Origin of the sequence: Lachnoclostridium sp. An118 (assembly GCF_002160985.1) — a bacterium.
Lineage (GTDB): Bacteria > Bacillota > Clostridia > Lachnospirales > Lachnospiraceae > Claveliimonas > Claveliimonas stercoravium.
On sequence record NZ_NFLQ01000017.1, the window covers coordinates 1 to 56,760 of the forward strand.

General features: G+C 54.3%; 54 protein-coding genes and 2 pseudogenes (1 of these 56 only partly in view). 11 read left to right on the top strand and 45 right to left on the bottom strand.

What is annotated here, in order from left to right; translation table 11 throughout:
• Positions 1-204: 204 nt before the first annotated feature.
• The 10 genes from B5E62_RS13010 to B5E62_RS13050 form a co-directional block, all read right to left on the bottom strand.
• Complete coding sequence (locus B5E62_RS13010; protein ID WP_087174978.1) at positions 205-1,155, bottom strand: D-alanyl-D-alanine carboxypeptidase family protein; 951 nt, start codon at positions 1,153-1,155, stop codon at positions 205-207.
• 132 nt (positions 1,156-1,287) lie between these two features.
• The gene (locus tag B5E62_RS13015) at positions 1,288-2,343 is read right to left on the bottom strand and encodes a sensor histidine kinase (protein WP_242957924.1); all 1,056 of its coding nucleotides are present in this window, start codon (positions 2,341-2,343) and stop codon (positions 1,288-1,290) included.
• Positions 2,330-3,025, bottom strand: a complete 696-nt coding sequence (locus B5E62_RS13020) for a response regulator transcription factor (protein ID WP_087174979.1) — start codon at positions 3,023-3,025, stop codon at positions 2,330-2,332. The genes B5E62_RS13015 and B5E62_RS13020 overlap by 14 nt, the downstream gene beginning before the upstream one ends.
• Positions 3,026-3,149: 124 nt before the next feature.
• The gene (locus B5E62_RS13025) at positions 3,150-3,341 is read right to left on the bottom strand and encodes a hypothetical protein (protein ID WP_076779246.1); all 192 of its coding nucleotides are present in this window, start codon (positions 3,339-3,341) and stop codon (positions 3,150-3,152) included.
• A 28-nt stretch (positions 3,342-3,369) separates the two neighbouring features.
• Entirely contained in the window at positions 3,370-4,362 is a 993-nt protein-coding gene (locus tag B5E62_RS13030) for an SPFH domain-containing protein (protein WP_087174980.1), read from the bottom strand.
• A 222-nt stretch (positions 4,363-4,584) separates the two neighbouring features.
• Positions 4,585-4,848 (bottom strand): DapH/DapD/GlmU-related protein, encoded by a 264-nt coding sequence (locus tag B5E62_RS13035; RefSeq protein WP_330398132.1) that lies wholly within the window; start codon positions 4,846-4,848, stop codon positions 4,585-4,587.
• A 116-nt stretch (positions 4,849-4,964) separates the two neighbouring features.
• Positions 4,965-5,138, bottom strand: coding sequence for a hypothetical protein (locus B5E62_RS16950; RefSeq protein WP_162610309.1), 174 nt, complete (start codon positions 5,136-5,138; stop codon positions 4,965-4,967).
• An 84-nt stretch (positions 5,139-5,222) separates the two neighbouring features.
• A complete protein-coding gene (locus B5E62_RS13040) occupies positions 5,223-5,762 on the bottom strand; it encodes a prolyl-tRNA synthetase associated domain-containing protein (RefSeq protein ID WP_087174981.1) in 540 nt (179 codons plus the stop codon).
• Positions 5,749-5,988 (bottom strand): hypothetical protein, encoded by a 240-nt coding sequence (locus B5E62_RS13045; protein WP_087174982.1) that lies wholly within the window; start codon positions 5,986-5,988, stop codon positions 5,749-5,751. Before B5E62_RS13045 ends, B5E62_RS13040 begins: the two co-directional genes overlap by 14 nt.
• A gap of 4 nt (positions 5,989-5,992) precedes the next feature.
• Positions 5,993-9,061 carry a SpaA isopeptide-forming pilin-related protein gene (locus B5E62_RS13050; protein WP_143468870.1) on the bottom strand — a complete coding sequence of 1,023 codons (3,069 nt, stop codon included), beginning with the start codon at positions 9,059-9,061 and terminating at the stop codon, positions 5,993-5,995.
• Between the two features lie 499 nt (positions 9,062-9,560).
• Between B5E62_RS13050 and B5E62_RS13055 the strand changes: the two genes are divergently transcribed.
• Positions 9,561-10,463 carry a DegV family protein gene (locus tag B5E62_RS13055; protein WP_087174984.1) on the top strand — a complete coding sequence of 301 codons (903 nt, stop codon included), beginning with the start codon at positions 9,561-9,563 and terminating at the stop codon, positions 10,461-10,463.
• Here B5E62_RS13055 and B5E62_RS13060 read toward each other — a convergent pair.
• From B5E62_RS13060 to B5E62_RS13140, 18 genes are all read right to left on the bottom strand, one after another.
• Positions 10,460-10,825, bottom strand: coding sequence for an MGMT family protein (locus B5E62_RS13060; protein ID WP_087174985.1), 366 nt, complete (start codon positions 10,823-10,825; stop codon positions 10,460-10,462). The two genes, B5E62_RS13055 and B5E62_RS13060, sit on opposite strands and share 4 nt — an antisense overlap.
• A gap of 5 nt (positions 10,826-10,830) precedes the next feature.
• On the bottom strand, positions 10,831-11,574 hold the full coding sequence (gene yaaA / locus B5E62_RS13065) for a peroxide stress protein YaaA (protein WP_087174986.1): 744 nt from the start codon (positions 11,572-11,574) through the stop codon (positions 10,831-10,833).
• A complete protein-coding gene (locus B5E62_RS13070) occupies positions 11,571-12,422 on the bottom strand; it encodes a Cof-type HAD-IIB family hydrolase (RefSeq protein ID WP_087174987.1) in 852 nt (283 codons plus the stop codon). Before B5E62_RS13070 ends, yaaA begins: the two co-directional genes overlap by 4 nt.
• A complete protein-coding gene (locus tag B5E62_RS16955; RefSeq protein WP_162610310.1) occupies positions 12,419-12,577 on the bottom strand; it encodes a hypothetical protein in 159 nt (52 codons plus the stop codon). The genes B5E62_RS13070 and B5E62_RS16955 overlap by 4 nt, the downstream gene beginning before the upstream one ends.
• A 55-nt stretch (positions 12,578-12,632) precedes the next feature.
• Positions 12,633-14,786, bottom strand: coding sequence for an ATP-dependent helicase (locus B5E62_RS13075; RefSeq protein WP_087174988.1), 2,154 nt, complete (start codon positions 14,784-14,786; stop codon positions 12,633-12,635).
• Complete coding sequence (locus B5E62_RS13080; protein WP_242957926.1) at positions 14,770-17,454, bottom strand: DEAD/DEAH box helicase; 2,685 nt, start codon at positions 17,452-17,454, stop codon at positions 14,770-14,772. The genes B5E62_RS13075 and B5E62_RS13080 overlap by 17 nt, the downstream gene beginning before the upstream one ends.
• Positions 17,455-17,536: 82 nt before the next feature.
• The gene (locus B5E62_RS13085) at positions 17,537-17,752 is read right to left on the bottom strand and encodes an aspartate dehydrogenase (protein WP_087174990.1); all 216 of its coding nucleotides are present in this window, start codon (positions 17,750-17,752) and stop codon (positions 17,537-17,539) included.
• A 9-nt stretch (positions 17,753-17,761) separates the two neighbouring features.
• On the bottom strand, positions 17,762-19,462 hold the full coding sequence (locus B5E62_RS13090) for an SWIM zinc finger family protein (protein WP_087174991.1): 1,701 nt from the start codon (positions 19,460-19,462) through the stop codon (positions 17,762-17,764).
• Positions 19,459-19,785 carry a hypothetical protein gene (locus tag B5E62_RS13095; protein ID WP_033126656.1) on the bottom strand — a complete coding sequence of 109 codons (327 nt, stop codon included), beginning with the start codon at positions 19,783-19,785 and terminating at the stop codon, positions 19,459-19,461. Before B5E62_RS13095 ends, B5E62_RS13090 begins: the two co-directional genes overlap by 4 nt.
• A 224-nt stretch (positions 19,786-20,009) precedes the next feature.
• Positions 20,010-20,813 carry a MerR family transcriptional regulator gene (locus tag B5E62_RS13100; RefSeq protein ID WP_087175040.1) on the bottom strand — a complete coding sequence of 268 codons (804 nt, stop codon included), beginning with the start codon at positions 20,811-20,813 and terminating at the stop codon, positions 20,010-20,012.
• A 110-nt stretch (positions 20,814-20,923) separates the two neighbouring features.
• The gene (locus tag B5E62_RS13105; protein WP_143468871.1) at positions 20,924-21,526 is read right to left on the bottom strand and encodes a hypothetical protein; all 603 of its coding nucleotides are present in this window, start codon (positions 21,524-21,526) and stop codon (positions 20,924-20,926) included.
• A gap of 84 nt (positions 21,527-21,610) precedes the next feature.
• Positions 21,611-24,166, bottom strand: a complete 2,556-nt coding sequence (locus tag B5E62_RS13110; protein ID WP_087174993.1) for an ABC transporter permease — start codon at positions 24,164-24,166, stop codon at positions 21,611-21,613.
• Positions 24,156-24,848, bottom strand: coding sequence for an ABC transporter ATP-binding protein (locus B5E62_RS13115; protein ID WP_033126659.1), 693 nt, complete (start codon positions 24,846-24,848; stop codon positions 24,156-24,158). Before B5E62_RS13115 ends, B5E62_RS13110 begins: the two co-directional genes overlap by 11 nt.
• 114 nt (positions 24,849-24,962) lie before the next feature.
• Entirely contained in the window at positions 24,963-25,883 is a 921-nt protein-coding gene (locus B5E62_RS13120; protein WP_087174994.1) for a sensor histidine kinase, read from the bottom strand.
• Entirely contained in the window at positions 25,880-26,578 is a 699-nt protein-coding gene (locus B5E62_RS13125) for a response regulator transcription factor (RefSeq protein WP_087174995.1), read from the bottom strand. The genes B5E62_RS13120 and B5E62_RS13125 overlap by 4 nt, the downstream gene beginning before the upstream one ends.
• Positions 26,568-26,864 (bottom strand): hypothetical protein, encoded by a 297-nt coding sequence (locus tag B5E62_RS13130; protein WP_087174996.1) that lies wholly within the window; start codon positions 26,862-26,864, stop codon positions 26,568-26,570. Before B5E62_RS13130 ends, B5E62_RS13125 begins: the two co-directional genes overlap by 11 nt.
• A 29-nt stretch (positions 26,865-26,893) precedes the next feature.
• Complete coding sequence (locus tag B5E62_RS13135; protein ID WP_087174997.1) at positions 26,894-28,012, bottom strand: 4-hydroxybutyrate dehydrogenase; 1,119 nt, start codon at positions 28,010-28,012, stop codon at positions 26,894-26,896.
• Positions 28,013-28,091: 79 nt separating this feature from the next.
• The gene (locus B5E62_RS13140) at positions 28,092-29,126 is read right to left on the bottom strand and encodes a threonine aldolase family protein (RefSeq protein ID WP_087174998.1); all 1,035 of its coding nucleotides are present in this window, start codon (positions 29,124-29,126) and stop codon (positions 28,092-28,094) included.
• 212 nt (positions 29,127-29,338) lie between these two features.
• On the opposite strand from B5E62_RS13140, the gene B5E62_RS13145 reads away from it, so the two are divergent.
• Positions 29,339-31,636: a glycoside hydrolase family 3 C-terminal domain-containing protein gene (locus B5E62_RS13145; protein ID WP_087174999.1), complete on the top strand. Its 2,298-nt coding sequence runs from the start codon at positions 29,339-29,341 to the stop codon at positions 31,634-31,636.
• A 470-nt stretch (positions 31,637-32,106) separates the two neighbouring features.
• Here the strand turns inward: B5E62_RS13145 and B5E62_RS13150 are convergent, their stop codons facing one another.
• The 3 genes from B5E62_RS13150 to B5E62_RS13160 form a co-directional block, all read right to left on the bottom strand.
• Positions 32,107-33,399 carry a glycoside hydrolase family 3 N-terminal domain-containing protein gene (locus B5E62_RS13150; protein WP_087175000.1) on the bottom strand — a complete coding sequence of 431 codons (1,293 nt, stop codon included), beginning with the start codon at positions 33,397-33,399 and terminating at the stop codon, positions 32,107-32,109.
• 14 nt (positions 33,400-33,413) lie between these two features.
• Entirely contained in the window at positions 33,414-33,608 is a 195-nt protein-coding gene (locus tag B5E62_RS13155) for a DUF6472 family protein (RefSeq protein WP_033126677.1), read from the bottom strand.
• An 86-nt stretch (positions 33,609-33,694) separates the two neighbouring features.
• Positions 33,695-34,051 carry a molecular chaperone Hsp90 gene (locus tag B5E62_RS13160; RefSeq protein WP_087175001.1) on the bottom strand — a complete coding sequence of 119 codons (357 nt, stop codon included), beginning with the start codon at positions 34,049-34,051 and terminating at the stop codon, positions 33,695-33,697.
• 217 nt (positions 34,052-34,268) lie between these two features.
• Between B5E62_RS13160 and B5E62_RS13165 the strand changes: the two genes are divergently transcribed.
• Entirely contained in the window at positions 34,269-35,135 is an 867-nt protein-coding gene (locus B5E62_RS13165) for a phosphoribosylaminoimidazolesuccinocarboxamide synthase (RefSeq protein WP_275532591.1), read from the top strand.
• Between the two features lie 110 nt (positions 35,136-35,245).
• On the opposite strand, the gene B5E62_RS13170 is transcribed toward B5E62_RS13165, so the two are convergent.
• Complete coding sequence (locus B5E62_RS13170) at positions 35,246-35,818, bottom strand: TetR family transcriptional regulator (RefSeq protein ID WP_087175003.1); 573 nt, start codon at positions 35,816-35,818, stop codon at positions 35,246-35,248.
• Between the two features lie 266 nt (positions 35,819-36,084).
• Here B5E62_RS13170 and B5E62_RS13175 point away from each other — a divergent pair, with 266 nt between their 5' ends.
• The 4 genes from B5E62_RS13175 (at position 36,085) to B5E62_RS13190 (ending at position 40,896) form a co-directional block, all read left to right on the top strand.
• Positions 36,085-38,025, top strand: a complete 1,941-nt coding sequence (locus B5E62_RS13175; protein ID WP_087175004.1) for an oxidoreductase — start codon at positions 36,085-36,087, stop codon at positions 38,023-38,025.
• A 40-nt stretch (positions 38,026-38,065) separates the two neighbouring features.
• On the top strand, positions 38,066-39,286 hold the full coding sequence (locus B5E62_RS13180) for an MFS transporter (protein WP_162610312.1): 1,221 nt from the start codon (positions 38,066-38,068) through the stop codon (positions 39,284-39,286).
• Between the two features lie 21 nt (positions 39,287-39,307).
• Positions 39,308-40,489, top strand: coding sequence for an iron-containing alcohol dehydrogenase (locus B5E62_RS13185; RefSeq protein ID WP_087175006.1), 1,182 nt, complete (start codon positions 39,308-39,310; stop codon positions 40,487-40,489).
• 212 nt (positions 40,490-40,701) lie between these two features.
• Complete coding sequence (locus tag B5E62_RS13190) at positions 40,702-40,896, top strand: hypothetical protein (protein ID WP_087175007.1); 195 nt, start codon at positions 40,702-40,704, stop codon at positions 40,894-40,896.
• A 74-nt stretch (positions 40,897-40,970) separates the two neighbouring features.
• On the opposite strand, the gene B5E62_RS13195 is transcribed toward B5E62_RS13190, so the two are convergent.
• From B5E62_RS13195 to B5E62_RS16960, 4 genes are all read right to left on the bottom strand, one after another.
• The gene (locus tag B5E62_RS13195) at positions 40,971-42,593 is read right to left on the bottom strand and encodes a phosphotransferase (RefSeq protein ID WP_087175008.1); all 1,623 of its coding nucleotides are present in this window, start codon (positions 42,591-42,593) and stop codon (positions 40,971-40,973) included.
• Positions 42,594-42,659: 66 nt separating this feature from the next.
• Positions 42,660-43,721: a helix-turn-helix domain-containing protein gene (locus B5E62_RS13200; RefSeq protein ID WP_087175009.1), complete on the bottom strand. Its 1,062-nt coding sequence runs from the start codon at positions 43,719-43,721 to the stop codon at positions 42,660-42,662.
• A gap of 129 nt (positions 43,722-43,850) precedes the next feature.
• Entirely contained in the window at positions 43,851-44,387 is a 537-nt protein-coding gene (locus tag B5E62_RS13205) for a GNAT family N-acetyltransferase (protein WP_087175041.1), read from the bottom strand.
• A gap of 504 nt (positions 44,388-44,891) precedes the next feature.
• Complete coding sequence (locus tag B5E62_RS16960) at positions 44,892-45,047, bottom strand: hypothetical protein (protein ID WP_162610313.1); 156 nt, start codon at positions 45,045-45,047, stop codon at positions 44,892-44,894.
• On the opposite strand from B5E62_RS16960, the gene B5E62_RS16965 reads away from it, so the two are divergent.
• Positions 45,046-45,804: a GGDEF domain-containing protein gene (locus B5E62_RS16965; RefSeq protein WP_162610314.1), complete on the top strand. Its 759-nt coding sequence runs from the start codon at positions 45,046-45,048 to the stop codon at positions 45,802-45,804. The genes B5E62_RS16960 and B5E62_RS16965 overlap by 2 nt on opposite strands.
• On the opposite strand, the gene bsh is transcribed toward B5E62_RS16965, so the two are convergent.
• From bsh to B5E62_RS13225, 3 genes are all read right to left on the bottom strand, one after another.
• Positions 45,765-46,736: a choloylglycine hydrolase gene (gene bsh, locus B5E62_RS13215; RefSeq protein WP_087175011.1), complete on the bottom strand. Its 972-nt coding sequence runs from the start codon at positions 46,734-46,736 to the stop codon at positions 45,765-45,767. The genes B5E62_RS16965 and bsh overlap by 40 nt on opposite strands.
• Positions 46,737-46,839: 103 nt before the next feature.
• The gene (locus B5E62_RS13220; RefSeq protein WP_162610315.1) at positions 46,840-50,064 is read right to left on the bottom strand and encodes a YhgE/Pip domain-containing protein; all 3,225 of its coding nucleotides are present in this window, start codon (positions 50,062-50,064) and stop codon (positions 46,840-46,842) included.
• A 150-nt stretch (positions 50,065-50,214) separates the two neighbouring features.
• Positions 50,215-50,772, bottom strand: coding sequence for a TetR/AcrR family transcriptional regulator (locus tag B5E62_RS13225; RefSeq protein ID WP_162610316.1), 558 nt, complete (start codon positions 50,770-50,772; stop codon positions 50,215-50,217).
• Positions 50,773-51,054: 282 nt separating this feature from the next.
• Here B5E62_RS13225 and B5E62_RS13230 point away from each other — a divergent pair, with 282 nt between their 5' ends.
• On the top strand, positions 51,055-51,498 hold the full coding sequence (locus B5E62_RS13230) for a zinc ribbon domain-containing protein (protein WP_087175014.1): 444 nt from the start codon (positions 51,055-51,057) through the stop codon (positions 51,496-51,498).
• A 201-nt stretch (positions 51,499-51,699) separates the two neighbouring features.
• Here B5E62_RS13230 and B5E62_RS13235 read toward each other — a convergent pair whose 3' ends face one another.
• The 3 genes and pseudogenes from B5E62_RS13235 to B5E62_RS13245 all read right to left on the bottom strand — a co-directional run.
• A complete protein-coding gene (locus B5E62_RS13235) occupies positions 51,700-51,999 on the bottom strand; it encodes a type II toxin-antitoxin system RelE/ParE family toxin (RefSeq protein WP_087175015.1) in 300 nt (99 codons plus the stop codon).
• A 1-nt stretch (position 52,000) separates the two neighbouring features.
• Complete coding sequence (locus B5E62_RS13240; protein ID WP_087175016.1) at positions 52,001-52,249, bottom strand: type II toxin-antitoxin system prevent-host-death family antitoxin; 249 nt, start codon at positions 52,247-52,249, stop codon at positions 52,001-52,003.
• Between the two features lie 327 nt (positions 52,250-52,576).
• Positions 52,577-52,717: pseudogene (locus tag B5E62_RS13245) on the bottom strand (toxin-antitoxin system HicB family antitoxin); the annotation flags it as partial.
• Between the two features lie 231 nt (positions 52,718-52,948).
• Here B5E62_RS13245 and B5E62_RS13250 point away from each other — a divergent pair.
• Positions 52,949-54,523, top strand: a complete 1,575-nt coding sequence (locus B5E62_RS13250; RefSeq protein WP_087175017.1) for a Mu transposase domain-containing protein — start codon at positions 52,949-52,951, stop codon at positions 54,521-54,523.
• On the top strand, positions 54,520-55,323 hold the full coding sequence (istB, locus tag B5E62_RS13255) for an IS21-like element helper ATPase IstB (RefSeq protein ID WP_206414321.1): 804 nt from the start codon (positions 54,520-54,522) through the stop codon (positions 55,321-55,323). Before B5E62_RS13250 ends, istB begins: the two co-directional genes overlap by 4 nt.
• A gap of 141 nt (positions 55,324-55,464) precedes the next feature.
• On the opposite strand, the pseudogene B5E62_RS13260 reads toward istB, so the two are convergent.
• The 3 genes and pseudogenes from B5E62_RS13260 to B5E62_RS13270 all read right to left on the bottom strand — a co-directional run.
• Positions 55,465-55,692 (bottom strand): annotated as a pseudogene (locus B5E62_RS13260) (type II toxin-antitoxin system HicB family antitoxin); the annotation flags it as partial.
• Positions 55,693-55,717: 25 nt separating this feature from the next.
• On the bottom strand, positions 55,718-55,933 hold the full coding sequence (locus B5E62_RS17695; protein ID WP_087175018.1) for a type II toxin-antitoxin system HicA family toxin: 216 nt from the start codon (positions 55,931-55,933) through the stop codon (positions 55,718-55,720).
• 374 nt (positions 55,934-56,307) lie between these two features.
• Positions 56,308-56,760 carry the 3' portion of a TIR domain-containing protein gene (locus B5E62_RS13270; protein ID WP_087175019.1) on the bottom strand. The gene runs 159 nt beyond the window's last position, so only the last 453 of its 612 coding nucleotides appear in the window; the start codon falls outside the window, past its right edge — the gene reads right to left on this strand; its stop codon occupies positions 56,308-56,310.

A 56,760-nucleotide genomic window follows, 5' to 3' on the forward strand; every position in this document is an offset into this window, starting at 1 on the left:
TGTTCAGTTGTGCAATGGTCGGGTCATGCCTGGAAATCAGGCTCCGAATAGAAAGATGCGCCGCATCCGCTGTGCGGTACACTTGATATATGCCAGGCGGCAGGAGCGCCGCCTTGACACATTCAGAATAACATAATCCACTTTGGACTGCAATAGAAAATTGAAATTTAAATCTGGTTGCTACCCCTGGTAGAAGTCTGGTCTTTACTCCGCGTTTTCTCCGATCCGCCCGTACACCTTCACCGCATCCTGCACGTGATAGGGCTCGCTCTGGTGGTCCCCCGGAGCCCCGGCCGTCACAAGGACATACTCTTTCCCGTTCACCACTGCCAGACTTGCCAGACAAAGGCCCGCCTCCTCCGTGTAGCCGGTCTTTCCTCCCAGGATCTCACCTCCCGGGACAGACGGGTCTGAAAGGCTGGCAAAGAGCGTACTTGTCACGGTAAATCCTCCAGGGTGAAAGGCAGTGGACGCCATGGTGTAGGACCTGCTGGTAAAGGCCTGCCGGAAGACATCATTTTGCAGGGCATACACCACAAGCCGGGCCATGTCCTCCGCCGTAGAGTAGTGCCGTCTGTCGTGGAGCCCGGTACAGTTGGTAAAATGAGTGCCCCGCATCCCCAGCTCCTGTGCCTTTTCATTCATCATCTCCGCAAAGGCGCTCTCGCCGCCTGCAATCTTCTCCGCAAAGGCCATGCAGCACTCCGCTCCGGAGGGAAGGAGCGCACCGTAGAGGAGCTCCCGGCAGGATACCTCCTCTCCCGGCTCAAACCCGGCCATGGACGCGTTCTCCTCATAGAGCTGTCCGTAGAAATCTCCCGGCATGGTGATGGTCTCATCCAGGCCGGAGATATGCTCCAGCGCCACCACGGCAGTCATGATCTTTGTCATGGAGGCCGGATAGATACGCCTGCTCCCGCCGGATGCCCCCAGCTTCTCCCCGGTCCCGGCATCCACCAGAGCCGCCGATGTACTGTGCAGGTCCTCCAGGCAGGCGGACAGCCGTCCTCCGTCCCCGGAGCCAGGAAATCCCAGCCCCTCCATATTCATATAATTTCTCGCTCCAAGCCATATGAAGATCAGCATCAGAGCCAGCAGGATAAAGGCGAGCCGGTTTCTCCCGCGTCCCCGCAGCTTTTTCTTTCTTCTGTCCATAGCATTCTCTCCCTTCTTCTGGATCCTAATCTACCAGAGAAGGGAGAGCGGAACTTTAATATGGAATTGTTTGATCACTAAGAAAAGATTAAGACTTTGTGAGCATCTGAAAGGATTTTTCCGCAGCCGCGCCTAACACCAGGCGGGCAGACGCACCTCAAACCTGGTGGTCCTCTCCTGGCTATGGGCGGCGATGCTGCCGCCGTGCTGGCTGACGATCTCCTTTGCAATGGCAAGCCCCAGCCCGGACCCACCCGACTCTCCTCCGCGGGCCTCGTCCAGACGGAAGAATTTATCAAAGATCATCTCCAGCTTTTCCCCGGGTATGGTGACCCCCGTATTTTCAAAAATAATGGCAATCTCCTCCCCTTTTCTCCGGGTCCATATCTTAATGGGGGTATCCCGGTCGCTGTAGGCCGCCCCATTCTTCAGCAGATTGTTAAAGACCCGGGCCATCTTCTCCGGGTCGGCGTAAATGTACTCCTCCTCATCCACCTCATTTTCCACTCTGTTTCCATGCTTTTCAAGTATGGGATAGAGCTCCTCCGTCACCTGCACAAGGAGGCTGCACAGGTTGACCCGCCGCTTCTCCAGGGGCATTTTCTGGAGGTTATACCGGGTGATGTCAAAAAATTCGTTGATCAGCCCCTCCAGCCTCTCCGCCTTGGAGAGGGCCGTGTGCAGGTATTTTCCCCGCTGCTCTCCCGGCATATCCGGCGCCTCATCAAGGAGACTCAGGTATCCGATGACCGAGGTGAGAGGCGTCTTCAGGTCGTGGGCAAGATAGGCGATCAGGTCATCCTTCCTCCTCATCTCGTCCTCAATGACCTGGGCCTGCCTCTTCTGCTCTTCCTTCATGCTGTCCATGCTCTCCTGGGCCTCCCGCCGGATCTTCACTGTATTTCTCTCTGTAAAAACAAAGACAAGGATAATGACGGCCGCAGCCACCACGGCCATACCCCAGAAGATGAAATTTTTCAGGGAAGGCCAGAAGATCTCCTCCCGCATGACTGTCGTCCCTGTCTGGGGATCATACCAGGACGGCACAGAGGTGACAAAATTTCTTGTAAACCACTCCACAAACACGCCATTGCAGACATAGTCCACAAAATCAAACAGAAAATAGAGCACAAGCAGGGACACAAGAACCCCTGCCGCCGCTTTCCAGTACTTTTTACTGCTCTTCAATTTTATAACCGCACCCCCAGACTGTCTTGATATACCTTGGATGGTCAATAGAGTCCCCCATCTTCTCCCGCAGATGCCGGATGTGTACAGTGATGGTATTGTTCTTCCTGCTGTAATACTCGTCCTTCCAGATGGCGTGGAACAGCTCCTCAGAGCTGACCACGCTGCCCTTCTTCCGGCACAGGATCTCCAGCACGGAGAATTCAGTTGGCGTCAGCTTCAGGTCCTTTCCGCCAAGGGTACACTGGTGGGTCCGCACATTCAGGGTGAGGCCTCCCCGGACCAGCAGGTCCTCCTCCTGCCCGGTACAATTGTACTTCTTACTGCGGCGCAGCTGGGCCTTTACCCGGGCCACCATCTCCAGGGGCCGGAAGGGCTTTGTGATGTAGTCGTCCGCCCCCAGTGCCAGGCCATTGATCTTGTCGATCTCCTCCCCCTTTGCGGTGAGGAAAATAACCGGGTACGTATCTTTTTTCCGTATCTCCCGGCAGACAGTGAGCCCGCTCACTCCCGGCATCATGATGTCCAGAATGGCAAGGTCCGGCTTTTCCCGGCGGACCTCCTCCAGCGCCTCCTGCCCGGAATAGCACACTCTTGTCTCATAGTTCTCATTCTGCAGATAAAGGCAGACGAGATCCGCGATTTCCGGTTCATCGTCTGCCACTAAGATCCTCTCATTCATAAGACTTCTCTCCTTCCTGCTCTCCCATAAATAAAACAATAGGAAAGGTACCACCTCCTGTGGGAAATGGTACCTTCATGATAGCAGGAAGACTTTAATCTTTTCCTTGCAAAATCTTAAGATTTTATAAATCCTTCTTCCCCTTCCTGTGCTTCACGCACTCTGTCAGGAGATACTCGATCTGCCCGTTCATGGAGCGGAAGTCGTCCTCCGCCCACTGGGCGATCTCATCGTACAGCTTTTTTGACAGCCGGAGGGGCACCTGCTTTTTTACCTTGGACTTATCAGCTGCTTTATTTTCTTTTTCCAAAAGCATCCCCCTCCTTTCTTACCGTTCTGTCATTTTAATACAGGCTTCCGCTGTTCACAATGGGCTGCGCGTCCTTGTTTCCGCACAGGACTACAAGGAGATTGCTCACCATGGCTGCCTTTCTCTCCTCGTCCAGCTCCACGATGTCCTTCTCATTCAGCCTGGAGAGGGCCATCTCCACCATGCCTACTGCTCCCTCCACGATCTTCTGCCTGGCATCGATGATGGCCGCCGCCTGCTGTCTCTGGAGCATAGCTGACGCGATCTCCGGCGCATAGGCAAGGTGGGTGATACGCACATCCAGTATCTTGATGCCTGCATCCTCCGTCCTCTCCTGCAGCTCTCTGCTCATGATGTCCGCAATCTCCTGGCTGCTGCCACGCAGGGACTTCTCATCTGCCCCCTCACTCATATCATAGGGGTACTGCCTGGCTGTGTTCCGGATGATGGAGTCGCACTGGATGGACAGATAATTTTTGTAGTTCTCCACATTGATGACTGCCTTTGTGGGATTGACCACCTTCCAGATGACTACCGCTCCGATCTCCACGGGATTTCCAAGCAGGTCATTGACTTTCTGCTTTTTATTATCCAGCGTCATTGTCCGCATGGAAACTTTCTTTTCCTTGTCTCCCACAGACACGGAGACGGACCGCCCATTGCCTGACGCCGCCACGACAGGGGCCGACTTTACTGTCGGATTGATGGCGGAGCAGAAGGGATTGACCCAGTAGAACCCTTCTTTTTTCAGCGTCCCATAGTAATTGCCGAACACAGTGAACACATAGGCCTCGTTTGGATTGAGGACCTTCAGCCCGCACAGTAAGATGATAGCCGCAACGAGGATGAGGAGTCCCAGTATCACACCTCCAACGGCAAGCGCGCCGTTCCCGCTCCTGCTGCCGGCCATAAATCCGATGACCATGACGGCAATGCCCGCGACCATTCCCAGGATTCCAACAAGCAGCATCAGATACCCGCTGACCGGGTTCAGTATTCTCTCCTGCCTGATCTTCTCTTTGCTCATACTCTTTTCCCCCTTCTTTGATGAAAGCGTTTTGTTATGATATCATTTTGATATCATCATAGTATCACCCATCACAGAAGCTGTCAATAGATTGCCTTCACTGTCCTTATCCTGTATCCGGGAAACTGCATCATCCGGGGAACTGCATCCTGAAAAGCAGAAACGGGCAGGAGATTGCATGTCTCCCACCCGCGGCCATAGGCCTTCTATCCGCCTTTTTGTCTACACTCCCCTGTCATAGGGAAGCTTCTTAAAATAGTACTTTTTGTCCTCCTCCGTGATTCGGCGGATCACCTTTGCCGGATTTCCTCCCACGATCACGCCGTCCGGCACATCCTTTGTGACCACGCTGCCAGACGCGATGACACAGTCATTCCCAATAGTCACTCCGGGATTGATCACACTCCTGCCGCCGATCCATACCCGGTCCCCAATCTTCACCTCCATGGCGTACTCCCACTCTGTGCACCGGGTCTCGGGATGCACCGGATGCCCGGCAGCATCCTCTCTCTCTGTGTCATTTGCTCCGCCATTGTAAGCCTCCTCCTTATCTTCTCTGTATATCAGTCACAGCATTACACTCTCCACGGATAAAAGGCCATCTAATCGTGATACAGCTCGTAAAAGCACCTGGCGCAGAGCTGTCCCGCCCCTTCCACATAATACCTTCTGCCTGTAATATGACTGTCCCTGCGCACCGGAACTGTGCGCCCGCACAGCACACATTTTTCCAGCAGCACTTCATCCTTTGCGGCCTGGCGGTATGTCTCCTCCATCCTGCACATCCCCTTTCCGGCAAGTCCTGTTTTTTACAGTCTATACCGGAATAGGGCGGTGTATACCTGCTGTCCCTGATAAACCTATCTGCTCAGCTTTACCGTTATGTAGTCGTGGTGCACTGCCTCCAGAAATTTCCCCAGCACATCCCCTGTCTTCAGACGGATACTGGACGTGTTGACGCAGGGATGGCAGGCGAAATACTCCTCCCCCAGCACATCCTCGTCTATCAGGAGCTGGACCCTGTTTTCCGGGTCAAAGATCAGTCCCATGATGGTGGCAGACCCGGGCGTCACGTTCAGGTATTTCTCCATATCCTCCCCGGACGCAAAGGACAGCCTGGATGAGGGAATCTGAGGCGAGAGCTCCTTTGTCTGCAGATTTTTCCCGCCCGGCATGACGAGAAGATAGTAGTTCGTCTTCTGACGGTTGCACAGGAACAGGTTCTTGCATATCTCTATCTGCAGCGCCTCATCCACCTCCCTGCAGGCCTCGATAGTCATCACAGCCTCGTGGTCGGCCCGGACATAGGAAATCCCCAGTCCATCCAGAAGCTCGTAGACCCTCAGTTCTTTTTCCTGTCTGCCCGCCGTCCGGGCCGGGCGTCCCTCATATATCTGCATTGCTCTCACTCCTTCGTCCTGTATCCTGGTATGGCTCCTTTTGATGGCTCCGGAACGGGACTTTTCCATCCGCATTCCTTTTCTTATTATATCCACTTTTTTCTTCCATGACAACGCCTGTCTCGCTCTCAGTGCCCATCGAAGTGCCCAGTACAGCATGCCTGCAGTTCACGCACACATGGGTCCCCTCCGGGACGATCCTTCCGCAGATCACACAGTAATCCATCCTGTCACTTCCTTTTCCTTCTACGCAGCGCCCACAGCATCATGGCAAGGGAGCCGGCCAGCGCCGTTCCAAGCCACGGAATATAAGAGATATCTCCTGTCCTTGGCGCCTTCACCAGCGGCTGATCCACCATCTCCACCCTCTGCTCTTCTCCCGTCTCCTGTAGAGAGAAGCTCACAGGCTCCGCCTTCTCATAGCCCTCCGGCGCCTTTTCTTCTGTCAGCACGTACTCTCCCGGCTGCAGTCTGTCAAATTTCTTTTCCTCTTCACCGGAAATCCAGCTCTCCACCATCTCCTTTTCTCCGCTCTCCAGAATTCTCTCCAGCTTCAACTCTGCCCCGGGCAGACACTGGCGGTTTCCCCCGTCCAGCTTGGAGATGCGCAGCTTCGTGTAATCGTTTTCCAATTTCATCACGCAGACGGCCTCGCCTTCTATCCGTCCATTGGCATCCACATAGACCTCACGGACTGTCCCGTCGGGAATGTAGCCAGACAGGGCTTCCACCTCCTGTATACAGTAGGTGCTGTCCGGCAGAAGATAAGGGATCTCGACCCTTCCCTCTTCATCTGTCACATAAATCTCCTCCTGCGTGTATCCGGGGTCTACAAGCCCCTCTTCCACAGCCTCGTCCTGTTTCAGCCACACCTTAAACCTGACGCCTGCCAGGGCTGTCTTCTCCTCCGCCCCCTTTTCATATTTCAGGAGCACAAGGGAAGTCGGCTCGTTATAGACAGTGAGCTGCTCCTCCACCACGGGAGTCGTCTGGTCCTTATACGCCAGCTCCACCTGGAAGGTCTCCTCCGGGAGGGCAAATCCAGGAACCTGCTTTGTCTCCCGGACCGTATATTTCCCGAGGAACAGCTCATCAGACAGTACCCTCTCACTTCCTGTGGTCAGAGTCCCTGCCAGCTCCCCCTTCTTCAGGCGGACGGTCCCGTCAGGCGTCACGATATCCTCCGCCGCCCGTATCTCAAACTCTGCGCCTGCCAGAGATTCCTCTTTTCCCTTCTCAAGCTTGTCAATGCTGATCCTGCCCATAGCGTTCTCATCGGCAAACCGCACAGTCAGGGGAGCTTCCCAGTCCTTGTCCTCCTCCACGGCAAAGGACAGCTCCTCCCCGTTCAGGAGGTAGCCCTCCGGCGCCTTCACTTCCCGCAGATAGTAGGTCCCGTACTTCAGCTTTTCCGGGAATGTAAAACGCCCCTCCCCGTCTGTGACAAAGGTCTCATACACCTGGTATTCCGGGTAGCGGGCTGTCATGGTCACCACATTCCTGTCCGCATCCAGCAGCTGAAACTCTGTCCCTGCGGCAGGGATCACCTTTCCTGTGGAGGCGTCCACCTTCAGCACCTGGATGGGGCTGGTGATGAGCGTGTCCTGCCGGTATATGCCGCTGACTGTCACGTTCTCTTCCGAGATCTCCACCTCAAAGGGTTCTATGGGATTGTACCCTTCCGGCGTTTTCGTCTCCGTCACAACGTAGGTGTCGTACACCAGCCTTCCCCTTGGATAGTCCCCGCTCCTGGTGGTGGCCTTCCCCTCACGGTCTGTCACGATCCTCAGGATTTCCTGCCCTGTCGTCCTGGAGGTAATGGCAAACTCCACTCCCTCGATGCCCGCCAGCACATCCTCCTTCTCCTCCTCATTCTGGTATACCTTGATGAGCTCCAGGTCTCCCCGTATCACAGCCTCCTCAAAGGACGGGATCTGGTATGTCTGTATCTGCTCACCCGTCCCCTCCGGCGTGATGCGCACCAGCCGCGTCTCACTGTTCAGATTGTAACCCCGGGGCGCCTTTGTCTCCTGGATCGTCACTGTGCCGAGAGGAAGGAAAAATGTACTGTTTCCATCCCGCCACACCGGGTCACCCTCCACAAAATGCTCCTCCCTCGTGGACACAAATCCCCTGTCATCGCTTCGGAACACCCAGGTCCTTGCGGGGCTCACTCCCTCCAGCTTCTCCAGGCTGTCATAGTCTCCCGGGTAAAACCGGAAGGTAAATTCCGCTCCCGCCAGGGAGGCCGCCCCCTGAGGCGTATTCCCCTCCTCCTGGAAATCCAGCTCCCCGTCATATTTTTTCAGCAGCACCTCCACCGGATTTTTCTGGGGAATGTCGCTTACGCTCACCTGGGCTGTCTGCCCTGCCTGGACATCCACCCTGTACACGGTCCCGTCCAGGGCATATCCTCTGGGAGATGTCTTTTCTTTTACATAGTAAGTCCCCGCATTGACGGACAACATCCCGCTCTTCCCGGATACATCTGTCACCAGCTCCCCTGCCTGAGCCGTGCATCCAGCGTCTGTGTACACGCCGTACACAGCCCCCTCCAGGCTGTAGCAGGAGTTTCCCTCCGTTATGTCGGTCTGTGCGGACACCTTCTGCAGCTGCACATCTCCCTTTGGCTGCTCCTCCAGCCAGACAATATCCTGCTGGTCATTGTAGGCAATGTACACCTGATACCGGTCCAGATTTTCGTGGACCTCCGGGGCCCAGGAGCCCTGCACGGCGGCAGTGGCATAGTGGACCATATTTTTCACGCCGGCCTGCATGCTGGCGCTCAGGCCGGTGAGGCTTCCTTCATAGGCATAGCTGAGGGCCGCATGGGCGTAGGCGTAGGCATTGTTGTCCCCCGCAAACAGGATAATGCCGTAGGGGTCATAATAGGCATACCCCGGCGCCATCATCAGGAGGGCCTTGACCACGTCGTTGTCCAGCCTGGACACCTGATAGGTTCCCGACGGGGCCGGGCTCATGGGCTGCACACAGTATCCCGTGTAATTTCCTGTCTCAGCTTCCACATAGAACTCCCTTGTGAACCAGCTCCCGTAGCTGTGACTGGCACCGTGAGAGATGGTGCACAGAGAACCCACAGCGGACCGGGGCATAACGCCTCCCTCTGCCACTCCATACCGGTCTGTCTCCTTCCTTTCACTGTCACGCCCCAGCATCCAGCTGATCTGGCCGCCTTCTTCCGGTCCTCCATCGGGACTGTCCTCCTCTGCCCGGGACTGGAATGCGGCACTGCACAAAAGGGCTGCAAACAAAAACAAAACACAACACGTAACACTCAAAACCCTCTTCAATTATGTTTACCTCCGTTTTTCTATAAAATACCTGTTGTCAGAAAAAAATGTTTATTGCAGACCACCTCCCATCACAGCTGGATCTGTAAATTTACTGGTAATCGTCCGGCGAAACGCCTGATCAAGTAGATAGAATAAATAAATGATAAATAAGAACTGCAGAACTGCTTTCCTATACGTACAAAGTTAACATAGCCTTCTCGAAAATGCAAGAGAAAAACAGATTTATAAATATTTTTTATATCCTGAATAGAAGTCCTCTTCACAGCGGAAAGCTAAGAGCGTCAGACATTCCCCGCAAATATAAATACATAAAAGCGGAAAGGAGACTGAATAAATGAAAGCAGAAAAAAGAAAAGTTGTCATTGTGGGCGCCGGCATGGCCGCCATCATCGTCCGGACAGGCATCCAGGGAGTCCTCTGACATTTTCCCGAATTTATGCTATGATAAGGGCAGCATGACCGATAACAGTAAAGGGGGATTTCCATGGATACAAAATTTGCGATCGTCAGCGACGGTTCCTGCGACCTGCCCGCGGAGGAGGCCGCAAGAAAACATATTCACATTGTCCATTTTCTGGTCTCCTTCGATGGGCAGACCTATCAAAAAGAGGGCGTGGAGATCGGACTGGAAGACTTCTATCAGAAAATGGTGGACGAGCCCGGGCATTTCCCCAGGACTGCCGCCCCCTCTCCCGAAGACTTTTATCAGGCCTTCGCGTCCTGCGCCAGGGAGGGGAAGCCTATCCTGTGCATCTGCATTTCCACAAAGCTGAGCTCCTCCATGCAGTCTGCCCAGATTGCAAAGAGGATGCTGGAAAACGAGTACCCGAACATCCCGGTCATCGTTCAAGACTCTCTTTGCGCCACCCTGATGCAGAGCGCCTACGTGCTGGAGGCCTGCCATCTGCGGGACGCAGGGTACACACTGGAAAAGGCAGCCTCCGTCCTGTCGGAGCTGCGCAGCACCGCCCGCATCCTCTTCACTGTAGGCAGCCTGGACTACATACAGCACGGCGGACGCATCGGCAAAATGACAGGCATAGCGGGGACTCTTCTCCAGATCAAGCCGCTCATCACGCTGCAGGACGGGGAAATCCACTCCTCCGGCATCCGCCGGGGCAGACGCAGGTCCATAGAGGGCGTGGTGGACCTCCTCGTCTCCTACCTGAGAGATAACGACCTGACTCCATCAGACTGCCACATCCTGGCAGGCTACGGCTATGACCGGGAGGAGGCGGAGCGCTTCCGGTCTCTGACAAAATCCCGGCTCCTTTCGGAATTTGACCAGGCCCCCGACCTTCCCCTCTTTCAAATCGGCGCCACCATCGGTGTCCACGCAGGCCCCTACTCCATTGGCTTCGGCGTGATCCAAAAGAGCCGGCTCTAAATACCCATCTCACGGAAAAGGGTGCGGAATCCTTCCGCATCCTCCAGGGTATGTCTCCACCCGAACCGCTTCATGTCCACCTGCCAGCCGTCCCTGGTCCGGAAAACCTCCACCCCTTCTCCCTCCAGAAGATTTTTCTGCATGTCAAATGTATCAAAGGACGCCGCTCCGGTGAGCCGGCCCCTTCCATTGACCACCCTGTGAGCTGGCACATCCTCTCCCAGCTTCCCTCTGTTCAGCGCATACCCTACCTGCCGGGCGTTTTTCGGCTTTCCGCACAGAAGAGCTATCTGTCCGTAGGAGGCCACTTTTCCCCTGGGAATGCTTCTGCACACAATGCCGGCCCTCTGATAAAAATCCACTTTTCCTACTCCTTTATGAATACATATTCCGCCGGTCCGGAAAGGTCTGCCCTGAACCGGTATCCCAGATGGTCAAATCCCCGGGCGTCCTCAGGCTCCCTGGCTCCTGTCTGCGCCAGATACCGCACCATCTCACCCCGGGCCATCTTGGCCAGGGTTCCCTTCTGGCGTACCTTCCCGTCACTGAGTTCACCGAACACGCAGGTCACAAACCGGTCCTCCGGCCTCAGATACTTTTCTACACATTTCGAATACTCTTTGGAGGCCAGGTTGAGGACAGTCCCCTCCCCTGCCGTCACCGCCCGGCAGATTGCATCTCCCCAGAACTCATAGAGATCCCTTGTGCCGGCAACTGCTGCCTTTGCCTGCATTTCCAGCCGGTAGGGCGTGACCCCGTCCAGAGGCCGCAGAGCGCCGTAAAATCCCGAGAGTATACACAGGTGCTCCTGGATATAGGCAATCTCCTTCCCTTCAAATACAGACGGAGCCATATACTGGTACTGGATCCCCTCGTAGGAGAGGATAGCCGGCGTCAGGTTCTTCTCCAGCTCCATACTCTGAAAGCGCTGATAATTTTCCCGGGCAATAGCGTCATTGCATTTCCACAGCTCCTTCGCCTCCTGGAAGGTCAGCTTTTTCATCCACTTTGCCAGCTCACGGGTCTTGTCTAAAAAGACCGGCAGCCCGCTGCAGGGGTACAGGTCCGGCTCGCTTTTCATCTTCTTTGCTGGTGAGATAATGATCTTCATGGCTGTTCCTCCTTCTGCATGGCCAGGAGCCACTCAATCCCCTCCGCCACGCCGTCCTCATCGTTGGAGCCGGCGATGTGGTCCGCCGCCTGCAGGCAGCCCTGTGACCCGTTGGCGACCGCAATGCCGATCCCCGCAAATGCCAGCATCCCCCTGTCGTTGTCCCCGTCTCCGAAAGCCGCCGACTCCGCCTGCTCCAGCCCCAGATACTGCAGCAGGAACCTGAGCGCCGACTCCTTGCCTGCATCTCTGTAGGAAATCTCCAGAAGCTGGGGCACAGAGGAGGTCACATAGATATCCGGCACATCCCGCTCCAGGAGACGCCACAGGCTGTGCTTCTTCTCCTCCCCTTTTACCACCACATCCAGGCAGTCCAGCTTCCCGGCTCTCCCATGTGCCCGGATAAATGCCTCCATATCCTCCACCGGTTCCCGGGTCCTCTGGATATAGCCGATGGCTGCCGGCATGGCTCCGAACCGCACCGGGTCTTCCACATATTCCTTCTGGGCATAGGGCTTTCCGTCTATAAAGGCCTCAAAGGCCACATCCCTGCCGCTCATGAGGTCCAGGATCTTCTCCGCTGACTCCTCTGTCAGCGAAAATTTCCGCAGGTACCCTCCCGTGCGCACATCCACCACAGCAGTCCCGTTGGATGTGATGGCATAGCGTATCCCGGGGATATGCAGGATTTCCTCGGGCAGGGAGTCAAAGGAGCGTCCGCTGGCCGGGATGACGCAGATGTCTCTCCCCAGCGCCTTCTCGATAGCCTGCCTCGTTCTTTCGCTCAGAACGCCCCGGCTGTTCAGCGTGGTCCCGTCCAGGTCCAGGGCAATGCTTGTGATCTTCATAGTCTGCTCTCCTTTGTTCTGTCTGTATTCCTCTCCCCAAAGAGGTCCATGATCTTCTTGCTCCGGTATCCGGCCTTCTTGTTGAAGAATTTTCCGTATGCCACCTTCCCGCTCCGGGCTGTCCCAGTCTGCACCGTGGGGGACCCACTCTCCATTTTCAACTGCCATGGTCATCATCTCCTCTATCTATAAACTGCACCAAGCGTCTTTTTATCCTGCCTCTTCCACTTCCCCCAGGGCCTTCAGGAACTGCTTTCTCCCGTAGTTCTCAAACTCCACCTCGACCATCATCTCGTCCTCCCCCACAATGATCCCTTCTCCATACTTCCGGTGGCGGGCTCTCCGGACTTTTTCCTCCGCCGGATGCGGCTCCTCCACACAGGGCTCCGCCGGGCCGGAGCCAGGGTCAAGGTCTGGCTTCCGCTCCACTGGCTTTTGCTCCACACGGTTTTTCCGCATCTGCGCCGCCACCTCTCTCCGGAGCTCCTGCAGATCGGCCCGTCTTTCCTTCTGGCCCTGAAGCTCTCCCCAGTCCAGGAGATGCTCCGGGATCATCCGCAGATAGGAGCTGTATCCCTCCAGCACGCCCGGCTCTCCGGGATTGGTGTAATAGGACAGCTCCAGATGGTTCCTGGCTCTTGTAATGCCCACAAAGAAGAGCCGCCTCTCCTCTTCCTCCTGTTCATAGCTCTGGCACCGCAGGGGGATCAGCCCCGGGTTCACACCAATCAGAAACACTGTGTCAAACTCCAGTCCCTTGGAGGCGTGAATCGTCATCAGCCGGACGCCGTCTTTCTCCTGCTCGCTCTCCTTCAGGAATTCCAGTCCATAGAGCATGGAGCTGTCCAGAAAACGGCGCAGGTTTTCCAGGAAGGAGCCGTCTTTCTCCCGGCAGGACCGGCACAGATGCTCCAGCAGCTTCCCCGCTTCCCTGGCATCCTTCTCATAGTCAGCTGAGGTAGGGTGCAGCTGGGTATGAAGGTCAAAGTAATCGAACAGCCACCGGGCTGAAATCTCTTCCTTTCCCTTATCTTTTTCCACTTCCATCATCGCCTCCCGAAACCCGGTCATCCTGTCAAGGAGAGGCAGGACGCCTCCTTCCCCCTTTTCCAGGATGGAAGCCGCTCTCTTCGGAGTGACCTTCTCTCCATATTTCCGGTCCGTCAGCACCTGCAGTCCCGTCTGGCGGTCAGCGGGGTTGACGGAGAATTTAAGGACCTTCACCAGGTAGTCCAGCACCGGCACATCTCCCAGCGTCTTTTTCAGTGACAGGCTGCAGGGGATACCCGCCCTCTGAAAGACCTTCTCCAGAACCTCCGACTGCCGCTGCAGGCGGTAAAAGACCGCTATCTCCCTGTAGGCCAGCCCGCCCCTGTGAAGGCTCTCTATCCGCCCGGCCAGATACTCCGCCTCCTGGAATGGGTCGTAGTGGTTACGGACCGTAATTTTTTCGCCGCCCTCCCGGCTCCCCTCGATCTTCCCTCCGAACTGGAGAAATCGGTTCGCCGCCTCCAGGATTGAGGCGTTGGACCGGTAATTCACAGGGAGGGAGAGCTCCTTGGCCTGGAACCTGTGCTTGAGGAGGAAAAACATATTTTCCGTCGTTCCCCGCCAGCTGTAGATCACCTGATCAGGGTCTCCCACGGCAAAGAGCCGGGACCGGCGCTGCCCGGCGCTGTCTGTCCCCAGCGCCTCCAGAAAATCCAGTTGGAGGGCATCGCTGTCCTGCACCTCGTCCACAATGATCCACTCCGGACACCTGTCTTCGTTATTCAGAAGGGCTGTGCTCACCCGGAGCAGGTCGGAAAAGGTCATCTTGTTCTGTCTTTTCTTTTCCTCCTCCAGCAGAGGGAACAGCAGAAAAAGCTCGTCCTTATATCTGGAGGTTTTCCCCTTCAGCCAGGAAGTGTACTCCTGCTCCATACGCTTTTTCAATCTGTTCTTGTACTTGATCTTCAAATCCCGCTCCGCCGCGATGGCCAGGGCAAGCTCCGCCTCCTCATCCGGGTCCATCACCGAGAACTCCCTGGTCCACCCCGCCTCCTCTGTGGGGAGGCAGTTTTTCAGCAGATAAAGCGCCACGCTGTGAAATGTCCCAAAGCAGGCCGTCTCATCTTCTTTGACAGAGGGCTTCCTCCGGGCAAGCCGCTGCAGGATCTCATCCGCGGCCTTGTTGGTAAAGGTCAGCACCACCATGTCCCTCAGGGACACCTGTCTTTCAAAGTGCAGGTGCAGGATCTTCTCAATGAGCACTGTAGTCTTGCCGCTCCCCACATTGGCATTGACCACACAGGCGGGGCTCTCATCCAGCACCGCCTCCATCTGATATGTGTTCAGTCGATATGGGTTATGAAAGTCTGTCATCGTATCTGCGCCTCAGCTTTCCCTTTGTCTTTTCCACCCGCTCCGCGTCCTCCTCCACACGGAACCGCACCTGCATATCTGCCGGGCAGACTGCATAGTAGCGCAGGGTATTTTCCAGACCCCGCCGGTTGTCCGGCTCCTCCAGCCAGGCCTCATAAAAGCGGCTTCCAAGAGTCAGAGTCAGGCAGTGTCCCTCTACCTCCACTTTCCGTATCACTCCCAGAAAGGCGCCTCCGCTCTCCCCGCTTCTCACTACCCGGTCGCAGAAGGCAGGCCACTGATCCGCCAGCTTAAAAAAGGAAAATTCCTTCTCTATAACGGGCACCTCCGCCTCCAGCCGCTTGCCGTGAAAGGCCGGAGGAGCCGTCTGTTCTCTCAGATTTTCCAGCCCCCACAGGACCATCCTTTTGTCCAGGCTGTAATCCCCCACGCAGGCAGGGCAGCCGTCCTCGCAGGCACATCCTCCCACCATCCGGATAGCCGCGTCCACGATCTGGGGTATCAGGTCATAGATCTTCTCGGAGTAGCCCAGCCCTCCCTCGTATTTGTCGTAAATAAATAGAGAGACCTCCTCTTCCCTGCTGCCGTTTGGGATCAGAGCATTGTTTGAGACAATAACGTCTATGTCGTCCCGCTCTGTCATGGTCACCATCATAGCCGCATTCTTAATGGCATAAGCCATGCCCTCAAAGTGGTTGTTCAGCGCCAGCTCTCCCGTCCTGGTGGGCGCCAGGAGTCCCCGGTAGGTCTGCACTACATTTTCCGGGATCCTGATCCAGGTACTCTCTGTGTCATAGTCCTCCTGCAGGGGAACTGTCAGGGACACATAGCCCAGATTCTGATGGTTGTGGAACTGAAGCTTTTTGTACATAGAGATCACTTCGTTCACATTAATGTCCCCGAAGCTGATATGGCTCCGCTCAAAATCCTCCTGCTGGAACACCTGAAGGATCCTGGTCTCCTGGTTTCCCGCGGGCACAGTGTAGTAGTTGCCGTCAAAGGGCACCGCCTCCGCCGTCCGGCTTACAAGGTCCAGCTTCAGCACCTCGTAGAGCTCCCCGTCATGCATGTAGACCGCCCCCGGATGGAGCTCGTGGTAGGCCTGGGACTCATCCATCTCCGTGATCTCCCGCATGTCTCCATCTCCCCCTGACCGGAGGAGCAGCTTGTATCTTGTCTTGTCCATGTTCCTCAGGCTGTAATCGCCCGCCGGAAAGGCAGGGCCTGCCCAGGCAAATCGCCCCGCCAGCGTCTTCACTTCCTCTGCCCGAAGGAGCACCGGGATCACCTCCCCCAGGTCCGGGAAAAGAGCCGCGTCGTCCAGCGACAGGGGGAGCTCCGCCGCTGCCGCCCGTATGTGGGAGAGCTGGATCAGCAGGTTGTCCGGGTCCACAATGGCGTTTTCGCTGCCGCCGGCAAAGAGCCAGTCCGGGGCAATGGCAATGTACTGGTCAAAAGGCTGATTTTCCAGTATCAGATAGTTGACGCACTTCTCCCCGCTTCTCCCGGCCCGCCCGGTCTGCTGCCAGAAGGAGGCTCTCGTCCCCGGGTAGCCCACGATCACTGTAGAGTCCAGCTTCCCGATGTCGATCCCCAGCTCCAGGGCGTTGGTGGACACCAGGCCCAGCAGCTCGCCCGTGGCCATCTTCCCCTCGATCTGCCGTCTCTCCTCCGGGGTGTAGCCCCCTCTGTACCCGGCGATCCGGGAGCCGTCCGCCCCGGACAGAAATCCGGCTCCGTCCAGCCTGTCCCTGGCCTCCTTTAAAATAACCTCCACATTTCTCCGGCTCTTCCCAAAGGCGATAAAATGGTGCTCCTCCTTGGCAAGCCGCGGGATCAGCTCCGCCGCCACGGAAGAGGCAGAGCGCCTGCCGTACACCTTGTCATTGCTGCCCTTGATCCGGGGCGGCTGCAAGATCCGGTACTCCTTCTCCGGAGCCGGAGAACCGTCCCTGTCAATCAGCGCAAAGGGCACTCCGCATATCTTTTCCGCCAGCTCCACCGGATTGGCGATCGTGGCCGAGCTGCAGAGAAACTGAGGCCCGGACCGGTAATACCCGCAGACTCTCTTCATCCTCCGGAAAATATTGGCAAGGTGGGCCCCAAAGGCGCCCCGGTAGCTGTGGAGCTCGTCGATCACCACGTATTTCAGATTGGCAAAGATAAAGTCAAATCCATATTTACTGTGATTGGGAAGAAAGGCCGCGTTCAGCATCTCCGGGTTTGTAAGGATAATGTTGGCATTCTTCCGGATCCTGCTCCTCTCAGCGGGCAGAGTATCCCCATCGTACACCCCCGCCGAGATACGGCCCTCCCCGAAATATTCCAACACCGGCTGCAGCGCCCGGTACTGGTCGCTGGCCAGGGCCTTTGTGGGGTAGACAAAAACAGCTCTCGTCAGAGGGTCTGTAAGGGCAGCCTGCAGCACAGGCAGCAGAAAGCTCAGCGTCTTGCCGCTGGCCGTGGATGTGGTGATGACCACGTTTTTCCCTGCGGCTGCCTTCTCGAACATCTCCGCCTGGTGGGTGTAGAGCCTGGAAATCCCCTGCCCTTCCAGATAGGCCCTTATTTCCGGCAGGAGAGCGCTGGGAAAGTCCGCATACTCTCCTGTCCGCGCCGGAACGGTCTTTGTGTAGATTGTCAGGTCTTCGCTCGTCTGCTCTCGCACTGCAGCCACTTCCTTTTTTCGAACATGTGTTTGTCTATGTATCATAACATATTGTGGTGCCGGATACAATCCTCAATATGTCTTAATATATCTTTTTTATCTCGCCGCTGATCCCGTACTGTTCCCGAAACTCCTTCAGATCCGCTTCATTCCGTATGAGACAGATATCTGTGAATTTTCCGGTGGCAGTTTCCTGAAAGCCGGCTACCTGCTCCCCGGTACAGATACTGCACCGTATGACCGGAATGTGGGTAGCCGGGTCGTAAGCTGACGTACTTTTCTTTTTTCTGTGAAACATATTTTCCTCCTAAAACCCAGCCCGTCCAAGCTCATCCATCATGGCGGATCTTCGCCGGTACTTTTGTTTCCATTCGTCTGCAATCTTCCGGGCCATCTTTTCTCCGTCAGGATATCTCTTTATCTTCTTTAAATATACCACAAGCTCCTTATACATTTTCCTGTAGGATGTCCTTTCCGCCTGACTCTGCACATAGCGGATATACATATCCCTTACTCGCTCCGGGAAATGCTCCTTCAGCACTTTTTCATACTGGTCAAGCCGGCTGATCCATCCTTCCCTCTCTATTTCCGCCAGAAGCCGCCCGTACAATTTCTCATGCTCCAGCAGCATAAACTTCACAGGCTCTCTTCCCGACTGCTCCAGATATTTCTCCCGGTATCCGTTCCACTCCTGCTCTGTACATACACTTTTTAATTTCAGAAGGCACTCCAGACCGCTCTGTCCGCAGTGAAACACATTCCAGAGAAGTTCCTTCCTGTAAGAAACCTGATCTCCCGTCCTTTCATAAATGTCGATCAGCTTCTGACTGTAATCCGACACCAGGCCGCACTTGTCCTTATCCAGCTCTTTGCTCTCTCTCAGCACCTCCGCAGCCTTATCATAGTCTCTATCCTGCTGGTACTCTCTGACTTCCTGCATGCGTATCCCGGAGAATTGTCGGTACTGGTCTCTGTACGTCCGTATGTCCTGCCTGGAATATCCCAGACGCTCCATAATGCTGATCCGGCGCAGGACTGCCTCCTCACACTGATATCCGGCATACCAGTCCTTGTCCATGCTCTGCTCCAGCTCCCTGATCTGTCCATCCAGATCCCACAGCTGTTCGTGGAGCAGCTCCTCATTGCCAAACTCACTTATCATGAACTCTTCCATGACATCCTGCAGATAGTCCAAGACATACCATTTCCGATGCTCCTGAAACCACCGGATCATTTCTTCCTCTTCCCTCTCATCTGACGCATCCAGTATCCGGCGCCACATCTCATAGCACGCGCCTGCCACCTCCATCGTCCCACCATCAGAATCGTCCATATCCCTGGTCCCAATTTCGTGGAAGACATGGTTGGTCAGTTCAAATGCCTCCTTCAGGCAATTTCTCCCGATCAGCTCAGGCACGTGCTCGTATAGGACATCCTGTAATTCACATGCATAATCATAGGCTTCCTCATAGTCCACAAAGCCGCTCTGGTCAGAGTGTCGCCATCCGATCTCATCCACCTCTTTTTCCAGACGCACAAGCATCATCGGATCCCTGGGTCCGTATTTTGTCAGGAGAGTATTACAAAAAGATGCATCCTGACGCGCCAGGGACATGATAATGCCCCGCAGCTCCTCCTCAGGAATAGACGCTACGATCTCCTGTATCTGATCCTCTTTTTTATTTTTGCTTTTCTTTGCTTTATCAGCCTGGGCACTCTTGCCGCAGTTTCCAGAGGCGAAGACTTCTACATCTTCCTCCTCCACCGCGTAGAGCACTGCCGCCATATGCTTGCAGTAATTGCCGTCGTCCGCATAGGGGCAGTCACAGTACATTTCTGCAATCTCATCCCCATTCAGCTCAATCTCCACCTCATAGTCCTCTGTTCCCGACACAGTGGCCCTATAGCCTGTAGGCGTTGTGGTGAGAGACTGTACAGCACCGTCCTTATAATAGTTCCAGCCCCGCTCCAGGATACGGGGAAGAAAATATTCCTGCCAGTTTTTCATTGGTGTTCTCCATTTAATATTTGCCCTTCATCTTTAACATATATATCAACTTTTTTTAGCGCTGTTGCCAGTACTGTCAGTAAATTCTCTATAGCTTCATAATAGAATTCCAAATCCGAAATTTTCATATCATACAAATGGCCTTCCCCATTTTCATTCCCCCATATCACATCTCTACTTTTCAGATAATCGATTTGTACACTCTTATCCGATGCAAATTCCAAAAAATTTTTAAATTGATAAAATCCGAAAAATTGTGTTGACCACAAATTTGTAAAATCATATGTTACCTTGCTTTTTTCATTTTGTGCCTTTTCAAACATTTACTCTCCTTATCTCTTTATCCAGAATATAGTGCTTAATCACTGTTAAACACGCAAACAAAATTAGTATGATCATTGTACCATTATTAAATTTAATTAACAAGAAACTCACTTCCTGTTATCCACCCATATCATAACAGAAAGTGAGTCCCATAAACCGGACTTAATTGTCCCTCCAGCCTTCTTTGATTGTAAGTCTTAACGCTATGATTATTTCTCTCCCTTTATTTCCTCCTCACCGGAAAATACACCTCCGTCTCCCAGTCCTCCGGGGAAAGGGTGTCAAACTGGGTCCTGAGATAGAGCTCAAAGGGCTCCCCCGCCATCTCATAGCTGTTATCCAGGATCCAGGAGACCACCGCCCCGTAGGCCTCCGAGAGGGTGGAGTAGCTACCCCTGTGGAGCGTCATGGCGCACAGGCGGGGCTCCATCACCTCATCCGCCTTGTCCTTCTCTTTTATTCCGATAAAGAGCTCAATATCCGAGGACTCCCGGTCAAACTCCTTGTCGTAGTACCTGGACCCGTTTATTCCGGTGGGGGTCACCCGCTCCTTTGGCACCCGCTCAAAGAGGGGGCTGTAGTACTTCCCGAATTCATCCACGCTCATCATGGCCCGGTTTGTCAGCACGTTCATGGCCGGCGAGTCTTTCACTTCAATCCTGTAGCCTTTCTGGTATGTCATCATGTCACCTGTCCTTTCAAATACAGAAATATGTGTCTGGAGCTCGTTCAGGATGAGGGCCCTCTCCTGCTGCTCCCACTTGATCTTTTCTTTCTGCTGCCGCAGCATGGTCAAAATCTCTCTGTCCTCTGAAAGGGTGAGCAGCTTCTGTATCTCCTCCAGCGAAAATCCGTAGCGCTTCAGGCGCTGGATGTAATTCATGACGTCGATCTGCTCCGGCTCGTAGTAGCGGTACCCTGTCAGGACGTCCACCTTTGCCGGCGCCAGGAGCCCGATCCTGTCATAGTGGTGCAGCGTCTTTACGCTCACCTGGCATATTCTTGAAAATTCACCAATCTGAAGCATGTTCCTCTTCCCCTTTCTGCAGTCTGTGATCCGGATCTGATAACAGTGTAGGCCCTGCCCCAGGAGGAGGGTCAACCCCTTTTTGGGAATTTTCTTTTATTTTTAACAGATCACATCACGGCTCCCCGAAGCCGCCTCTCAAAGGCAGCCACCAGCTCCCCCTCGTTCTCGTATCCGCTCACCAGCAGGTAGCTCCTCTTCCCCTGCTTTTTATTGGGGTATTCCACCAGGCATCTCACACGCAGGCCGTCTTCCGCAGGCCGCATCCTCTCCACAGATAAGATCTGGGTCTCCACGCCTGTAAGGCTGGGTCTCTGGCGCAGATACCGCTCCAGGATGTGATCTTTCTTCATCTTGGTCTTTGCCTTCTGCATCTGAAAGAGCATCTGGATAAACCCGGGCAGGCCTCTCTGATATCCCACAAATTTCCGGATATCCACCGCAAAGAGCCTTCCCTCATCGTCCTGGCAGAAGACCGTGCAGTACTGATGGACCTTCCTCCCGATCTGCCTTGCGAAAAACAGCGCCAGCGCCACTCCGATCAGGCAGGCTGCCATTGACACCTCCGCCACCGGCCAGTCCAATATCAGGGCCAGTACGACAATCCCGCAGGGCAGGGCGATGACGGCAGCCACCAGCCCCGCAAAAGCCAGCGTGATCTTTGCCGCAAAATGGTCCCTCTCCCCCGCCTGTTCTTCCATCCAAATCCTCATATTCCGTACTCCTTTCTCTCCTGCCCGGCCTTCTCTCCACGCCCCGGCCCGAGGCCCACAGCCTGCTCGACTCCACGCCCCTATTTACTCCACAGCCCGGATCCGCTCCACGATGCTTCCGCCCCGCATCAGGGCCCGGCCGCAGGCCAGGGGCACCAGCACACAGATAAAGACCGCAAAGACGGCCATGCCGGCCACGGGCCAGAGGGGCACATAGAATTCTGCTCCCATATAATTCATGGACTGATAGATCACGTAGGTGACTCCAAGCCCCAGGGTTCCCACGAGAAGGAGGGAGCCTGCCGCCACCAGAAGCCCTTCCATGACCAGCATCCGCCTCATCTGCCGGTCCGTCATGCCGATGCTTTCCAGGGCCGCCAGCTCTCTCTTCCGGCTCTGGATATTGCCGATCACCGTGTTGATATAGTTGAGGATGCCTATAAAGGCCAGGACGGCCGCCACGCCGATGCCCACCTCCATCATGTTCCCCTGGGCGCTCTTGACGGTTTCCGCCTCGCGGATCCTGGACGTATAGGAAAAGTCCTTTGCGTCCGGGCTCGCATCCATAAGGGAGAGGACCGCGCTCTCCGTCTCTTCGTCGTAGCTCTCTTTGTACTGCACCGCCGCCTTGGACACGTAGTACCTGTCTGTAAACTCCCGCACCGCCTGCTCGCTCACAATGACCACGGGCGGGCAGCCCAGCATGGGGCCGGTAAAATAGCTCTCATCCGTCAGGCCTGCGATCTCAAAGCTGCAGGTGTTTCCAAGGGCCTCCTCGTTCAGGACAGCGTCCGCCTCCCCGGCAAGGCCCTCCACCGGGTATTCCCCGCATGTCACCGTCTTTCCCATCACGTCCGCATCGGTGAGTTCCAGGCTGTTCCGGTACAGGACGCAGGTCTTGCCCGCCAGGAAATCCTCTCTGTCAATCTCCGCGTCCACAAAGTCCGTCAGATAGTCAAAATCCGACTCCGTGATGCCCACCAGGAAGGACCCAAAGTTTTCCGGGTGTTCCTTATACTCCTGCAGGTCATCCTCATAGGGGATATACATCCACATGTCATAGAACTCCCGCATCCACATGTCCGCGAAATCCGGCTCCCATGGCACGGTGATCTGGGCCGCCAGCACCGGACTTACCCGGGACACCCCCTCCGTGTCCGACAGCCGCTCCAGGAAGTCCCCTCCCAGGATGTCCTTCCACTGCCGGTTGTCCGCCCTGGCCATGGTCTCATTGTCAATCTCCATGTCCTGATCCATGAAGTTGGAGACGTAGGTCCGGGGGCCCTGACTCTGTATCATGGTGACCAGGCACAGGAACACGGAAAAGCCGGCCGCCAGAGATAAAATGATGACCGCTGACTTTCGTTTGTCCTTTGTGAGCTGCTGCAGCGCCAGCCGCCACAGAAGGCGGCCCTTCCCGGTTTTTCGCACGCTCTTTCCGCCGTACACCGGCCGGTAGCCCGCCGCCTCGATGGGGGAGACACAGACCGCCAGCTTCACCGGCTTGCGGCTGCCAATCCAGACCGTGGCTCCGGTCAGGAGGATGGTCAGAAGGAAGACCGCCGGGTGGAAGCTGATCTCTATGGCACCCGCCTCCTTCGCCCTCACTCCGAGGAACCGGATGATGGAGGGGATGAGGAAGAAGGACACCCCTGTCCCCAAAAGCAGCCCCGCCGCTATGCCGGCACCGCCCACAAGGACGCTCTGGCGTCCCATCAGAGCGCGTATCTGCCGCCCTGTCATGCCGATGGTCTGGAGGAGTCCGTAGTACCGGACATTCCCCGCCACGGACAGGTACAGGATGTTGTAGATCAGAAGGCAGGCGCACAGGCAGGTGACAAGGGCAATGCCCCCAAGCCCCAGGACAATGGGGATGGAGTACCCGGCCTCCACAGAGAAGAAAATATTCTGCTGCTTCTCCAGATCCATACTGTCGATGAAGGCCGTCTGCTCCTCCTGGGTCCAGAAATTCCTGTGAAAGGTCATGAAATAGCGGCCGGAAGCCACCTCCGAGAGCTGGTAGCCGCACTGGTCATAGAAGGCCTTGGACACATAGAACTCATTCTGCGACCCGTAGCCCTCCCAGATGCCGGAAATCCGAAACTCCCTCTCCATCTGGTTGCCCTGTCCGTCCTGCCAGAGGGCCCGGAAGGTGTCGCCTATGCCCAGCCCCATGTCCTCAAAGCCGCAGGTCTCAAGCGCCCCTTGCGTCAGCATGACCTCGTTTTCCTCCCGGGGGTATGAGCCCTTCACCTGGGTCCTGGCAGGCGCCATGATATCGTTCCAGTACACATCGTCCGCCCAGATGCAGCCCACATTGACAGTATTGTCGTAATCCGTGGAGAGGACGGAGCCGGCCACGGCGGCGATACCAATCCTGTCGATGTCCGGATTTTCCTCACATTTCTCCCTCTGCTCCTCTGTCATGCCGTACATGACCGCGTCAAAGTCCCCGCCTGCCAGGCGGATATTCTGGAGATGGTACATGTGGAACCAGGTGATCCCCACAGTGAACACAGAAAAGAGCATAAAGGCCGACAGGGCCACGGCCAGGCCCATGATGACGGTCCTGCGCCGGCTGCTTGCAAGAGACCGTCTCGCCATCCGGCGGATGACTCCCTGATTGTTGTTAGCCAGCATAGGTATCACCTGCCTTCACGATCCGTCCGTCCTCGATGTGCACGATGCGGTCCGCCATCTGGGCGATGTCGCTGTCGTGGGTGATGAGGATGATAGTCTGCTGAAACTGTTTCGCCGCCACCTTCAAAAGCCCCATCACGTCGTGGCTGGTGGCCGTGTCCAGGTTGCCTGTTGGCTCGTCTGCCAAAATGATGGCGGGCTTGCTGGCGATGGCCCGGGCAATGGCCACCCGCTGCTGCTGTCCCCCGGACAGGGTGCCGGGCAGGGCCTCCCGCTTTTCTTCCAGTGCCAGAAGGGACAGGATCTCATCCACAAACGCCCGGTCGATCCTGCGCCCGTCCAGCTCGATGGGCAGGACAATGTTCTCATACACGTTCAGGTCCGGCACCAGGTTGTAGCTCTGGAAGACAAAACCCACCTTCCTGCGCCGGAAGACGGCAAGCTGCTCCCGGCTCATGCCCGCAAGCCTCCGGCCGTCCACGTACACCTCCCCGGAGGTGGGCTCATCCAGCCCTCCGATCATGTGCAGAAGAGTGCTCTTGCCGCTTCCGGATTTCCCGATGATGGCCACAAACTCCCGCTCCGCCGCGGCAAAATCCACTCCGTCCAGCGCCTTCACCGTGTTCTTGCCAAGCTGATAGTATTTCTTTAAATTTTTCGTCTTTACGATCCAGTTATCCACTTTTACGCCTCCTTTTCTCGTCCGGCCATAGGTTCCTCTGGCCATGGCTTTATTGTAAAGCGCAAAAGTCACAAACCAGTCTCAGTTCCGAATCATCACAAAACTGTGACCGCGTCACTCCCTCTCCTGCAGGGGAAGGCAGATGGCAAAGTCGGCCCCCTCCCCTTCCCGGGAGCGGACCTCCACATATCCGCCCTGGAGCTCTGCGATCCGCCTTGTCAGGTACAGGCCGATCCCAATCCCCTCCACGTCGTGGACCTCCGGCTCCCGGTAGAACCGGGTAAAGATTTCCGCCTGCCTCTCCAGAGGGATTCCCTTTCCCGTGTCCTTCACGTGGATTTCCGCAAAGATTTCCCCCTTCCTGACAGACAGTCCTATCCGGCCTCCCCGCCCGGTGTACTTCACCGCGTTGTCCAGAAGGTTGAACACCGCTTCTTCTGTCCACCTGGAATCGTGGGATAAAAGGAAAGGCCCCTCCGCCTCCGCCCGGATCTCGATATCCTTTGCGGCAGCGGCGGCCACCACGGCGGAGATGGCCCGCTTCAGCGTCTCCGCCAGATCGCAGTCCCTCTTTTTTATCTGGATGATCCCCGTCTCCAGCCGGGACATTTTCACCAGGCTGCGAAAGAGAAAGTCCAGCTTGTCCGTCTGGTGCTCCAGCCTGTCTAGAAAAACTCCGGTCTCCTCCGGGAGCTCCTCCCTCCTGAGGATTTCCAGGCAGAGCTTCTGATTGGCGATGGGCGTCCTTATCTGATGGGAAATGTCTGAGATGAGCTCCTTCATCTGCTCCTTGGCCTCCAGGCTCTCCTGCTCTCTTCTCTCCTGGATATGCTGGATGCGGGCCAGTTTCTCATTCACCTTCCCGGACAGGGTATCCCTGGTCTCCTGGTCATTTTTCAGGGGTTCCCCCGCAAGGAGGGCATCCAGGTTCTCCTCCAGCTCCTCTGTAAATGTATATATATCCTTTTTCTGCCGCCCCATCCTCCAGATGGAAATCCCTGCCAGGACAAGGGCCGCGGCTGTGATCGCCATCATCTGATCCACTGATATCCCATCCCGTACACATTTGAAATATATTTGTGGTCCTCGTCCTCTATCTTACCCCGGAGGCGGCCGATATTGACCGTCAGGGCGTGCCGGTCCACGATCTGACTGCCGCCCTCCCAGAGCCGGTCCAGCAGCAGGTCGTAGGTGAGGAGCTGCCCTTTATGGGAGAGGAATTCCTTAAGGAGCCGGAATTCCGTGGGCGTCACCGGACAGGGCCGGCCCTCCACCTCCGCCTTTGCCCCCAGAAGGTCCAGGCGCAGATGCCCGTCGTCAAAAATCTGCCCCGCGTCCTTCTTCTCCCTCCTGAGTATCACATCGATCTTCTTCAAGAGCACCTTCATGGAAAAGGGCTTGGTCACATAGTCCTGGGCTCCCAGCTCATAGCCCTTCAGCATGTCCTCCTCCAGGTCCCGGGCCGTGAGGAAGAGGACCGGGGTCCTGCTCCGGCCTCCCCCGCTCTCCGCCAGATACCGGCAAAAGTCAAAGCCCTCCCCGTCCGGCAGGTTCACATCCAAAAGGACCAGGTCTGCCCCCGCTTCCCGGTGCAGCCTTCTGGCCTCCGAAAGCGAGCGGGCCACAAGAGGGATAAAGCCCTCCTTCTCCAGCATCCAGGCAATCCCCTCCGCCAGCTCCCGGTCGTCCTCCACAACCAGGATACTCCTGTCCGGCATCTTATCTCTCATCTTTCCACTCCCTCTTTAAAAATTCCGCAATGTCCACCGCCTTGGGCGGGCAGCCTGCCAGTGATCTCCGGAAGCAGCGGGTGCAGTTTCCCACACCCAGCTCTCCCTCCTTCCCCCGGAACCCCTGGCCGATGGCAATACTCTCTCTTACCTTTCCCTTAAGGTACCCCGTCTCGTCCACCCGGTCCAGGGCGTAGATGAGGGAGCCGTAGCAGGCCTCCAAAAGCTCCCTGGTCATCTCACAGTAATCCTTTCCCTGGGTGATATAAATATCCGTCTTCTCCATATTCCGTCACTCCCATCCATCGCTTCCTATCAGTACAGCTTCCGGTAGATTTCCTCCATCTCGTCCGCCGTGAATTTCACATAGCTCTGGTTTAAAAGCCGCTGCTGAGTCGCCTCCACACTCTCGGCAAAGGCCCTGACCTCCTCCTCCTTCATGCCATATTCGCGGAGGGGCTTCCTCTGGATCAGGCTGCCCAGAAGCTCCTCTATCTCCCGGTAGACATGCCCGGGCCCGCATCCCAGGATACCTGCCAGGAACTCATTGAGCCCGCCTATGCCGCCATTTGGAGCCTTCTCCTGGTAGGCCTGGAACACGGCCGTGAGGAACTGGTAGTTGGCCTCCCCGTGGGTCACATGGTACACCCCGCTCAAAGGATAGGACATGGCGTGGACAGCGCCGGTCCCCGCATTGGCAAAGGAGATGCCCGCCATGTTGCTGGCCACAAGGAACTCCTCATACAGGCTCTCTCTGCAGCCCTGCCCCTCCCCTGCCAGCTTCCGAAAGCCTCCAAGCAGCATTTCCATGGCCTGCTTTGCAAACATCCTTGTGTAGAGATTGCTCTTGGGCGACACATAGGACTCAATGGCGTGGATCAGGGCATCGATGGCGCTGGTGACAAAGAAATGCCAGGGCAGCTCCTTTAAAAGCTCCGGGATCAGCACCGCGTGGTCCGGGTAAATCTCATCACAGGCCAGGCCCAGCTTTGTGTGCAGCCCGGTCACCTCCGCGATGGACACGCTGGACACCTCCGAGCCGGCGCCGCAGGTAGTGGGCACAGCCACCAGGGAGCGCACCTTTTTAAGCTCTGTCCTTCTCTGGTAAATATCCGCTGCCGGGGCATCTCCGTCCAGCACCAGTATCTTGGCCATATCGATGACCGCACCGCCGCCGATGGCAATGATCCTTCCACAGCCTGTCTTTCGGAAGTCCGCAAGAAGCGCGTCCACCATCAGGTCTGTAGGCTCTCCCTGGCCATACCGGCTCTTGCAGCGTATCACTGCACCGGTCTTCTCCAGCCCCGCAAAATGGGCCTCAAGCACGGATTTCCCCGCCAGGACAAAATCCCCCTCCCCGATCTGGAAATCCTCCACAAACTCCTGCGCGCCGCCGTACTGATGCACCTCCGGCTTCTCCTGAAATAGTTTCATATCCTCTGTCCTCCCGTCAAAATCAGCTTTTGTATCATTGTATCATATCTGTCCGCTTTTTCGGCAAAATCCTCTCCGGCTAGAGCGCCCTGATATCCCTCAGGAGGGCCTGCACATCCGCCTCCTTTGTGCTCCAGCTCGTGCAGAAGCGGACGCAGAAACGGCCGTCCCTGGTCTGGAACTGATTTTCAAAGATATGGTTTTTGGCCAGCTTTTCCTTCTGCTCCTCTGTCAGAAGGAGGAACTGCTGGTTTGTGGGGCTGTCGATGTAGGACTCTACGCCCTTTTCGGCAAAGGCCCGGCGTATGTCCATGGCGTACCTGTCCGCCCGCTCTGTGATGTCGAAGTAGGTGCCGTCCCTGAACAGGGTGTAGAACTGGAGACCCAGCACCCAACCCTTGGCCAGCAGTCCCCCGTTCTGCTTCATATAGCTGCGGAAATGGTCCTTCAGCTCCTCATTCACGATGACCACAGCCTCCCCCATCATGGCCCCGCACTTGGTGCCGCCGATGTAGAAAATATCCGCCGCGGCCGCAATGTCCGCCAGGGTCACGTCATTTCCCTCAGCGCCCAGCCCGTAGCCCATCCTGGCTCCGTCCACCATCAGGTACAGGCCGTACTTGCGGCAGACCCGGCTGATGTCCGAGAGCTCCTCCTTTGTGTAGATAGTCCCGTACTCGGAGGGGAAGGACAGGAATACCATCTTCGGCTGGGTCACGTGCTCCGGGATGTCGCTTGAGCGGTAGCCCTCCGCCTCCCTCTCCACAGCTCGGGCCGTGATCTTCCCCTTCACCCCCGGGACTACGTGTATCTTGTGCCCGGTGTGCTCCACCGCCCCGGTCTCATGGACCTGGATGTGCCCTGAGTCCGCGCAGATGATCCCCTGGTAGGGGCGCAGCGCCGCGGCGATCATGGTGTAGTTCACCTGAGTGCCTCCCAGCATGAAGTGGATATCCGCATCCGCCCCTCCCAGGTGCTTCTTTATCTCAACGGCCGCCCGCTCGCACCACTCGTCCATACCGTAGCCTCCGTAGCTCTCGCCGTTCGTATCCATAAACGCCTGTAAAATAGCGGGATGAGCCCCGCAGTTGTAGTCATTGTTCCATCTGATCATTTTCCCTCTCCTTTTTTACCTCTTTGTATCAATTTGTATCAATCTGCAGGCATCATAGCCCCGGGCTTTTGGCCTTAACATCATTTTATACAATATCATTTGCCGCCGCAATCCGAAAATTTTCATCTGTCATTTCCCCTCTCTTTATGCTATGGTAAAAGAAAAGGCAGCGCCGGCAGATTCCGGCGTTTTAGAAAGGAATGGTACATTATATGGAACGCGATATCAGAACCATTGTCAGTCAGATGACTCTGGAGGAAAAGGCCGGCATGTGCTCCGGCAGGGATTTCTGGCACCTGAAGGGCGTGGAGCGCCTGGGCGTCCCGGAGGTCATGGTGAGCGACGGCCCTCACGGCCTGCGCAAACAGAACGAGAAGGCGGACCACCTGGGAGCAAACGAGAGCATCAAGGCTGTCTGCTTCCCCACCGCCTGCGCCACAGCCTGCTCCTTTGACCGGGAGCTCCTAAGAGAGCTGGGGGAGGCGCTGGGAGACGAGTGCCAGGCGGAGGACGTGTCCGTCATCCTGGGCCCCGCGGTGAACATCAAGCGCTCACCCTTATGCGGGCGCAATTTCGAATATTTTTCCGAGGACCCCTATCTGGCCTCCCAGATGGCAGCCGCCCACATCCAGGGCGTGCAGTCCAAAAATGTGGGCACCTCCATCAAGCACTTCGCAGCCAACAACCAGGAGTACCGCCGTCTGTCCTGCTCCTCAGAGATCGACGAGCGGACTCTCAGGGAAATCTACCTGGCTGCCTTTGAGACGGCCGTCAGGGAGGGAAAACCGGACACCGTCATGTGCTCCTACAACAAGATCAACGGCACCTTTGCCTCCGAAAACCACTGGCTCCTGACAGAGGTCCTGCGGGACGAGTGGGGCTTTGAGGGCTATGTCATGTCCGACTGGGGCGCTGTCAACGACAGAGTCAAGGGGCTGGAGGCCGGGCTGGACCTGGAGATGCCCGCCAGCGGCGGACACACGGACGCAGAAATCGTAGCCGCTGTCAAAGACGGGACCCTGGACGAGGCTGTCCTTAACAGAGCCGTGGAGCGCATCCTGCGCATCATCTTTAAATTCGCGGACCACCGCAGGCCCGGCGACTTTGACAAGGAGAAGCATGACAGGCTTGCGGAAAAGATCGCGGAGGAATCCATGGTCCTCCTAAAGAATGATGGTCTTCTCCCCCTGCCGAAAGCGGGAAAGAAGATCGCCTTTATCGGAAAATTTGCCCAGAAGCCCAGATTCCAGGGCGGCGGCAGCTCCCACATCAACTCCTGCAAGATCACGGGAGCCCTGGAGGCGGCAGGGCAGCTGCCGGAGATCACCTCTGATATCACCTACGCCCAGGGCTACGATACAGCGGAGGACAGGACCGACCCGGCCCTCCTCGCCGAGGCGGTAAAGGCCGCAGAGGAGGCGGACGTTGCCGTCATCTTCGCCGGCCTCCCGGACGCCTTTGAGTCCGAGGGCTACGACCGGTCTCACATGCAGATGCCAGAGTGCCAGAATGAGCTTATCCGGGAAATCCTCCGAGTACAGAAAAACACCGTCGTTGTCCTCCACAACGGCTCCCCGGTGGAGATGCCCTGGGCCGGCGATGTGAATGCCATCCTGGAATCCTACCTCTGCGGCCAGGCAGTGGGCGCCGCCCAGGTGCGTCTCCTCTTCGGCCTTGCCAATCCCTGCGGGAAGCTGGCTGAGACGATCCCCCTGAAGCTGCAGGACAATCCCTCCTATCTGAATTTTCCGGGAGACGGGCAGACGGTAGAGTACAAAGAAGGGGTGTTCGTGGGCTACCGGTACTATGACACGAAGGAGATGGACGTACGCTTCCCCTTTGGCCACGGGCTCTCCTACACCACCTTCCAGTACAGCGACATGCAGCTCTCCAGAGGACAGCTCTCGGACCGTGACACCCTGACCGTATCCCTCAAGGTGAAAAACACCGGAACCGTGGCCGGAAAGGAGATCGTTCAACTCTACGTGGCGGACAGGACAGGCGCCGCGGACCGGCCGGTGAAGGAATTGAAAAACTTCACCAAGGTCTTCCTGGAGCCGGGGCAGGAGAAGACTGTGGAGATGACGCTGGACAAGCGCAGCTTCGCCTGGTACAACACGCAGATACACGACTGGTACGCGGCCACCGGCGACTACGAGATCCTGGCCGGGGCCTCCTCAAGGGACATCCGACTGACCAGGACCGTCCGCTTTGTCACAGAGACACAGCTTCCCTTCCACATCCACAGGAACACCACCGTGGCAGAGCTGCTGGCAGATGAAAGGACCGCCCCTGTCATCCGCTCCATGATGACCAGTCTCGCCTCAGACATGACCGGAGGCGGGGACAACTCCTCAGAGGCCGCTTCCGAGGCGATCACCCCGGAAATGACTCTGAAAATGCTGGAGAACTCTCCGCTCCGCTCCTTCAAGAGCTTCTCCGGACTGTCGGAGGAGGAGCTGACTTCCCTCATCCAGACACTCCAGGAGGCTGCCGACACCGTCAGGTAGCCCCTGAGATCCACACAGGAGCAGACCTTAAAGGTCCGCTCCTGTTTTATCTGAAAATTTTGATTTTTATATGCAAATTAAAAATTTTATTTTGTTTATAATTCTTTTTAATCTGTTATTTTTGTTATTTATTTTATTTTTTCTGTTTTTTTATATTGACATTTCCAGTTTTGTGAGGTATTATAATGACAACAAAAGAAAAGGAGGACGGACCACCGAAAACTTAATCTTAAATCCAAATTATCAACAAAACTAATGAAAGAGGTAAAGACCAATGGGAAAGTAATTTAAATCCAAAAAATTCACTATTTGAGATAATAGTTTCAAATAGATATCAAGTAAATAAGGAGGTAAATTCCAATGGATGGAATAAGCTGAAAATCCACTGTACCTTTAAAGATCAAAAGATACAGTGGATTTTCTTTGCGCTCTTATTTACTTTTCAGGAGCATGTCCAACACGCGGAGGGGTCACATGGAGAGCTTGATCCTCAGTATCCTCTCCACAGACTGGTCTATCCGCTCTTCTGTCAGCCGTCCGTCGCTGACCGCCTGGAGCACTCCCTGGAAGGCACTCTCAAAATCCTCCGGCATGAGCAGCATGTCCACTCCCGCCTGCAGTGCCTTCACCGCCGCGTCGGCGGAGGAGTACTGCGAGGTGATGGCTCCCATATTGAGGGCGTCTGTCATGACCATCCCGTCAAATCCCATCTGACCGCGCAGCACATCCGTGATCATCACGGAGGACAGCGTGGCGGGCGTATTGTCTCCTGTCACGTTGGGGCAGGCAATATGGCTCACCATGATGACCTGCACCCCCTTGTCGATGCCGTCCTGAAAGGGCACCAGCGCCTGGCTCATGAGCTGCTCCAGATTTTCCTCCACATAGGCATACCCCTGGTGGGAGTCCGCCGTGGTCCCTCCGTGGCCCGGAAAATGCTTGTACATGCCGATGATGCCCTGGTCCCGAAGCCCCTGCAGCTCCGTCTCCGCCATAGAGGCCACAAGCTGGGGGTCCGATCCGAAGGAGCGGTATTTCACCACCTCGTTGGCAGGGTTGGTCAGCACATCCGCATCCGGCGCCGCATCCATATTAAAGCCCAGGTCCCGCAGGTAGGCCCCGATCTGACTCCCGATGTCATAGGCCTCCTGTGTATTTCCCCTCTGCCCCACCTGGCTCATGTACTCAAAGGACGGAACCTGGAAGGCAGGATTTGAGGCAATCCTCGACACCTGGCCTCCCTCCTCGTCTACGGAGAGGAATATAGGAAAGCCCGCGGCCTCCTCCCCATACTGGCTTGTATTAGCCAGCATCTGCCGGGTCTGGTCCGGGCTCTGCAGATTCTGGGCAAAATAGATCACACCCCCTACCGGGTGCTGCTCAAGGGCCGCCCTGGTAGCCTCCCCCGCCTGCACAGCCGTGCCCACTCCCGTCAGCTGCTCCGGCGTCACCATGAAGAGCTGGTTCACTTTTTCTTCCAGTGTCATCCCATCCAGCGTCTCCTGCACTCTCGCCGCCAGCTGCTCCTCCGGGGTCTGATCCTCGGTCTCTTCCCCGGCTGCATCGTCCTCCTCTGCCGGCCGTCCCTCTTCCTCTGCCTGCCGGCCGTCCTGGTCTGTCCCGGCTGTGTCTGTTTTCCCCTGTCCGCCGCCTCTCAGGAGTATCCAGGCCGTCCCGCACAGCGCCGCCGCCAGCAGGATGCCAAGGACCGCCAGCGCCGCCTTTTTCTTTGCGGAGGAGCTTCTTCCCTGTCTTCTCATCATCTTACCCTATTCCCTTACATTTGTTTTCGTACGATCCTGTAATCATCCCCGCTGCGGTAGTAGGGACAGGCATAGCGGCTGTCCGATATGAGCCGGACATACTCGTCCTCGTCCATGTTCACATCGCAGACATAGCCGCCGTACTCCTCGTCGTAGCTGTAGTAGGTACAATCTGCACAGCTCCGGACCGTTTTCTTCTTATCTGCCATACTTGCTCCTGTTTTCATTTGATTTCCGTCGGGAAATGTAGTTTCGGACCTCTCTCCCGGCTTCAGATACGTGTTGCCCTGCCTACTCAGGCCAGCATCTCCTCTTTCTTCTCCAGGATGGCCTCCACAGCCGCGCAGGCCGGACAGTCACAATATTTTTTCCCGGCAGCCTTGAGCTCTCTTCCGTGGTCTGCCACACCCCTGGCATTGTCCCCGAACACCTTTGCTCCCATATCAGACTCGGCAAAGGCGATCAGGCCATCCAGTGGCATGATGTCTGCTTCCAGCTCAGCGATATATTTCCTTGTCTCCTCAGCCTCCCCTTCTGTCCCCACGGCGTCAAGCCATGCCTGGGCGGCCTCCTTTGCCTCTCTGCTGCAGGAGTGTGCCTCCATCAGCTCATGGGTTTTCTCTGTAACATAATCTTTTACTTCTCTGTTCATATCAGACACCTTCCTTTCTTTTTTCCTGTCTCTATCATATCACAACAGCACTGATTTACAAGAGGGCGATAGGACCGCCGGCGCGATACTGGCATGATTATAAGCACTTATTATAAAAGCTAATAAAAGAATATGTAAAAATTAGAGCAAATAATATTTTTTGTGTTATAATCTCTTTAGCATCAACAGAGCATAGAAATATCATAGAAATGAGGTATTGAATATGAAGCCAATCAAAGAAGGAAAAGTACGCGAGATCTACGACAACGGCGACAGCCTGATCATGGTCGCGACAGACCGCATCAGCTGTTTTGATGTGATCCTAAAAAATGAAGTGACCAAGAAGGGCACCGTGCTGACACAGATGTCCAAATTCTGGTTCAATATGACCCAGGACATCCTGCCCAACCACATGATATCCACAGACGTAAAGGACATGCCGGAGTTCTTCCAGCAGCCCAGATTTGACGGCAACAGCATGATGTGCCGCAAGCTGGAGATGCTCCCCATCGAGTGCATCGTCCGGGGCTACATCACAGGAAGCGGCTGGGCCAGCTACCAGAAGGACGGCACTGTGTGCGGCATCAAGCTGCCTGAGGGCCTGAAGGAGTCCGACAAGCTGCCTGAGCCCATCTACACACCGTCCACAAAGGCGGAGATCGGCGACCACGACGAGAACATTTCCTACGAGCAGAGCGTTGCCCACCTGGAGAAATATTTCCCGGGAAAAGGCGAGGAGTACGCAGCCCGTCTCCGTGACTGCACCATCGCCCTCTACAAGAAATGCGCTGACTACGCACTGTCAAAGGGCATCATCATCGCGGACACCAAGTTCGAATTCGGCCTGGACGAGGAAGGCAACATCGTCCTGGGCGACGAGATGCTGACACCGGACAGCTCCCGCTTCTGGCCCGCAGAGGGGTATGAGCCGGGACACGGACAGCCCTCTTTTGACAAGCAGTTTGCCCGCGACTGGCTGAAGGCCAACCCGGACAACGACTGGACTCTGCCGGACGACATCGTGCAGAAGACCATTGACAAATATCTGCAGGCATACGAGATGCTGACAGGGGAGAAGCTGTAGACGGGTTTTTCCATTAAACAGACCATAGAAAAAGGGAACTCACAGGTCATTCCCAACCTGGGGGCTCCCTTTTTTATCTCCTTATATCCGCACTGTTCGCCTATATCGTTCTACTCTTCTATATCGTAAATCTTACAGTCCTTTCCGAACAGCGTGTCGCTGAGACTGATCTTCCGGATAAGGGTAATGCGCCTGGCCATGACCTCCGGAGGCTCCGGGTCGCTGCTCATGATCCACTCAACAGCCGTCTGTATGGAGGCGATAGAATGGTACTTTGTAGCAAAAAGCTGCTCCCTCGACAGGGGCTTCCCGCCATTGTGGTATGTATGCCACCGAATGTCATAGTCCACTACAAACCACAGCATAAAGTCCATCAGACAGTTCTGCTCCCGGATGGCGCATGCCTGTTTGAGGAAATTCCGGTAGGCATCTATGTTTCTGTAAAAACTCAGCGTGTTCTCATAGTATGTAAAATCGGGGTCATTGTTCAGGAAATTCCCCAGCACCTTGTGTTCATAGATCCACTGGATCAGGTCGTTTTTGTCTTTAAATCGATTGTAGAAGGTCTGCCTGCTGACACCTGTCTTTTTCAGCAGATCCTTGACTGTAATGGAGGCAAGGGGCTTTTCCGTGCACAGCTCCAGCATGGCCTCCGCCAGCATATTGTGAATATCGATCGCCATATTACATCACTTCCCGGTTCTCTGCTTCCTTTTTCTTTTGTGACTATTCTATCACATCGCACCGCATATTTCCCCGAAAAAAGCAGTTATTTTTTGACATTTTCAGGTAAATTGTCTACATATAGACATCTACTCCCCGTCTGCCTGTCCACAGATAAAACAGTGCCGTGTATCTGTATACAGATGACAGCTCCCTGTTTATCAATTGTAAAACCCCTCCTTATTTGCCATAATTTTAACAAACAAATCCGAAGGAGGAAATTTAAATGCAAGAGAGGAAATTATTTACACCTGTAAAAATCGGTCCTATGGAAATAAAGAACCGGTTTGTCATGCCTGCCATGGGAACCAACCTGGCCCTTCACAGCGGCGAGGCGGGCGATGAACTGATCTCCTACTACACCGAGAGGGCCAGGGGCGGCTTCGGGCTTTTGATACTGGAATGCTGTGCGGTCCGCTACGACGGAAGATCCCTGGTCAATGAATGCGGACTCTGGGATGACTCGCTGATCCCCAGCTACGAAAGGCTGACCGGCTCCGTTCACAGAGAAGGGGCAAAGATCGCGGTCCAGCTGCGGCACTGCGGACGGGAGACAGAAGAAAAATACACCGGCGGCGTTCCTGTCCTGGCTCCCTCGAAGGTTCCCTGTCCCTCCTGCCAGTCCATGCCCCGGGAGATGACAACAGAAGAGGTATACGAGATGGTGCAGGCCTTCGGAGACGCTGCGGCGAGAGGCAAAAAGGCCGGCTTTGACGCAGTGGAGCTCCACGCCTCCCACGGCTATCTCATCGCTCAGTTCCTGTCCGGGCACGCCAACAAAAGGACGGATGAATTCGGAGGCTCCCTCCACAACCGGATGCGCTTTCTCCGCCTTGTGCTGCGGGATATCCGAAAAAAAGCGGGAGACGATTTCCCTGTCATTGTCAGGATCAGCGGCTCTGAGATGATCACAGGCGGACGGGAAGTAGAGGAGACAAAAGCTGTCTGTCAGATGTGCGAGGAGGAAGGCGCGGCAGCCATCCATGTCAGCATCTCCACTTACGGAAGCCTGGCTTACTGTATCGGCTCCACCTATCTGGCTCCCGGCTATGAGACAGAGGCCGCAGCCAGGGTCAAGAGCTCCGTGCGCATCCCGGTCATCACGGTTGGAAGGTATACGGATCCGGAGATCGCGGAGGCTGCCATTAGAGACGGAAGCGCCGACATGGTGGCCTTTGGGCGCCAGTCCATAGCTGACCCCCATTTCCCGGAGAAGGTAGAAGCCGGGGACTACGACTCTGTCATTCCCTGCATCAGCTGCGGGCAGGGCTGCATCATGCATCTTTTTTCCGACGAGCCCATAAGCTGCGTAGTCAATCCCTTCAACAGCACGGAAGAGTCCTACATCTCCAATAAGACCGAGCATGCCAGGCACGTCCTTGTCGCAGGTGGCGGACCGGGAGGCCTGATGGCTGCCTGGATCCTGGCAGCCAGAGGCCACAGGGTAGACCTGGCCGAGCGTGAGGATTACCTTGGAGGCGCTTTTCTGCCGGCCGCCTATCCACCCTCCAAGAGCCCTATAGCCAAGATGATCGGCTACAATATCCGGCAGTGCAGGAAATATGGAGTCAACATCATGACCGGCAACGAGCTGACCACTGAAAAGATAAAAGAAATCCATCCCGATGTATTGGTCATTGCGACCGGGAGCACAAACCTGACCCCGCCCATCAAGGGACTGGACAGCGCCGGCGTGCTGAACCCCTGCGATGTCCTTCTCGGCAAGGCCGTCACCGGGCACAGAGTCCTGGTGGCAGGAGGAGGCCTGATCGGAGCGGAGACAGCTGATTTTCTGGCAGAGCAGGGCCGGGAGGTAACGGTCATCGAGATGAAACCGGAGATTGCAGCAGACCTGGATCCCTACGCAAAGCCCATGCTTCTCAGAGAGCTGAAGGACCACGATGTGACCCTTCTGACAAATGCAGCTATTCAGGAATTCCTGACCGACGGCGTCACATACAGCAATCTGGAAGAGGAAAGCGGGACCGTTCGCACGCTGAATGGCTTTGACAGCGTTGTCCTGGCTCTGGGCACAAGAAACTACAATCCCTTCGGCCAGGAGTTCCAGGAACTGGCCGACGAGGTATACGTCATCGGGGATGCAAAAAAGGCCGGAAAAGTGTACGCAGCCACTCACGAAGCAGTAGATGTGGCCATGCGCATCTGACAGCCCGCCTGTCAGTCTGAGCGGAGGAGGAATTTTTATTATGAACAATACCAACCAAAAAAGAAGAAACTTTATCAGCGTTCTGGCAGTGTATTTTGCCGCAAATGTCATTTTCATCATGAGCCCTGCCATGAATTCCATTGCCACGGAACTTTACCCGGACATAGCCTACGGCACTGTGCTTCTGCTGTCCACTATCTCATCCCTTTTCATGATCCCGGGATCCCTGGCAGCCGGCGCTGTCCTCGGGAAGCAGGTAGGATTTAAACAGATGGCCGTAGTCTCTCTCGGTGGGACCATCATCGCCGGCGTCCTGCCGTATTTTATCACAAATTTTACCGCAGTCCTTATACTGCGCATCATCGTAGGTTTCTGCATCGGTCTGGGATTTCCGCTGCAGAGCACTCTTGCCCTGAAGCTTTTTGATGACAGCGAGCGCCCCGGCGTCCTGGGAAAAGCCACCGTGGCCATGTCCGCCGGCTCTATCATCTATATGCTTGTATCCGGAGCCGTCTGCGACATCAGCGCATCCTATGTCTGGCTCGTCCACGGCATCCTGATCATACCGCTGATCCTGGTCCTCATCTTTTTGAAGGAACCGGAAAAAAATGAAACCGAACAGAGTATACAAGGCAGTGCAGCGGACAGCTCACAGAACAGCCCCGGCGAAAAGCTTCCCCTTATGGCAGCCTTCGCCTCTGCCATGTTTATGATCGTGTTTTTCGCCTTCTACCCAATACTTTTGAACATGTCCGCCATTGTGGACCAGGAGGGGCTCGGCACAGCTGCCGTGACAGGGATCATCTCCTCCCTGTTTACCATCGGTAACGCCATCGCCGGAGTAATCTTCGCAGGCGTATACAAAGCCGCAGGGCGCTTCACGATCCCCGTCGGGCTTGTGCTCTGGGCCGCGGGAACAGCCATTTTCAGCTTCGGCCACAATCTGCCCATGATCGTCATCGGTGTGGTCGTGTGCGGGATTGCCGTGCAGATCGTCTGGCCTGGGACGATCAACAGCTTTGCCGGCTATGTCCCGCCGTCAAAACAGAGCATGGCCTCCGCCCTCTTTGTCAGCGGCATGAATTTAGGCTGCTTTCTCACCAGCTTTTACATCACAGGAGTTGCTGACCTGACGGGAAATGCAGACCCAAGGCTCCCCTGTCAGATCGGACTTGTCATTGTCATTATATTTGCAGTCATCTGGTCCATAGCAGAGCTGGACCACAACAAAAAGACAGCGTCCACAAAAGACGCCAGATAAAACAAACAGGAGGATTTCACTATGAAGATCAATAACTTTGTCTACTGCAACCCTACAAAAATCTATTTCGGAGACCAGCAGCTCTCCCACCTTGCAGAGGAGGTCAAAAAGCACGGGGACAAGGCTCTCCTCGTCTACGGAGGCGGCTCCATCAAGAAAAACGGTCTCTATGACAGGATCATGTCCATCCTCTCCGGAGCAGGCATCGAGACAGCAGAGTGCAGCGGTATCGAGCCCAATCCGCAGTACACCTCGGTCAACCGGGCTGCAAAAATATGCAGGGATGCCGGGTGTCAGGTGGTGATCGCCGTGGGAGGCGGCTCTGTCATCGACGCTTCCAAGGTGGTCGCCCAGGCAGCCTTTTACGAGGGAGACTGCTGGGATCTGGTGACCAAAAAAGTGGACGAGCCCCGGGCTCTCCCCCTCATCGCAGTCCCCACCATGGCATCTGCCGGCTCAGAGAACGACGCCTGGGCTGTCATCTCCAATGCGGACACAAACGAGAAGCTGGATCCCTGGCACGCCGGCTACCAGCCCACCGCTGCCTTCATCGACCCCTCCATCACCTACACGGTGAGCCCCTACCAGACAGCAGTCGGAGCGGCGGATATTTTCTCCCACATCGTGGAAATCCGCTATTTCCTGAAGGACCCCAAGATTGAATTTGTGAGCGAAATGATGGAGGTGATGGCTGCCAACACAGTAAAATATGGAGCCATTGCCGTGAAAGACCCGAACAACACGGAGGCCCGCCAGAACCTGTCCTGGCTGTCGGCCATGATCACCGGCGGCATCATGGATATGGGCGGTATCCAGGACATGGCGCTCCACATGACAGAGTACGGCATTGCCGCCTTCTATGAAATCCCCCACGGCCACGGCATCGCCATCCTCTTCCCCAGATGGATGCAGTATGTCTTAAGCGAAGAGACGGCTCCTGTCTTTTACCATTTCGGTCAGAAATGCTTTGGCATCCCTTCCGGACTTGGGGATACGGAGGGTGCGCAAAAGACCATCGATGCCCTGAGCCACTGGCTGTATGAGGAGCTGGGGCTTGAGAGCAGGCTTTCCGCCTTCGGCGTCACAGAGGACCGTCTCCACGATATGGCGGTGAAAGCTACCGGGAACCACGGCGGCATCCTCCACAGCATAACAGACCTGACAACAGATGATGTAGAGCACATTTTCAAGATGTGTCTGTAATACCTCCGCTTTCCTTCTGGAAATGTAAGGAAGTGTAACTTTGTCACAGAAATCCTTTTGCCTTTTCTGTACAATACAGTTACAACATTTACAGAAGGGATGGAGATATCATGAAAGTGAAGCTGGATAAACGTCTGACCGACCACATGAAGGAGAAGGGACACCGCCACATCCTGCTCAGCCCCCATGTGTGCTCCACATGAGGCGGCCCGATGCTGAACATATCAGCAAGGTTTGCTGATCCGGATGAAGCGGCCGCCCTGAAAGCAAATGGTTTCCAGAGCTTCGCCCACGATTTTGGCGAGGTCCTGATCTACCGGGAGCCGCTGCGCACGGCTGACACCGTGACCCTCGGTCTCTCCCGCTTTTTTAAGAAGATCACTGTAGACGGGATTTATTCCACATAACACAAAAGGAGCAGAGCCCCTTAAGAACCTTGTCCTCACAGGTTCCCGGAGAGCGCTGCTCCTTTTTCTTTCTACTATCTTGTATACTTTTCCACGAGCTCCTGCATGCGGTCGAACTGCTGCTCCATCTCGTCCACCAGGCGGAACTGCGTCCTGGCCCGCACCAGATTGTGCTCCGGATAATCCGTCTTGAAGTAGGTATCCCCCTGGAGATAATCTGTCAGGAAGCGGATGCCGCACTCCAGCGTCATGAGCCGGGCGCCCCAGGGAAGGCTCTTTATCTCCGCCTCAGTCAGGACGTCCTTCGTCTCCTCCAGATACCCCTTCACATACAGCTCATAGAGGGAAATGTCAAAATGCATGAGGTCCAGGTTGGGCTCGTCCTCCTCTGCCGTGGCGGCTCCAAAGCGGATGGAGTCACCAAAGTCATTGGCCGCAAGCCCCGGCATGATCGTGTCCAGGTCGATGATGCACAGCCCCTTCCCCGTCTTCTCATCAAAGAGGATGTTGTTCAGCTTTGTGTCATTGTGGGTCACCCGCAGGGGCAGGATACCCGCGTCCTGCTGCTCCACCAGCACACCGCAGTCCTTCTCCCTGGCCAGCGCGAAATCAATCTCCGGCCGGCAGGAGGCGGCACGGTTTTTCAGGTCCCTCTTCAGGGCGACCTGGAAGGCGCCGAACCGCTTTACCGTGTTGTGGAAATCCGGGATCGTCTCATTTAATTTTGAAGCCGGATAGTCGCAAAGCTGCTTCAGGAAATGGCCGAAGCTGCTGCCGGACTGGTAGAACTGCTCCGGCTCCTCCACAAGCTGGTAGCAGACAGAGTCCGGGATGAAGTTGTAGCATCTCCAGGGCTCTCCCTCGCTGTCCTCAAAGTAGTTGCATCCGCTCTTTGTCTTGATATAGGAGAGAGTCTCCCTGTCCGGGTCTCCGCCCTCCCTGCGGATCACGTTTCTCAGATACTCTGTCACGCCGAAGATGTTGTCCATGACCCCGGCCGGATCCTTGAACACATTGCTGTTTACCCTCTGCAGGACGTAGGACAGCTCGTCCCCCTCCCGCCCCGGCATATACACGGCGTAGGTCTCATTGATATGGCCGGCTCCAAAGGGCTTCACATAGCTGCACCGGTTCCCAAAGCCAAAGGCGTAGATGGCATCCTCCAGATTCCTGTCCTCCACGCCGTCAATCTTCCTTCTGGTGGAGAAGATCACTTCTCCGGCCTCCACCTTCACCTTTGACGCAATGCGGCAGTTCGCCTTCACCACGCTCCCCAGGCCGATGTGGGCGCCCCTCTCCACGTAGGAGTCGTGGTCCACCACAGCGCCGCTGTTGATGAGGACTCCGTGCTCCACCACGGTGTGGGTGTTGACAATAGCCCTCTGCATAATAAAGCTCCCTTTGCCGACAGATGCGCTGGGGCTTACCACCGCCGACGGATGGATGATGGCCGGCACATCGTACCCTGCCTCCATCAGCTTCTCCGTCCAGTGGAGGCGCATATTGTTGTCCCCCAGGGCTGCCACGGCCGTGTCGTACTGCCCAAGAAAGCTCTCATAGTCACAGCACTTTCCCACTACATCCGGGTCTCTCACCGCGTCGTCAAGAAACACTGCCTTCTCGTATCCCAGAAGCTTTGCGGTCTCCTGGATCATATGGCCAAATCCGCCGGCCCCAAGTATCAGTAAATCTTTCATGCTCTTTTCCGCAGGAGAACACACCGTTTCTCCTGTCCCCTTTCTTTCGTTGTCAGATAGACAGTATTATAACACATTTCCGTGACAAAAGGGAACAAATGTGACAGCTTCCCTTGGCAGTAATGCTGACTGCTCATTCTTCTCAATGGCCGTCATGAGGGCATCCTTTATCTGCCCTCCAAGATTCGGGTCCAGCTCCTTCGTGGCAATGTGGGCAAAAAGGAAAGATTTTTCCATATCCCGTGGTTTGGACAGGGAGTCCAGCATCTCCCGCAGCAGCTCCACGCAGCGGTCCCCGTCCCTCTCCTCCACGGCCACCGTAAATTCCAGAGTCAGGCCGCTGTAATCCCACTGCCAGGCCTCCATCACCTTCCGCCCGTAGCCGGCGATCTCCCGGGCCCGCTCCCGGTCACCCTCCCGCGCGGCCACAGTGGCCAGATTGTCGAGAAGCAGATAGACCTCTATGATGGAGCCGTTCAGCTTCTGCTCGATCAGCTTGGCGGCCTCCTCATTTTTCTCCTGCTTCATATACATGGAAATCTGCAGCTGCCTCTTGTCCAGCGAGTTGTACTCGGGAAGGCGCTGCAGGTATTCCCCCGCCTTCTCATAGTCCTCCTCCTGGATACAGAGGGAGGCCAGCGCATATCTGGCGCGGTCCGCGAACACAGGGTCATCGCATTTTACCGCCCTCTCATACAGCCGGACCGCATATTCCTGGCACTCCTGCCGCTGCTCGTCTCCCGCCGTCCTAAGGATCACAAGTCCCCGCAACATGGTAGCCAGCTGGTACAGGAGCTCCCCGCAGGAGGGATATTCCTCCGCCAGGTCCCTGACCCGGTCGACGGCTGCCTCTACCCCCTCCTCCTGGGAAATCCGGGCCACCTCATTCATCTCTTTTGCCATCTCCTCCCGGGTCAGGCTCTCCCGAAAGCACATCAGCGTATTGGGGTCTGACTTCAGAAGCCGGGCCAGGGCGGGAACAAGGGAAATGTCCGGGTAGGTGGCGCCGTTCTCCCACTTGTTCACAGCGGGCGCCGACACGCCCAGATACTCCGCCACCTGCTCCTGGGTGAGACCAAGCTCCCTGCGCTTTCTTCGTATCACATCGTTCATCTGCATAACATGCATAACAGTCTGTTCCTCCTCGTTTTTATTGCGAAGGCCTTCACTACTGTTATTGTAGCAGACGGATATCAGGATGTATATTGAACGGTTCTTAATTTTCAGGAAGTTTTTTTAACTGCAAGTTATGTTTTGTCACAGGATATATGTCATCTCATGCCAGCTCTCGCCGCCCCAGCAGGACTGGGACATACCCCCGTCCTCAAATCCCATCTTCAGGTACATGCCCACCTTTTCCTCCAGACAGGTCAGGACAAGCATCCTGCGGCCACGCTCCCGCTCCTGCCTGACATAGCAGGCCATCAGCTCAGAGGCCAGCCCCTGACGGCGGTACTGCGGCAAAACTCCCAGGCTGAGCACCATGACATTGGCTCCCCTTGGGTCATGGAGGTCTGTCTGCTTAAAAAATCCATCCCGCAGGGTGGACTCATCTGTCACAAGGCCGTTCAGATAGCCCGCCAGCCTTCCCGTCTCCCTGTCCACAGCCACCAGGAACTGCTCCCCCGCCAGGGTGGCCCTGGCCTTTACAACCTCCTTGGTCCCCGCCTCATTAGGCGGGAAGCACAGCCGCTCCGCCTCCGCTGCCTCCCTGACCTCCGACCGCCGGATCAGGCGGATCTCGAACCGCTCTTCCGTGCGGCCGCTTCCCTTTTCAGTCGCTTTTTCAATCATTTTCCCAGTCGTTTCTTCAGCTGTTTTCCCAGTCATACTCTGCTCTTCCTCTGCCTTTTTGTTCCAAAGAGAAAACGGGCAGTGTCACCTGCCCTCTTTTATTTTATTCTCTTTCCTTCCTCAAGCTGCCGCTCAAGGCAGCTTACAGTACTTTTGTCATTTTTTATTTTACTCCTTTTTACAAAAGATGCAATGACTGATTATGGCATTTGATTCCGGATTGGTGTATAATATTAAAAAATTTAGAATGGAGGTAGCCATGATCTCTCTGAAGCAATACGTTAAAATTGATAACAGAAAAAAGAAGCAGTATTTTCGGACTGCCTCTCTGGAAATTGCGCAGCAGAATCTTCGGCTTCTTCAGCTCTCCAGCCTGTCCACAGTAGCCTTTCTGCTCTTATTTTTCCTGCTGACACCGCTGATCATTCCGGAATGGGAGATGACTCCTCAGCACTTCTGGTTCCTCCCTGCCTCGCTGAGTTTATTTCTCATCTCCTTTTTATATCAAAAGCTAAACCGGGGCAGCTTCCGCTTTGTAACTTTCCTTTGCATTCTTTTTGAAGTGGTCGTAGCCTTCTTTATCATATTAATCGATGTATATACCTCAAGAGAGGCTCCCGGGTCCTTTTTTGCTCCCCTCTGTCTCGCTCTGCCTGCCATGTTCATCCTTCCTCTGCACCTGAGCTATCTGCTTATTTTCTGTTTCGAGGCGCTCTATATCGCACTCACACTTTCCTACAAGACATCATTTATCGCACAGTATGATATTTTCACCTCTATCGTAGGCATTTCCTTTTCCTTTGTCATTGCACACACGATCCTGCACCTTCGCGCGGGGGATTTTGACCTGAGACTGAAATACCAGCAGCTGAGCCGGCGCGATGCACTCTCCGACATCCTGAACAAAAAGGCTTTTGAGGATTCTGCAAAGGCCTACCTGCAAAGAGATATTTCCGGCTGCCCCCGCCCCTGTACACTTCTGATCTTTGACATTGATAATTTTAAAGTAGTCAATGATAATCTGGGGCACTATGCTGGCGACCAGCTTCTGAGCCTCATCGGAAACAGGCTTCCCGAGCTCTTCCGCTCCACTGACATCGTTGGCCGCTTCGGAGGAGACGAGTTCGTGATCCTTCTCATAGGACCACTCACGCGCGACACCCTTGAGGAAAAATGCCGCTCTATCCATCGGCAGATTTCTGAGATCAAACTGCCGGGACTAGACACCCATATCACCTGCAGCATCGGATGCGGGATTTCTGATGGCTCTGTAGAATCCTATGATGAACTGTTCCGCTTGGCTGACAGAGCTCTTTATACAGCAAAAGAAACAGGCAAAAACCGCCACTGCATGCTGGATACAGACTCAGCCCAACGCTACAAAGTCCGAATATCCTCCCCCAGGGGCAGCTCATAGGATATCAGCTCCCTTCCATCCAGGTCCTCTCTTCTCATATCCACTGCCTGGATCCTGTGGTTGTCATAGGTCTTGAAATAGTAAACTCCGGTACAGGCGTTGACACAGCAGGAGTAGGTGGTGACATCTTCCCGCCCCTCCTCTGTCAGTACCATACCCCGCACCATGGACACGCTGTCAAGGATGTGGAAAAGCTGGGACACATTTGCCCTCTCCTCCCTTGGTGCCCTGGAATTCCATCTGAGGAAGGCGGCCCGCACAAACCTGGATGCCGGCGACGCGTCTCCCGGAAGTCCGATAGCTCCCATGCCCTGCCCAAAGGGCTCCATGTCCAGGCCCTCGCCAAACCGGTTCTCCGGAGCTCGGGCTGTCAGATTCAGATACTGCCGCAGGTTCATAAGGTGAAAGGGAAATGGTGGATTATTTGTAAGCACCCCAAAGGGATTTTCATAGAGCTTCAGTCCCTCCTCCACCGGCTCGGCCACCCATGCCTCTTTCCTGTCTGCAATCATGAAATGCAGCGGGGCCAGGGGGACCTCCGGCGCAAAGGGAACGCCCACTAAATCCGTCTCCTTCAGATATCCCACTGCCTCACTCACGCAGGAGCACTGCCCCAGCAGCCAGGGAATCACCTCGTAGGGTGTGACCTGGTATTTCTTTTTCCCCGCCACAGGATAAAAGGCATTTCCCGGGAAATTCAGCCCTGCCATGCAAAGCCCTTTCTCGTTGACCGCCTCAGCGTACATGGGATACTCCTCCATCACCGCCGCCATGCCGATCATGCCGTAATGGCGGCCCATGGACTCCATCCTTTTGAATGTGAGGGGATACTTTCTCGGTGTGATGACCACCCGCTCCCCAAAGGAATACTCCAGGTCCAGATTTCTCCCAAAATAAAAATCTCCATTTTCGTACGTGATACAGGTACACATAGTCATCTCCTCCTATTGTCAGTATCCTCATCCTGCCCGTCCTTTATACCAGGAGGCTATCCCGCCTGTCTTCCCCCCCTGTATCCCGGTCGGTCGCGCACTCCTACGCCAGCCCTTTTTCCTCCAGCCAGTCTATCAGGAGCCTCTGCCCTTTATTCCGGCGGCGGGCCATACGCCGGAACTGCAGGATCGTAAGGCCGGTAAAGGCAGCGGTCAGGACCGCCATCAGGACAACGGAGGAGAGGATGCTCTCCCCGCCGCATATCGTACTCCTGAATGCATCTACCGTGTAGGTGAAAGGCAGCCAGTCATGTATCCTGGCTACAAACGGCGGGGAGAGTTCAACCGGGTACGTGCCGGCAGACCCGGAGAGCTGCACGACCATAAATATCAGCATGAGGAAACTCCCCACTTTTCCAAGTGTAATGTTAAAATAGTACATGATCGAGGTAAAGGCTGCCGCTGTCAGGCAGGCAAAGAGCACAGTCTTTGTCATCTCTGCCGGAGCAAATCCATCCACCGCATGCAGAAGGAGGATGAGCAGGAGCCCCTGCAGGGCTGCCACAGGGTAGAGCACGACAGCCTTGCTGGCCCACCAGGAAAAACCACCCTTCAGCCTGCCCGTATATTTTGTAAGAGGATACATGAGGCAGAATGCCAGACATCCTACCCACAGTCCCACAGACATCATGTACGGCGCCATGGCATGCCCGTTATTTTCTACAACAGTCAGCTCCGTCTCCTTCGCATCCAGTGGAGAGGCAAACATGCCCACTGTCTGATCTCCGGCCTTGACTCTGCCGGCCTGTCCGGCCCCGTCCTGCAGCCCCGCTGCCAGCTCTTCCGATCCGGACTGCAGCTCCTTCATCCCCAGGTCCAGCGCCTCCGCGCCCTCATACAGCCTGGCCGCTCCACTGTGGATCTGCCTTGCACCGCCGGAGAGGCTGTCCGCCCCCTTTGTCAGCGTCCCGCTGTTTTCTGTCAGCTGCGCTGTCCCGTCAAACAGGCTGGCTGTGCCTGACGCAAACCTGTCCATCCCCACGGTCATGGCGTCCACTCCATCTGCAAGCTGTCCTGTCCCTTCTGTCAGGACGGTGCTGCCTGCCGCCAGACTGGACACCCCGTCCGCATAGGTCCTGATCCCACGGTCCAGCTCTGCCATGCCGCCAGCCACCGCCCGGCCGCCGGACCGGACCGCACTGACTGCACTGAGCATTTCTCCTCCTGCTGCCTTCAAGCTGTCCGCACCGCCTGCCAGCGCAGTATTCTCTGCCGCAAGGGCCTCGAGCCCGGTGCGGAGGCCGCCGACTCCTTTTGCCGCCTCCGGAAAATATTCTGACGCCTTCTCAAGCTGTCCCAGGGTCCGCGCTGTCTCCCCCACCTCTTCGGACATCTGCTCCGCCTCGCCGCAGAGTCCTCCAACCTCATCTGCCAGCCTGCTAAGCTCATCCGTCTGTACAGGCAGGATCTTTTCCTGCGCAGTCCCCAGCCTTCCGGCTCTCTCATCCAGCACGCTGCTCTCCTTGTCCAGCGCATCCGCACTCCCGGCCAGAAGCTCCTGCACCTCCGCCAGGCTGCCCGCCGTCTGCTCCATCTGCTCTGCGGTTGCAGCCATAGCTCGGTCCCAGCTGTCCAGCGATCCTGACGCGCGCTCTGAAATCTGACGCGCGCTCTCCATATATGCCTCTTTGTCCAGGCCTTCCGGCCCCTGCTGGCTTCCCGCGGAAGCATACAGGGACTGGATCACTGTGTTCAGGCCCTCCAGCGTCTCTCCCGGTACAGAGCCCTCCGCCAGGAGCTGGCTGTATATTCCCTCCAGCTCCCGGGCCGCCTCTGTCATAGCCTCTCTGGTGCCTTGCGCCTGCCGGCCTGCTGCACTGATCCTTTCATTTGCGTCATCCACACAGCTCTCCACCAGCGCCCCGGCATTTCCAGCCGCCTCTGAGACGGTTGTTCTGGCACTCTCGGTCTGCTCCTCCGCATCAGAAATGCTGCCGCCTGCGCTTCTGACTGTGTCTGACGCCTGGCTGATGCCCTCTGCAGCTTCCCTCATATCTCCCGCCAGCCTGTCCACATCAGACTGTGCCTCCTCCAGCTCTGTCCCGGCAGAACCAAGTGCGTCTGCCACCTCCCGGATCTGCCTGTCTGATGTACTGTCCGAAAGCGCCCGCATCTGTCTGTGCACCTCTTCAAGCCCGGATCCAAGCCGCTCTGCCCCTGCCGCAAGCGAGGTGTCGCCGCCCGAGACCGCACGGTTTACCTCTGATATTCCCTCTGACACCTCCCCCAGATCTTCCAGAGACGCCAGCTGTCTCGAGCTCTCCTCCAGCTCTCCTGCCCCCTGTGCATAGGCAGCGGCCTGTCCCACAAAGGTGTTGACAGCACTGACATACTGGTCCGCACCTCCAGCCAGGGCTTCCAGCCCCTCCGCAAGGCCGGAAGCTCCTTCTCCCAGCTCCTCTGAGGCGGACAGAAGCTGCCCTGACCGTGAATGCAGCAGCTCCACCCCGCCGGCGTACACCTTCACTCCTTCATCCAGAGAATGTGTGCCCGCTGTGAGCCGCGGGAGCTCTTCTTGTGCCGCGTCCGCCCCCAGCTTGAGCTGTGCTGCTCCGTCGTTGACCCGCCCTACACCCTCCGTGTATTCCTTCAGTCCTTTATCCAGCGTGTCTGCTCCGTCCGCAAAGGTGAGCGTACTGTCCTCCAGCCTCTTCATATTTTCCGTAAGCTCTCCGCTTCCGTCAGAGGCAGCGGCCACCCCGCCCGCAAGTACCCCGGCTCCGTCTGAAGCCTCCTGCATCCCTTCTCCGGCCTGTGCGATCCGGTCAAACAAGACCTCTGTGTAGGTCTCCGTGACCTGGGATGCAACCTCATCTCTGATCCTGGCAAGCGCTGTCTCACTCATTTTTGAGGCGATATAATTTGTCCCGGGATTCGTCTCATACCGAAGCTCCATCTTCTGCGGCTCCTCATCCAGGAGCGTGGCTGCATTTCCCGAAAAGTCCTCCGGAATGGTGATCACCATGTACCATGTGCCATTTGCCAGCCCATCCCTGGCACTCTTTTCATCCGTAAAATGGAAGTCAAGGTCCCTGCTGTCCTTCAGAGCCTCCACCATATCATTTCCTATACTTAATGTCTGCCCCTCGTATTCCACAGGCTGGTCCTCGTTTACCACCGCGACCGGAAGCTGCTCCAGGCTGCCGTACGGGTCCCACATGGATTTCAAAAATAAGCCCGCATAAATAAAGGGGATTACCGTGATCGCCGCCACCACCAAGAGCAGTATCTTGTTGTGTGTCAGGCTGCGTAGTTCTCTTTTTATCATATGCTTCCCTCTTTCTGTCATTTTGCTGATAAGAAATATACCACGGCACTCCTCCCTTTTATACAGACAAAACCCGCCCTGTGTCTGAAAATCAGTCACAGGGCGGGTTTTGCCCATACATTCATCCCCATACATCCATGCATCTCTTTTTTATACAGTCTCAAAGCGCCGGAGCATTTCTTCCACTGTCCCCTTTTTCAGGTCATAGATCCTGTCAAAGAAGAGGCGGATATCCTCTCCCAGCCCGGCCTGCAGCCACTCAGATATCACGCCAAAGCTCACAGCCTTCAAATACTGCACTATCATCAGGCGGTCCGTCTCTTTGATCTGCCGGCCATCCAGCACAGCCTCAATATAAAGGGCAACAATCTGCTCACACATCTGCCAGAGATATGTCTCAAATATCTCCCTGTTTGAGGAATGATAAATATGTAGAAACAGCGTCTTCCGCTCCAGTATGTAGCTGATGGCAGTCTCAAAGAAATCCCTGACCGTATCCGCAGACGGGTACTGCCTGATAATGGCCTCAGCCTGCTCCATCACCATCTCCTCAACCAGGGAGGGGATGTCGTGAAAATAATAGTAGAAGGTATTGCGGTTGACACCGCAGTCAGAGACGATATCCCTGACCTTGATCTGCGACAGCGGCCGCTCGTTCAGAAGCTTTAAAAAGGATTGTTTGATTGCGTCACGTGTAAATTTTGACATAGGCCTCCTCCTCCCAGGACAATGCATCGCCTTCTAAAAAAGCTCTTCCATTTGCAGCGCTCTATATCTGCCCTTCGATTCTACCACATTATCATCCGCACATCCACAGCAAACAGGAAGGCACATATCCGGGAAGGCACTGTGCAGATAATTTCCTTCTGTTATGGTTGACAGAGCCTTTTCCTGCCATTAAACTGAAACTGCTTTGCAAATGGCAGCAACAGTCAGTTGCTTTATCAGTGGTATGTAGAGTGATACACTGTTTGCAAGGAGGCAATAAATGTGGATACCAAAACCGTTATTTATGAATTAAGGACAAAACACGGACTATCCCAGGATGAACTGGCCCAGAAAGTATTTGTTACCAGACAAGCTGTTTCCCGCTGGGAAAACGGGGAAACTGTCCCAAATACAGAAACCTTAAAATTGTTATCAAATGTGTTTGAGGTTTCGATCAATACTCTCTTAGGTTCCCCGAGGAAATTATTCTGTCAATGCTGTGGAATGCCGCTTGAGGATTCCATCATCAGCAAGGAGTCCAACGGAGAATTGAACGAGGAGTACTGCAAATGGTGCTATTCAGGTGGTCAATTTGCGTACCCGTCAAAGGAAGCATTACTGGATTATCTTGTTGAACATATGCCCAATCCTGATAATTCACAAAACGAGGAAAGACGCACTCAGTTTGATCTGTATCTTTCGCAGCTGAAGCATTGGAAAAAATGAAGACTTTACAATATTTCCGGGAACCGCATTTTAATACAAGAAATGGACATGATAACGTATAATTAATTTCGCAAAATCAAATTTAGTTCTATACAGTTTTTATAGGAGATTTTGCACTATTTGATTTTATTTGTTTCCAACTGTCACATATCTATGGTCTATCACAGTTAGTGTTATCAATCCGTTATCATATTTGTGTTATCACTCAAAAATCCTTGTAATATCTTGATATCGGTTGACCACCCGATAAATCTCTAAATACTCATTGCTTACCTTGTAGATGATCACGTAATCTTCCCATATCGCATATTTATAGTCTGTCCGAAAGCTGACCCTCTTAGAAAGATCTGAACCCATTCCCGGGAACATCTGGAGATTTTCAAATTTGCCGCAAATTTCCTTTATGGTCTTTGCAGCATATTCAGCATTATCTTCTGCAATGTAATCTCGAATATTCTTTAGATCCTTTGCAACGATCGGATTGATCCGCAATTTTAACATCTTATTCCCCCACAAGTGCTTTCAATTCATCCAGATTCAGCCAACCTTCGCCATCTTTCACTGCTTCTTCAGCTTCTTGCAGTTTTATCAGAAGTTTTTTCTCTGCACGATCACGCTCATAATCTTCAATATCCATAACCACAAAACGCCCTCTGCCATTCTTGGTCAAATACACTGGTTCCCCTTTGCGACAGTTCTTCAGGACTTCATTATAATTTCTCAAATCAGATACTGGTAAAATATTTGGCATATTCTTTCAGCCCCTTCCTTGATCTCATATTATTTCTGCTACTTATATTATACGCAAAAAGCTGTAAAATTCAACGTAGATTTTTACAGCTTTCTGGAAGGAATTTTCATTATGGATATTTCTGTTATAGCAGTTTGGCGTAGATTAGCCAAATCCCTGAGTTACTCGAACCCGGCGTGCTCTCTGGGATAATTAACTGTATTTGTTTAGGTTGTGTATGAATTCACGCCGGTATTTACTTCAATTACATCAATTATTTTGGTTTACTGATTTTCTGTTGCCAAAATGTTGCCACTCATCTTATATGTTCCACTGCAGTAGTCTTCTCTATTTTGAATAAACTGCGTCATTCTTAGAAAGGAGGTACACACAGTACTGATTCATACTGATCCCTTCTCTTTTAGAATGCTCTGCCAGAGACCGGTGCAGACTCCGGGGAATTCTTAGTTTAAATTGTCCGGAATAATTGTGCGTGGTAAGGTGATTTTACAGCCACAGGGTAAGGAGTTTTTTACATGACGTGGTAAGATCTTTTTTACATCATGCGGTAACGACTTTTTTACATGAGATGGTAAGAAGTTCTTTACACTGTCCGGTAATCACTTTTTTACATCCCCTGCGGCGAGTTTTATCACAGGAGGAGTCAGCGGTTCATCCGATTTTGTATACTGTAAGCAGTACACAAGAGAGGAGACCTTTATGCTGACAAAAACAAAAATGCAGGAAATACAGGATTTAAAACTGCAAGGTTACACAAAAGCTGACATTATCAGATACTATGAAGCGCAGGGGCGCAAGCCTCCCAGCCGTCCCACGATCAGCAAGTATTATGACATGGATGTGCTCCCGGATGATCCCGGTGCTAAGCTCGCAAAACCAAAAACCTTTGACGCAGAGCCTTTCCGCAGCACGATTATCAGTATTCTTGAGACGAACAGCGGAAGAAGTTTCTGTATGTCATCTGTTTACGATGTCCTGGAAGAAAAATTCATCGAAAACGGAGACTATGAAAAACTTCCCGGGAACCAGCAGACGCTCCGCAACTATATCCACTATCTTGAGGATTCCGGACAGATCAACAGGGAACCGGAGCATCGTCGTATCTATGATTATGTTTTTGACACCCCGCCCGGAGAACAGATGCTGATCGACTTCGGTGAGGAGACTCTCTCAAAAACAACGCACATCCATTTCATCTGCCTTTTGCTACGTTACAGTCGTTTTTTATGCGTTTATGCACAGGATCACAAGTATAACTCGGAAGAAGCCTGTAAGGCGATCTATCATAGTTTCTGTAGGCTTGGAGGTCGTCCTAAAGAACTGGTCATCGACCAGGACGCCGTGTTTGTCTCCAGTGAAATCTATGGTGAAGTCATTAAGACCAGAACCTTTGAAGATTTCTGTACAGAACAGGATCTCCGACTCTGGGTATGCAATAAAGCAGATCCTGAAAGCAAGGGACCTATCGAAAACTCTGTTGGGTTCGTGAAGAAAAACTTCTTCAGCGCGCGGAAGGTCACCTGTATTGATGATGTGTGGCGTTCCCTTCCCGGATGGCTGGAACGCAAAAACCAGCGGATCCACCGTTCCACCTTACGGGTCCCAAAAGCAGTCTACGACAGCGTTGAAAAGTCAGCCATGCGGCCTCTTCTTCCATCCGTGTATGAAACATCTCCGAATACGTTCCGTACTTATGAAATCGCGGCATTGCCGTACGTCCTGTATAAATCATGCAGGTATTCGGTTCCCCGTGATTATGCGTTCAAAACAGTACGGTTCAAAGTTGTCAGTGGCAAGATCCACATTTATGATGACCAGCTGAACTATATCTGTTCCCATAATCTCAGCGAGAGGAAAGGAAGTGTCAATCAGCTCCCGGAACACCGGAAACAGGACTCCGGAGACTGGATAGAGATCATGGAACGTCTCCGCGGGAAATGGAACTGCTATGACTTCCAGCACTTCATCAATGGTGTGAAAAAGGAAAATCCGCGGCATATCTCCAAACAGCTTCGGGCAATTGAACAGTTCCTTGATTCTGAGAATCCGGATAAATCCCTGGTAGCGCAGGTGATGAAGGAATGCTGCCAGAAATACCGGTATCAATTCTCACAGTTTAAGGTCATTTACAGCCTTGCAAAAGCCGGCCGGGAACTGGCTACAGACGACTGCCGCGCACAGGTTCCATCCGGCAGTGTCAGCTATACGGATCTTTCCGTTTATGCAAAAGCTTTTCAGGAACGCACAGAGAGGAAGGGGGCTGCTGCTCGATGAACCGTGAAATCTTAAAAAGTATGGATACCGGCCATATCCCTGTACAGCGGCTTACGGCCCTGCTTGAAACGTTTGCCTTAAAACATGCGGCGCGTATGCTTCCGGATCTTCTGGAAACCGCAGATCTTCAGGACTCCTCCTGCAGGGAATTCCTCCTGGCTGTTCTTGAGACCGAAGTGAAAGGGCGGAACGAACGGCGTCGGAAGCGCAACTATTCCGCGGCGCATTTCCCGCCAAATATCCGGCCGCTGGAAGAGTTCGACCCGGAAGAGCTGGAGTCAGGGATCACCCAGGCACAGCTCTCCGTTTTGAAAGAACTGTCCTGGCTGGACAACTGCGGCAACCTTGTCTTTGCGGGGCCTCCGGGCCTCGGTAAGACCATGGTTGCCTGTGGCCTCGGCCTACAGGCTGTCAACAGCGGCTATACTGTATGTTTTGAGAAGATGACCAGCCTGATCAAGATCCTTGATACCGCAGAGACAGAGCGCGCAGCCGGATTCCGACTCAAAAATATCAAGAAAGCACAGCTTGTCATCATTGATGAGATCGGCTATACACCGATAAGCCGCGGACAGGCAAACCGCTTTTTCACATTTATCAGTGACACCTATGAAACCAGTTCCATCATCTTTACCACCAACAAAGAGATCGTTGACTGGGCTGAGATGATGGGGGATCCAGTACTTACCACTGCAATGCTGGACCGGATCCTGCACCATGCCAAGTGTTACTCTTTCCGCGGGGAATCCTACCGGCTGAAGCACCCTGACCTGTACCTGCAGGGAGAAACTGGGATGTAAAAATCTGCTTACCGGGTAAAGTAAAAAAGTACTTACCTTACGATGTAAAAATCTGCTTACCAAGGTATGTAACAAACTCCTTACCATACGATGTAAAAAACATCTTACCTAACAATGTAAAAAAGTGCTTGACATTTGCAAATAATCTTCTAAATTATCCGGTTCGTGTATCTCAATTCCTTCTTCCAGTGCAGCTTCAATCCATGCCTTCTTGGCGTCTACCGCATTTACAACCGCATCTTCAATCGTTTTCCCACAGGTAATACAGCCCGGCAGATCAGGATAAGAAACCACATATCCGCCTTCATCTTTATCTTCTACGATTTCCATTCGATAAGACATCTTCATATAATCATTCAGCGTCTTCATCATTTCTCGCCTCACTTTCTACAACCTATCTCACAAGTTCCACATAAACCTTCTTAATTGGTTCATGCTTTGGTATCGTAATTGGCTGGCATCCAGATTTTCGAAATGTATAATGACTACTACCACTTCTCGGAGCATTCATCTTGTAACCATAACTTTCTAATACTTTCCGCAGCTCATCAAACCGGAGGTCTCTCGATAAAGTGCAGATACGCATTAATAGTTTATCCCATTTTGACATTTGAATACCTCCTGTTTACATTATATGTGGTGTCATATTTGGTGTCAATAATATGTATCATAATTTATCCGCACTGGCAACAAAAAATCTTTTTAAAACTATAACCATATGCAATATATCAAATGGCAGATACCCGTAGAATATCTGCCATTTGATGTAATCTGAGTAAAAATGTAATTATTCGAACTCGGCTCTGTCGAGTCAAAACCTAACGGAATTAATTAAGGTTTCGCTTACAATATGCCTAATTTTTATTTCTATTACATAATTTCCACTGGCTTTCTGATGAACTGTTGCCAGAATGTTGCCATGGGCTTATTATAACAAAAAGTCTCTAGAATAAAAAGGTTTATTACTCTCAAACCGGCCTGCTTTTATCTAGTCTTAGTCAAGTCGTAACCAGCCGCATCATTTTCACTCTTATCATAAGCATTATTGATGTATTTAAATGGGTTTGCCAAAAAAGTTTCTTCATCAACATATGCAATATAAGATCCTGTTAATGAATTTACTGTTTTACATACATCACAACTGTATTTTTTTGGATTTTGATTAAAACGATTGTTATTTATAATATCATATACTTTCGATTCTTCATATGTAGTCGATGAACAACCATCAGCATTCTTATGTGTTGTTTTAAACCAATCATATCCTCCATTGTATTTCATAATAACCCCTACAACACCATTATTATGAGAGGTTCTTCCCTTTCGTGTTTCATCTTTCAAACAATACTCTATTTCCCAATCTATCCATTTACTTTCTTTCATGTGTGGGGAAATAATAACAATTGTAACAGATGTATCATACATCATATCTCTCAA

What these genes read in the sequence shown, in the direction of transcription:
- B5E62_RS13010 (WP_087174978.1), bottom strand. Translation starts at nt 1,155, where the DNA reads ATGGACAGAAGAAAGAAAAAGCTGCGGGGACGCGGGAGAAACCGGCTC.
- B5E62_RS13020 (WP_087174979.1), bottom strand. Translation starts at nt 3,025, where the DNA reads ATGAATGAGAGGATCTTAGTGGCAGACGATGAACCGGAAATCGCGGAT.
- B5E62_RS13025 (WP_076779246.1), bottom strand. Translation starts at nt 3,341, where the DNA reads ATGCTTTTGGAAAAAGAAAATAAAGCAGCTGATAAGTCCAAGGTAAAA.
- B5E62_RS13030 (WP_087174980.1), bottom strand. Translation starts at nt 4,362, where the DNA reads ATGAGCAAAGAGAAGATCAGGCAGGAGAGAATACTGAACCCGGTCAGC.
- B5E62_RS16950 (WP_162610309.1), bottom strand. Translation starts at nt 5,138, where the DNA reads ATGGAGGAGACATACCGCCAGGCCGCAAAGGATGAAGTGCTGCTGGAA.
- B5E62_RS13040 (WP_087174981.1), bottom strand. Translation starts at nt 5,762, where the DNA reads ATGCAGATATATGAGGGACGCCCGGCCCGGACGGCGGGCAGACAGGAA.
- B5E62_RS13045 (WP_087174982.1), bottom strand. Translation starts at nt 5,988, where the DNA reads ATGGATTACTGTGTGATCTGCGGAAGGATCGTCCCGGAGGGGACCCAT.
- B5E62_RS13055 (WP_087174984.1), top strand. Translation starts at nt 9,561, where the DNA reads ATGGATACAAAATTTGCGATCGTCAGCGACGGTTCCTGCGACCTGCCC.
- yaaA (WP_087174986.1), bottom strand. Translation starts at nt 11,574, where the DNA reads ATGAAGATCATTATCTCACCAGCAAAGAAGATGAAAAGCGAGCCGGAC.
- B5E62_RS13070 (WP_087174987.1), bottom strand. Translation starts at nt 12,422, where the DNA reads ATGAAGATCACAAGCATTGCCCTGGACCTGGACGGGACCACGCTGAAC.
- B5E62_RS16955 (WP_162610310.1), bottom strand. Translation starts at nt 12,577, where the DNA reads ATGGAGAGTGGGTCCCCCACGGTGCAGACTGGGACAGCCCGGAGCGGG.
- B5E62_RS13075 (WP_087174988.1), bottom strand. Translation starts at nt 14,786, where the DNA reads ATGACAGACTTTCATAACCCATATCGACTGAACACATATCAGATGGAG.
- B5E62_RS13085 (WP_087174990.1), bottom strand. Translation starts at nt 17,752, where the DNA reads ATGTTTCACAGAAAAAAGAAAAGTACGTCAGCTTACGACCCGGCTACC.
- B5E62_RS13090 (WP_087174991.1), bottom strand. Translation starts at nt 19,462, where the DNA reads ATGAAAAACTGGCAGGAATATTTTCTTCCCCGTATCCTGGAGCGGGGC.
- B5E62_RS13095 (WP_033126656.1), bottom strand. Translation starts at nt 19,785, where the DNA reads ATGTTTGAAAAGGCACAAAATGAAAAAAGCAAGGTAACATATGATTTT.
- B5E62_RS13100 (WP_087175040.1), bottom strand. Translation starts at nt 20,813, where the DNA reads ATGCTTCAGATTGGTGAATTTTCAAGAATATGCCAGGTGAGCGTAAAG.
- B5E62_RS13105 (WP_143468871.1), bottom strand. Translation starts at nt 21,526, where the DNA reads ATGAGGATTTGGATGGAAGAACAGGCGGGGGAGAGGGACCATTTTGCG.
- B5E62_RS13110 (WP_087174993.1), bottom strand. Translation starts at nt 24,166, where the DNA reads ATGCTGGCTAACAACAATCAGGGAGTCATCCGCCGGATGGCGAGACGG.
- B5E62_RS13120 (WP_087174994.1), bottom strand. Translation starts at nt 25,883, where the DNA reads ATGATGGCGATCACAGCCGCGGCCCTTGTCCTGGCAGGGATTTCCATC.
- B5E62_RS13125 (WP_087174995.1), bottom strand. Translation starts at nt 26,578, where the DNA reads ATGAGAGATAAGATGCCGGACAGGAGTATCCTGGTTGTGGAGGACGAC.
- B5E62_RS13130 (WP_087174996.1), bottom strand. Translation starts at nt 26,864, where the DNA reads ATGGAGAAGACGGATATTTATATCACCCAGGGAAAGGATTACTGTGAG.
- B5E62_RS13135 (WP_087174997.1), bottom strand. Translation starts at nt 28,012, where the DNA reads ATGAAACTATTTCAGGAGAAGCCGGAGGTGCATCAGTACGGCGGCGCG.
- B5E62_RS13140 (WP_087174998.1), bottom strand. Translation starts at nt 29,126, where the DNA reads ATGATCAGATGGAACAATGACTACAACTGCGGGGCTCATCCCGCTATT.
- B5E62_RS13145 (WP_087174999.1), top strand. Translation starts at nt 29,339, where the DNA reads ATGGAACGCGATATCAGAACCATTGTCAGTCAGATGACTCTGGAGGAA.
- B5E62_RS13150 (WP_087175000.1), bottom strand. Translation starts at nt 33,399, where the DNA reads ATGATGAGAAGACAGGGAAGAAGCTCCTCCGCAAAGAAAAAGGCGGCG.
- B5E62_RS13155 (WP_033126677.1), bottom strand. Translation starts at nt 33,608, where the DNA reads ATGGCAGATAAGAAGAAAACGGTCCGGAGCTGTGCAGATTGTACCTAC.
- B5E62_RS13160 (WP_087175001.1), bottom strand. Translation starts at nt 34,051, where the DNA reads ATGAACAGAGAAGTAAAAGATTATGTTACAGAGAAAACCCATGAGCTG.
- B5E62_RS13170 (WP_087175003.1), bottom strand. Translation starts at nt 35,818, where the DNA reads ATGGCGATCGATATTCACAATATGCTGGCGGAGGCCATGCTGGAGCTG.
- B5E62_RS13175 (WP_087175004.1), top strand. Translation starts at nt 36,085, where the DNA reads ATGCAAGAGAGGAAATTATTTACACCTGTAAAAATCGGTCCTATGGAA.
- B5E62_RS13180 (WP_162610312.1), top strand. Translation starts at nt 38,066, where the DNA reads ATGAACAATACCAACCAAAAAAGAAGAAACTTTATCAGCGTTCTGGCA.
- B5E62_RS13185 (WP_087175006.1), top strand. Translation starts at nt 39,308, where the DNA reads ATGAAGATCAATAACTTTGTCTACTGCAACCCTACAAAAATCTATTTC.
- B5E62_RS13190 (WP_087175007.1), top strand. Translation starts at nt 40,702, where the DNA reads ATGCTGAACATATCAGCAAGGTTTGCTGATCCGGATGAAGCGGCCGCC.
- B5E62_RS13195 (WP_087175008.1), bottom strand. Translation starts at nt 42,593, where the DNA reads ATGAAAGATTTACTGATACTTGGGGCCGGCGGATTTGGCCATATGATC.
- B5E62_RS13200 (WP_087175009.1), bottom strand. Translation starts at nt 43,721, where the DNA reads ATGCATGTTATGCAGATGAACGATGTGATACGAAGAAAGCGCAGGGAG.
- B5E62_RS13205 (WP_087175041.1), bottom strand. Translation starts at nt 44,387, where the DNA reads ATGATTGAAAAAGCGACTGAAAAGGGAAGCGGCCGCACGGAAGAGCGG.
- B5E62_RS16965 (WP_162610314.1), top strand. Translation starts at nt 45,046, where the DNA reads ATGTTCATCCTTCCTCTGCACCTGAGCTATCTGCTTATTTTCTGTTTC.
- B5E62_RS16960 (WP_162610313.1), bottom strand. Translation starts at nt 45,047, where the DNA reads ATGGCAGGCAGAGCGAGACAGAGGGGAGCAAAAAAGGACCCGGGAGCC.
- bsh (WP_087175011.1), bottom strand. Translation starts at nt 46,736, where the DNA reads ATGTGTACCTGTATCACGTACGAAAATGGAGATTTTTATTTTGGGAGA.
- B5E62_RS13220 (WP_162610315.1), bottom strand. Translation starts at nt 50,064, where the DNA reads ATGATAAAAAGAGAACTACGCAGCCTGACACACAACAAGATACTGCTC.
- B5E62_RS13225 (WP_162610316.1), bottom strand. Translation starts at nt 50,772, where the DNA reads ATGTCAAAATTTACACGTGACGCAATCAAACAATCCTTTTTAAAGCTT.
- B5E62_RS13235 (WP_087175015.1), bottom strand. Translation starts at nt 51,999, where the DNA reads ATGTTAAAATTGCGGATCAATCCGATCGTTGCAAAGGATCTAAAGAAT.
- B5E62_RS13240 (WP_087175016.1), bottom strand. Translation starts at nt 52,249, where the DNA reads ATGCCAAATATTTTACCAGTATCTGATTTGAGAAATTATAATGAAGTC.
- B5E62_RS13250 (WP_087175017.1), top strand. Translation starts at nt 52,949, where the DNA reads ATGCTGACAAAAACAAAAATGCAGGAAATACAGGATTTAAAACTGCAA.
- istB (WP_206414321.1), top strand. Translation starts at nt 54,520, where the DNA reads ATGAACCGTGAAATCTTAAAAAGTATGGATACCGGCCATATCCCTGTA.
- B5E62_RS17695 (WP_087175018.1), bottom strand. Translation starts at nt 55,933, where the DNA reads ATGTCAAAATGGGATAAACTATTAATGCGTATCTGCACTTTATCGAGA.